The organism is Stutzerimonas kirkiae (assembly GCF_004327335.1).
GTDB lineage: Bacteria > Pseudomonadota > Gammaproteobacteria > Pseudomonadales > Pseudomonadaceae > Stutzerimonas > Stutzerimonas kirkiae.
Genome location: NZ_QJUO01000006.1, coordinates 1 through 56,922, shown reverse-complemented (window position 1 = coordinate 56,922; position 56,922 = coordinate 1). Strand labels below are relative to the sequence as shown.

Here is a 56,922-nt window from a genome sequence, read left to right as displayed (position 1 = left end):
GCCCGCACCATCAGCGGCGAGACGCCCCGCGCACTGCACAGCGAGAATGGCGACGCCCGCTACCATCAGGTACGCCTGGACGACCTGCAGCCCGGCCAGGCCTACGTCTACCGGGTAAAGGGCCATGACGGCTGGAGCGAGTGGCTGCAGTTCCGTACCGCCCGCGCCGGCTTCGCGCCGTTCCGCTTCATCTACCTGGGCGACGTGCAGAACGACATCCTCGCCCTCGCCTCGCGTACCGTGCGCCAGGCCCTGCACAGCACCGCCAGCCCGGCGCTGGTGGTGCATGCCGGCGACCTGGTGTCGCAACGCGACGACCTGGCCCACGACGACGAATGGGGCGAGTGGAACCAGGCCGGCGGCTTCCACTACGCCCAGGTCCCGCAACTGCCGGCGGTGGGTAACCATGAATACCTCGACCAGCTCGACAGCCAGGGCCGCGAGAGCCGCGTGCTCGGCCCGCATTGGCCACTGCAGTTCGCCCTGCCCCGCAATGGTGCCGAGGGTGCCGCCGAGACCAGCTACCGGGTCGACTACCAGGGCGTGCGCTTTATCGTCCTCGACGGCACCTCGGCCCTCGACCTGGGCACCCTGGAGCGGCAGGGCCGCTGGCTGGAAACCCAGCTCGAAGGCAGCCAGGCGCACTGGAACATAGTGGTGGTGCACCAGCCGCTGTTCACCTGTGCCCGCCCCGGGGACAGCGAACCGCTGAAGCAGGCCTGGCAACCCATCCTCGAACGCCACGACGTGGACCTGGTCCTGCAAGGCCATGACCACTGCTACAGCCGCCTCAGCCACCCCGACGGGCACGCGCGGGCCAGCCAGGAGCGCCAGGCCGGCGCAGCGCAGCAAGGCCCGGTATACCTGGTGTCGGTGGCCGGCTCGAAGATGTACGGCGTCAACGACCGCACAGCCGGACAGCCGGATCGCAACGCCGAGGACACCCAGCTCTACCAGACCGTGGAAGTCGGCGCCGAGCGCCTGGAGGTGCGCAGCTACACCGCCAGCGGGCGCCTCTACGACGCCTTTGACCTGGTGCGCGAAGGCGGGCGCAAGTACCTGCACCAGCCCGCGCTGGAACTGCCGCCACTGCGCGCCTGCGAAGGCACCCAGGGACCGGACGGACTGCCTTGCAGCGCGCGCCCCAAATGAGCGGCCGTCACACGCGGGTCATCGACAGGCCGCAGACTGGCCGGATAGCCAACGACCGAGTGTCGATCAGGCGGCGTGGCTGTCGAAAAGAGCGCTGGAGGCTCGAGGCTGGACGGGATAAACAGCCCATCGCCGCGCCCGGCCTCAAGCGCCGTTATCGTCTTTTTTCCAGCAAGGAGATTGGCCCCTGGGTGAACAGAGAGCTCCCGAGATGAAATCCTTCCTGCGCCTGCACCTGTTCACCCTGCTCGGCCTGGTGCTGGCCGCCAACCTGGGGCTGCACATCTACCTGGCCGCCGGGCAGATCAAGCCCTGGGCCGCGATCAAGTGGCTGGACGTACTCGGCGAAGGCGGCTCGATGCTGATCTGGCTGGCCTGGCTGATCATGCTGCTGCGCGCGCGCCCCGCCGGACGGGTGACGCGCCTGCTGGCCAGCGGCCTGTGCTGCATTGCCTTCTCCTGGTGGATGGACGTGCTCGACGAATTCATCTGGCTGCCCGAGGGCGCGCTCTGGGACAACTGGCTGGAAAACGCACCGATGCCCATCGGCCTGCTGCTGATGACCTTCGGTATCTACCACCTGCACCAGGAGCAACAGGCGATCAGCGCACAGATGAGCAAGCGCGAGCGGCTATTCCGCGAACACCGGCTGTTCGACCGCCTGACCCCGCTGGGCAGCGCGCAATACCTGCGCCAGCAGTTGCAAATGGCGCTGGAACAGAGCGAACGGGACAACCTGCCGCTGTCGCTGGTGGTCATCGACCTGGACGACTTCGACGCCATCAACCAGCGCTACGGCCAGGCCGAGGGCGACCAGGTGCTGCAGGCCGTGGCGCAGTTGTTGTTGCTCAACCTGCGCCCGCAGGACCTGCTGTGCCGGCTGGCCGGCGACCGCTTCATCGCCCTGCTGCCCGGCACCGGCGAACGCCAGGCGCGACAACTCGCCGACGAACTGCAACAGGCGGTCGCCAGCCTGGCGCACAAGAGCCAGCGCCATGGCGAACGCCTGCACCTGCAAGCCAGCGTAGCGGTGGCGATGGCCCTGGAGGAAACGCCGGAACAGTTGCTCAAGCGCCTCAACCTGGCCCTGGCCCGGGCCAAGCAGCGCTTGGAGCCTGTTCGCGATCTCGCGAGCTAGAGCCCTGCAAAACGCAACGACCAACGGGAGTAACAGCCGGAGGCTGGCCCGCCAGGGTGAGCACAGCGAATCAAGCGGAGTTTACGAGTGGTAAATGAGCATGACTCGCTTCGCTCGCCCCTTCGGGGCCGCACTGAAGTGCGTTAGCCGCAAGCGGCTTTCCGAGCCTGTTTTTAACGCCGCCGGGCCGACGCGCAACAGATCGTGAACAGGTTCTGGAGCGCTGTGCCTGAAGGAGGATTCGCCATGTGGTACGAATGCGACAGCCGCTTCATCGCCGCCCACGACCAGCCCGCCGGGTTGATCGACCTGGCGCTGTCGCGGGGCATCGACAGCCACCGGCTGCTGCGCGGCTGCGGCCTGTTCTACGAAGACATCGCCAGCGGCCAGGCACTTATCAGCCCGCAGCAGTACCTGCAACTGATCGCCAACGCCCAGCGCCTGCTGGGCGACGACGACCTGAGCTTCCTCTACGGGCAACGCCTGCTGCCCGGCCACTACGGCGAGGCCAGCCTGGCCCTGCAGCGCTCCGCCGACCTGCTGCAGGCGCTGGAACACCTGTGCGCCAGCCATGCGCTGCTCAGCCCGCTGCTACGCCCCAGCCTGTTGCTGGACGAACAGAACCTCTACCTGTACTGGCTGGACAGTTGCGGCGCCGGCCCGCAGCGGCGCTTCCTGCTGGAAGCCTGCCAGACCTCGGTGCTGGCGCTGTCGCGGCAACTGTCCGGCCAGCGCCTGCCCTGGCGCCTGCAGTTCGCCCATGCCGAGCCGGCGCATGTGGAGCAATACTGGGTCCACCTGGGCGAGGAAGTGCGCTTCTCCAGCCAGTTGACGCTGATGAGCCTGCCCCGGCAGTACCTGCACCAGCCCTGCCCCGGCGCCTCGCCCACCGCCCAGCAGGTCAGCGCCCAGCGCTGCCGGCAACACCTGGAACAACTGGGCTGGCGGGACAGCTTCCTCGATTGCCTCTACGACCACCTGCAGGAACATATCCGCCAGCCGCTGAACCTGGAACGGGTCGCCGCCACCTTCGGCATGAGCCCAGCCTCCTTCAAACGCAAGCTGCAAAAGCACGGCAGCCACTTCCAGGAACAGCTCGACCGGGTGCGCAAGCACCGGGCGCTGTACCTGTACCAGATCATGGGCTACACCAACGAGGAAGTGGCACAGCACCTGTGCTTCAACGACACCACCAACCTGCGGCGTTCGTTCAAGCGCTGGACCGGCCTGGCGCCCAGTGGCCTGGGGCGGGGGTTCGGCTGAAGGGATATTCGCAATCGGGGGACGAGCGCAGCGATAGGTATGCTGAAGAGCCGATAAAAGCGCTGGAGGCTGGACTGTTGGACGTAGAAGCCGTGGTGTCGGCAAGAACACGAACGGCTTGTCGCCCAGCCTCCGGCGCTTTTATCGGCTCTATTCTTACTGCGACGCCCACTCCAGGAAGGTCTTGCGGCTGTCCTCGCCCAGCAGCAACCAGATCTGTTGCAGGGTGGTCAGCACCGCTTCGTCATGGGGCAGGGTACGCGAGGCGACCTCGGCACTGCTGGCCGTAGGCGCTACACGCGGCGCCGGGCGAAGCTCTTCCAGCGGCGCGACCGCGGCATCGTCCGCAATGGGCATGCCGCCACCAGCGCCGAGCAATTGCGTGAGCAGCGACACCTGGGCAGCGCCGGCCTCGCTGGGCACGCGCTCGCCGGTACGGGTATTCGACGCCCAACCGATGAAGCGGTTTTTCAGCTCACGGGCTTGCGCCAGGTTTTCCGGCTCATCGAACTCCAGCTTCCACAAATCCCCGGCCTGGCCTTTGACATGGAAGGTCGTACTCTTGCTACGCACGACCTCGTGGCTCAGGCCGCCATCGATGTCGAAACCGTTCTTGTAGTAGGTATTGATGCGGTATTCACCGGGCTGCAGATGCAGTTCACGGTTGCCATTGCCGAGCATGCGGTTCGCCGCCGGCGCGGGCTGGCCGTTGATGTTCAGTACCTCCAGCGTTTGCGGCAGTTCGACCCTGACCACCTGGGCCGGCGGCAGTTCATTGCCGGAATACAGCTTGACAGGAACCTGCTGGGCACAGGCGGCCAACAGACCGGCCATGGCGAAAATGAACAAGCGGCGCATGAGAACTCCTAAGTGCGAAGGCCCGCCGGTAACCAGCGGTTTGGGGTCGATGACATTCCGGAAACAAGAATAAGACCGACAGGTGTCAGTTAAATGACAAACCGGGCTGTCCCATAGGGAGCAGCCCGGTTCGTTTTTCTTCTGCTTCCGCGAGCGGGATCAGAAGTCGTAGCGCAGACCTACGGTGAAACCAGCGGCTTTCTCACCCAGTGCTTCATTCACACCGTTGACAATCGACTGGTTGCTCGGCGTAGCGGTACGGGATTGCATCCACGGGGAGTAAGCAACGTTGGAGTCGTTGTCGACCACCGCATAGTTGGCATAGACACGTACGGCCTTGTCCAGTTTGTGCTCGACACCGATGACCCACATATCGGCATCGGATTTTTTAGCGTCGTTGTCGTGAGTCATCCAGGTGGCTTTCAGCGCGGTGTTCTTGGCAATCACGAACTCGCCGCCCAGGCCGTAGACGTTGAAGGTACCAGCGTCACGAGCGGCGCTGGTGGTGGTGCTGTAGCCTTCGAAGTCGGTGGTCTGGTAGAAGCCGACCAGCTTGAAGGCGTCAGTGATCTTGTAAGCCGCTGCGGCGCGAATGGAGTCGGCTTCGCCACGCAGGGTATCTTCTTCTACCTGCTCGTAGGCCAGGGAGGCCTCCAGCGGACCACCGATATAGTTCAACGACACGCTGAAGGCATCGCTGTCTTCGTTGTTGTTGGCCGTGGTGATGTCGATAGACTGACCCTTGTACATCGAATAGCCGACTTTGGCAGTGAAGCCAGAGAAGTCCGGAGTAGTGTACTGGATGGTGTTGTCGTAACGCTCGTCGAGGCGGCCGTTGGTGACGCGAGCCAGGTTGTTCATATCGCCAACCTGGTCACCGAACAGGTTGAACGGGCCACGGGCTACCTTGAACGGGCTGTCGAAGCGACCGAGTTGCACGGCACCGAAGTTGCCGCTCAGGCCGACGAAGGTGTCGCGGGTGGCGAAGCTGGTACCACCGCTCGAGGAACCAGTGGTGAAGTTGATCTGTTGCTCGATCTGGAAGAAGGCTTTCAGATTCGGGTTGATCTCATGATTGCCCTTGAAGCCCAGGCGCGACGAGTTGCTGGACAGGTTGGTTTCCGAGTATTTGGCACCGTCGTCCAGATAGTCCACGGAAACATGGGCACGACCGTAGATGCTAACGTCAGCCATGGAGACTGCTGGAATGGTGGCCGCCAAGGCAGTCATGGCGAAGCCGGCACAGTATTTGCGAATCATGCAATTCCCCTGTCAGGTCTAAATATTGGCAACACGGCACAGGATGCCTGTCGTGTTGCGCTGCAGACTGGCAGCGGAATATTTCTGTCTTGCGTATGAAATATAAAATATTTATGACGACGGAACTTTTAAAGCCCGCTCAGGCCAGTTGCGCCAACTTCATATCGCCCAGCTCTGGCTATGAACGCTGACATAGACGACCGCCACGACCAGTACCGCCAAGACCATGATCAGAGAGCGATAGTTTGGCCATAGAGTTGCTCTATATATGCAGGCCACATGCTGCCGGCTTTCAGGTCCTGTTTCAGGCAGTACCTGTGCAAAAAGGATGATGAGGGATAAGCCGCCATCGCCCGAAAACCACCCCTCTACGCTCGGCACACGATTAGGCAGCGGGCTTGCCTGGCAGCCGCTTCTTACATCTCGCCCGGCTCCAGCAACGCTTCGAGGCTTTCGGTCTCGAAGAGCGACTCGGCCCATATGGCGATCTGCTCCATACTCGCCTGCTCGACGCGCTGGACGGCCCACTCGGGCAAGGGACCAAAGCGCTTGCCCAGAAGGCTTTGCAGCAGAGCGGCCTGTGACTTTCGGCCTTGTTCCAAGCCCTGCTCAATGCCTTGCTCCAACCCCTTCGCCATACCTTCCTGCACCCAGCGCTCGGCCCAGGTTTCCGTACGTTCCGCCAACATGGCGCTCACCTCCGACAGTTCGCTCAACGGTGGAATCCGGCCACTCGGTGCTCGCCGCCGGATCAGGTCGATGATCCACCGGGTGATATTGCGGCGCAAGGGCGTCTGATCATCCAGGGTCAGCCAGCCGCGCAGTTCGTCGACGACCACCCTCAACGCCTGCGGTGTCTGTGCCTGCTCCAGGCGCATCAACATCGCCACCAGGTTCTTCCGGCCATTCAGTTCGCTGTCCGGATACTGGTTTTCGTCGATCAGCAGGTAGTCGAACCCTGGCTGGAACACCTGCAAGCCAGGAGGCGCGGGGTGGCAGAGATCGCTTAGCCGGGTGGAATGTCGCCAGGGGCGCAGGCCGTTGTAGAGCACCAGCGGCAGTACCGGTGGCAACCGCCCGTCACGGGTCAACTGCCCCTGTTTTTCCAGTTGCTGCCAGAACAACCCGACATAGGTCAGCAGCCGCAAGGCCATGAAGCGATCCGGCGTGGACTGGAACTCCAGCAGCAGGTACAGGTAGACCCAATCGCCCTCCCCGAAGCGGAGCCGCCACACCATATCTTCGTAACGCCCCTGCATATCCTCGCTGACGTAATGCCCGTTGAGCATTTCCAGGCTGTCGAAATCCACCTGCCCCACCCATGCCTGTGGCACAAAGCCCAGCAGCAGGTCGCGCACGAACTCGGGGTTGGAGAACAGCAACTTGTAGCCGGCGTCGTAAGGCTGGGCCATTTCCCGGGTCCCGTGTATCTGGCATACAGGACGAATGCTGCCTGTTCGGACCGATGAGTGTTGTGAAGCAGTTCACAGTTTTTAAATCGAATCGTGTTTGAAAATAGCTTTTCCAATTGAATGTGATGCACTTGGCGAATTGGATATGGCCTGTCTTGACACGGCTATTCGCATACGTATTCTGGCGGCTCGGAGCGTGAAAACTCCACAAGGCGGGCGAAGCCGCACCCCGGAAGCATTTGCGGTTTCTTTTTGCCTGAAATCCGGGATATATGGTCGGGAGGCCCAACGAATACAACACCTGCATGCAGGGAATAGTTGGGGCAGCGCCTTGTGCTGTTTTCACCCTCCCGACCACCATTTTTAAAACTGGTTAATTCGCAACGTGAAAATTGCACAAGGAACCGTTCATGAAAAATCGCAAACTCAAAGTCCGCCCAGGCTTCTACGACTATCAGTACTCAGCCGAACGCCGCCGCCACGAACCCCACAAGACTCCACCCGCAGTGCCCTTTATCCTGCTCAAAGGCTACTGGCTGGAAAAAGCCAACTTCCTGATCGATAAACCGATCAAGGTCGAGGTTCGGGAGAATCAGTTGGTGTTGACGGTAGAAGCCTCCTGAAAGCCAGTTCTCAGGATAGTTGAGCCGGCAGATGCTACCCATCGCCTGGCGAACCGATGGGTAGCATCGCGATGCCCTCCCACGCATCCTGCACGCTTTACCCAACCCCGACATGCGCATACCCTGTGCGCACGCAGGCTCAGGAGGGAATACCATGCAACCCACCTACGATCTCCACGCCCCCAAGCGGGCGGCCAATCTCAGCGTCAACGGCGACTTGCTTAGCAAAGCCAAGGCGCTGGATATCAACCTTTCCGCAACGCTGGAGCAGGCGCTGGCCGAGGCCTTGAAAAAGAAACAGCGCGAGCAATGGCTGGCAGAAAACCGCACGGCCATCACGGCCTACAACGAATATGTGGAAGCCCAGGGCGTATTCAGCGACGACCTGAGGAGCTTCTAATGTCTCAGTTCGCTGTCTATAAAAACACCAACCCCGCCACCAAGGCCGCAGTGCCCTTCCTGCTCGATATACAAAGCGACCTGATTACCGAAATCGGGACCAGGGTCGTAGTGCCGCTCTACACGGCGGAGGCCATGCAAGGGAAAACCCTCAAGACCCTCACGCCAACCTTCGAAATCGAAGGCAAACGCTATGTGATGGTAACGCCGCAACTGGCGGGTATTTCCAGAAAGCAGCTCGGTGCTCAGGTTTCCGATCTTTGTGAACAGCGTGATGCAATCATTGCGGCGCTTGATCTGCTTATTACGGGAATCTGATAATTACACGCAGCACTTCGATCCATCATCAAACCCCTACAGCCAGCACACTTTGGATGCCAGGTTAATATCCTTGATATTGCCCGGATCGAAATATGTATCAAGTAACGTTATGGGGATAGACAGCCAATCTGGAAATGCTTCACTACCGCCCCATTCAATATTGGAACCACAGACTCCACAGAACTTTCTGCGAATATTGGCAGAAGAATTATAAGCAACCATAAGTTCCTCTCCGGAAAGGTATTCCAGATCGGTCCTGCGCACACTCGCATAAGTAGCGAATGCCGCTCCATGTTGTTTCTGGCACATTCGGCAATGGCAGTTAGAAACCGCCTTGGGTTGGGCACCCAGGCGAAATGAAACGGCACCACACAAACAACTTCCCTTGTGCATGCTTACTCCGGCAGCCATCCCTAATCGAAGGCCAGCATACCAGTGCATTCCCGATGTAACGCCACAGGGCATGCAAGTGGACTTATCAGCGAAAGGCGTGCCCCGGAACAAAAGTGTACGACCAACAAGGATGCCGACCTCACACTCCGTCTATGCATATTCTAAAATATTATTAATTCCTGGCTATCTATTCGAAATAGCATGCGTCCATGCGATGTCCGCTGGCGAACAGTTTTGCAGGTGTTCGCCAGCCAACAGTCGTTCAACAAGGTGCTGACCACCCAGCAGGTCGAGAGGCAAGGCCTCCAGGCTCTGAATCGGGTGCAGGCCATGGAGGCTGGCGGCTGCGGGCGCTTTTCGGGCGGATGGAACGGCTCTTGCTCTGTCGCTGTACCACCCGCAACACCTATCAGGAATCGACAATGACCACTCCCATCAGACTCGTCGCCATTTCCGGAGGCGCCTGGCGTCCCTCCCGCACCCTGGTGCTGGTCGAAGCCATCGTCGCCGAGCTGGGCAGCCTGCTCGCCGTGGAGCCCCATATCATCGAACTGGGGGAAATCGCCCGCCCGCTGGGCGCGGCGCTGACGCGCCAGGAGCTGCCCGCCGAAGTCGAGCGGCAACTGCGCGAGATCGAGGGCGCCGACCTGCTGCTGGTCGCCTCGCCGGTCTACCGCGGCTCCTACCCGGGCCACCTCAAGCACCTGTTCGACCTGCTGGATATCGACGCCCTGGTCGACACCCCGGTGCTGCTGGCGGCCACCGGCGGCAGCGAGCGCCATGCGCTGGTGCTGGACCACCAGTTGCGCCCGCTGCTGAGCTTCCTGCAGGCGCTGACCCTGCCCATCGGCGTGTATGCCAGCGAGGCGGATTTCGTCGACTACAAGGTCGCCAGCGAAACCCTGCGCCAGCGCATCCGCCTGGCCGCCGAGCGCGCCGCGCCGCTGTTCGACGCCCAGCGCCTGCGCAAGACGGCCTGACGAGAGGGCGACCCATGAGCGTACAGGCGCTACCCAGCCAACCCAGTTCCCTGCAGATTGCCCGGCAACTGGCCCAGGAATTCGCCCAGACCGCCGCCGAGCGCGATGCCCAGGGCGGCACGCCGAAGGCCGAGCGCGATGCGCTGCGCGCCAGCGGCCTGCTGGCGTTGAGCATTCCCACGCAATTCGGCGGCCTCGGCGCCAGTTGGAGCGAAACCTTCGAGGTGGTGCGCGAGTTCGCCAAGGTGGACAGCTCCATCGCTCATGTCTTCGGCTTCCAGCACCTGATGCTGGCCACCGTGCGCCTGTTCGCCCGCCCCGACCAGTGGCAACCCTGGTTCGAGCAGACGGCGCGCAAGAACTGGTTCTGGGGCAACGCGCTGAACCCGCTGGACACCCGCACCCTGGTGCGCACCTTCGCCGGCTGGCGCGAGTTCTCCGGCAAGAAGAGCTTTTGCTCCGGTGCCAGCGATTCGGAAATGCTGATCGCCTCGGCCAGCGACGAGTCGGCCGGCGGCCGCCTGCTGATCGCCGCGATCCCCAGCGGGCGCACCGGCATCACCCTGCATGACGACTGGAACAATATCGGCCAGCGGCAGACCGACAGCGGCAGCGTCACCTTCGAGCGCGTACGGGTGGAGGAGAACGAGCTGCTGCTCGACCCGGGCCCGCTGAGCACGCCCTTCGCCTGCCTGCGCCCGCTGATCGCGCAGTTGCACTTCAGCAATATCTTCCTCGGCATCGCAGAAGGCGCGCTGGAAGAGGCACGCGAATACACCCTCAAGGAAGGCCGGCCATGGTTCAAGTCCAAGGCCCGGCATGTCAGCGAGGACCCATACATCCTCGCCCACTACGGCGAGTTCTGGCTCGGCCTGGAGAGCGTGCGGGTGCTGGCCGAGCGGGCCGCCGCGCTGCTCGACGAGGCCTGGCAGAAGGAACACGCCCTGGGCAGCGACGAGCGCGCGCGGCTGGCGATCGCCATCAGCACCGCCAAGGTCGCCGCCACCCGCGTCGGCCTCGACCTGTGCAGCCGCCTGTTCGAAGTCACCGGCGCCCGCGCCACCCATGCCGCGCTGCGGCTGGACCGGCACTGGCGCAACCTGCGTACCCAGACCCTGCACGACCCGGTGGACTACAAGATCCAGGAACTGGGCGAGTGGGCCCTCAGCCAGACGCGCCCGACGCCTTCTTTCTACTCATAGGGATGCCCATGCAATTGTTGACTCTCCCCCCATCCCCTTCACTGGCTACCTCGATCCGGGCGACCGCACAGGTCTTCGAAGACCCCAGATCGCAGGCGCTGCTCGCCCACCTGAAACAGGTCGCCCCCAGTGAGGCCAGCGTCCTGATCATTGGCGAGACCGGGACGGGCAAGGAGTTGGTCGCACGCCATATCCACAACCTCAGCGGCCGCCGCAACGGGCCGTTCGTCGCGGTCAACTGCGGCGCCTTCTCCGAGTCGCTGGTGGAGGCCGAACTGTTCGGCCACGAGAAGGGCGCCTTCACCGGCGCGCTGGCGGCCAAGGCCGGCTGGTTCGAGGAGGCCAACGGCGGCACGCTGTTCCTCGACGAGATCGGCGACCTGCCGATGGCCATCCAGGTCAAGCTGCTGCGCGTGTTGCAGGAGCGCGAAGTGGTGCGCCTCGGCTCGCGCAAGAGCATCCCGATCAACGTGCGAGTGCTGGCGGCGACCAACGTGCACCTGGAAAAGGCGATCAACGCCGGCAACTTCCGCGAGGACCTCTACTACCGCCTGAACGTGGTCAGCGTGCAGTTGCATCCGCTGCGCGAACGCCCCGGCGACATACTGCCGCTGGCCCGCCACTTCATCGCCACCTATAGCGGGCGCCTGGGCTACGGCGCGGTCGAACTGAGCGCCGAGGCCGAACGCAAGCTGGCCGGCTACGACTGGCCAGGCAATATCCGCGAACTGGAGAACGTCATCCACCACACCCTGCTGATCTGCCGCAACGGGCGCATCGAGCAGGACGACCTGCGCTTGTCCAACATCCGCATCGAGCGCCAGGACAGTGGCGCAATCGTCGACGAAAGCGCCGAGGCCCTGCTGCAACGGGCCTTCCAGAAGCTGTTCGACGAACAGGCCGGCGACCTGCACGTGAAAGTGGAGAACGCCCTGCTGCGCGCGGCCTACCGCTTCTGCCACTGCAACCAGGTGCACACTGCCAACCTGCTGGGCCTGAGCCGCAACATCACACGAACGCGGCTGATCAAGATCGGCGAGCTGGAGGTCAATCGCCGCCGCTCAGACAACGGCGCACGGGCCGAACGAATCGTGCAGCTATCCATATAAATAAAGCCGACAAAAGCGCTGGAGGCTGGACGTCCCGTACAGCCTCAGCCGCTCCTCCTCGGCTTCACCCGCCTTTGCGTTGCCCCTTTCACAGCAACGAGGAAAACATCATGAGTCTGGACATTTTCTGGTTCCTGCCCACCTCGGGCGACACCCGTTACCTGGGCAAATCCGACAGCGGTCGCCCGGCCACCAATGCCTATATGCGGCAGATCGCCGTGGCCGCCGAGAGCCTTGGCTACGACGGCCTGCTGATCCCCACCGGCAGCAGTTGCCTCGATCCCTGGGTCACCGCCGCCAGCCTGGTGCCGGTGACCCACCGCATCAAGCTGCTGGTGGCGCTGCGCACTTCGCTGGGCAACCCGACCGCTACCGCGCGCCAGGCCGCCACCCTCGACGAAGCCACCGGCGGCCGCCTGCTGCTCAACGTGGTGCCCGGTGGCGATGCCACCGAACTGGCCGCCGACGGCATCTTCCTCGCCCACGACGAGCGCTATGAAGCCGCCGACGAATTCCTCGATGTCTGGCGCCGGGTGCTGCAAGGCGAACGGGTCGACCTGGACGGCAAGCACCTCAAGGTCAAGGGCGCGCAGAATTTCTTCGAGCCGGTGCAGAGCCCCTACCCGCCGCTGTACTTCGGCGGTTCTTCCGAGGCCGCCCACGAGCTGGCGGCCAAGCATGTGGACGCCTACCTGACCTGGGGCGAACCGCCGGCGGCGGTGGCCGAGAAGATCGCCGACGTGCGCGAGCGGGCGAAGAAATATGGCCGCACGGTGCGCTTCGGCGTGCGCCTGCACGTGATCGTGCGCGAGACCAACGAGAAGGCCTGGGCCGCCGCCGAGGAGCTGATCAGCCACCTCGACGATGAAACCATCGCCGCCGCCCAGGCCAACTACGCCAGCATGGATTCGGTCGGCCAGCGGCGCATGGCCGAGCTGCACGGCGGCCGCCGCGACAAACTGGAAGTCTCGCCGAACCTGTGGGCCGGCGTCGGCCTGGTGCGCGGTGGTGCCGGTACCGCGCTGGTGGGCGACCCGCAGACCGTCGCGGCACGCCTGCAGGAATACGCCGACCTCGGTGTCGACAGCTTCGTGCTGTCCGGCTACCCGCACCTGGAGGAAGCCTATCGCTTCGCCGAGCTGGTGTTCCCGCTGCTGCCGGGCAAGCGCAAGGTCACCGTCGACGAGGTATTGACCGGCGGTGCCTTCGACGTGCGCGCGACCAAGGGCGAGAGCAGGAACGAAAACCAGGGAACGCCGGCATGAGCGTCATTGACCTGCGCTGCCGCCCGGCCTTCCTCCACGACTTCTTCGGCGCCACCCCCGGCAACGCCGCCCACCAGGGCGCGCGCTGGCTGAACCGGCGGGTCGGCACCCGCGGGGCGGACGATCACTTCGAGCGCTCGCAGACCCAGCAGGGCTTCCTCGCCGAAGTGCGCGAGGCCGGCCTGGAGAAGGCAGTGGTGGTGGGCCGGCACACGCCGGCGCAACACCTGCCCAATGACACGATCCACGGCATCGTCCATGGCCATGCCGAGTTGCTCGGCATCGGTTCGGTGGAGCCAGTGCTGCAGGGCGTGGAAGGCGCTCTGGCGGAAATCGACCGTGCCATCGACGTGCTCGGCCTGTCCGGCATCGACCTCGAGCCGGGCTTCGGCGAGCCGGCGCGGCACCCGGACGACCCGCTGTACTGGCCGATCTACGAGCACCTGCAGAAACGCGGCATCCCGCTGTTCCTGATGAGCGGCCCGACCACCCCGGACCCGGCCTACAACGACCCCGGCCGCCTGGCCGCCGTGGCGCGCGCCTTCCCCGAGCTGAAGATCGTCGCCTACCACGGCTACTGGCCGAACGTGCAGCAGGCCATCGGTGTCGCCTTCCGCTACGAGAACATCCACCTGGTGCCGGACATGTACCTGTTCCTACCCGGCAGCGAGGGCTACGTGCAGGCCGCCAACGGCTTCCTCGCCGACCAGTTGCTGTTCGGCTCGTCCTACACCTTCCGGCCGATCCGCCAGAGTATCGAGGACGCCCAATTGCTGGGTTTCCGCGACGAGGTACTGGAGAAGTTCTTCGCCGGCAACGCCAGGCGGTTGTTCGGGCTGGTGTAATCCTGGGAAGGCGGCGCCGATGTGCGCCATGGGGCAGCATCGGAAGGAGTATTTGCCGCGGGTAATGGTCAGAGGTATATCTTGCGCAGGCGAAAACCTGCGCAAGAGTCCGATCAAAGGCAAAAAATGTCTTTTACCGTTCGCCTCCAGCCCCATGACCAAGGAACCGCTATGAGCAAAGTCCACACCGTCGCCGTACTCGTTGGCAGCCTGCGCAAGGAATCGATCAACCGCAAGATCGCCAAGGCCCTGGCCGAGCTGGCGCCGGCTTCGCTCGACCTGCGGATCGTCGAGATCCGCGACCTGCCGCTGTACGACGAAGATATCGACAATGACACGCCACCCGCCGCCTACGGCACATTCCGTTCGGCGCTCAAGGACGCCGATGCCTACCTGTTCGTCACCCCGGAGTACAACCGCTCGATCCCCGGCGCACTGAAGAACGCCATCGACGTGGCATCGCGCCCCTACGGCAAGAGCGCTTTCGGCCATGGCAAGCCGGGGGCTGTGGTCAGCGCATCGCCGGGCGCTATCGGTGGTTTCGGCGCAAACCACCAGTTGCGCCAGGCGCTGGTCTTTCTCGATGTCCCGCTGCTGCAACAGCCCGAGGCCTACCTGGGTGGTGCCGGGAAATTCTTCGATGAGAGCGGTGAGCTGGGCGATAGCGTCAAACCCTTCCTGCAGAAGTTCATCGACGCCTTCGCCGCCTGGGTCACGCTGAACGCCAAGGACTGACGCGACCGCCGGGCTCACCCGCGAAGCCTGTTGCAGGCACCGCCGCGCGCGGGCAAGCCCGCTTCTACGGCTGCGTCTGGCGGTATGCCCGGGGGAGGCTTGAAAAACCGGAAGCGTTCAACCCGTAAGAACCGGCCCACGATTTCGCGAACCAGGCTATGCAAAGCGGCAACAGGCGAAAAAGCGCAGGAATGGTAAGCGAGCACTTCGAGCCTGTTTCCAACGCAGCGCAAGCGATGCGCAGCAGTTCGTGAACCGGTGCCGAGACGCTCTGCCGCTTCGCTGAAAACCCGCATTTCCAGTGCGAATAGCTCTTCCCTCTCTCGACACCCGCCCTTGTGAGAGCCAGCAATGACCGCCCCTTCGCCCTTGCCCGACACCTCAGTGGAAGCCACGCGCATCCCGCGCCTGCCCGCCAGCCCGTTGCGTTTCACCCTGCAGTTCGCCCGGCGTTTTCGCTGGTGGTACCTGCTGATCGCCAGCCTGCAGGTGCTGGCGTCGATCTGTGCGGTGATGCTGCCCTATGCCCTCGGCAAGGTGGTCGGGGTGATCGGCGCAGGCGTCCCCGGTTCCGAGCTGTACGGCGCACTGGCCCTGCCGTTGGGGCTGTTCCTCGGCCTCAGCCTGGCCGAGGTGGTGTTCAGCCGTAGCGCCGGCTTCTGCCGAGTGTACGTCGCGCCGCTGCAGCGCACACGGGTATCCGCCGAGCTGTTCGCCTACCTGCAGCATCACTCGCAGCGCTATATCAGCAGCAATTTCGCCGGCTCGCTGGCCTCGCGGGTTTCGGAAACCGCCATGGGAGTGAACATGACCCTCTGGGCGCTGATCTTCGACTTCCTGCCGGTGCTGGTCACCATGGGCATGGCGGTCGTCCTGCTGGCCACCGCCAGCGGCACCCTGGCGCTGTTCGCACTGCTCTGGTCGCTGGCGTTCGTCGGCGCTTCCTACCTGCTGGCGCGGCGCTGCCAGCCCTATTCCAAGGCTTTCGCGGCGGCGCGCAGCGAAACCACCGGGCGCATCGTCGATGCCATCGGCAACCTGTCGGCGATCCGCCTGTTCGCCCGCATCGGTTTCGAGCGGCGCTTCCTCCAGGGCTTCCTCGACAAGGAGGTGAAAGCCGCGCGCAACGCCTTCTACTACAACGAGAAGATCGTGCTGTTCCAGTTCCTCGCCGCGCTGGTGCTCAAGGTCGGGCTGCTGTTTTTCGCGGTATGGCTGTGGCGCCAGGACCGGATCGACGTGGCCGGCTTCGTCATGAGCACCAGCCTGTCGTTCGTGGTGATCGCCGAGGCGCGCAATATCAGCCGGCGCTTCCTCGACCTGTTCGAGTACATCGGCAATATCGAGAACGGCGTGCGCACCATCATCCGCCCGCATGACATCGTCGACGCCGAGGATGCCCGCGATATCGAGATCGAGCACGGCAGCATCGAACTGCAGAACGTCGGCTTCGCCTATGAGGACGGGCAACAGGTGTTCGACGACCTCGACCTGAAGATTCCCGGCGGCCAGCGGGTCGGCCTGGTCGGCTACTCCGGCTCCGGCAAATCCACCCTGCTCGGCCTGATCATGCGCCTGCACGATCCGCAGCAGGGCCGCATCCTGATCGACGGCGAGGATATCCGCCACTTCCGCCAGCAGTCGCTGCACTCGCAGATCAGCCTGATCCCGCAGGACCCGAGCCTGTTCCATCGCAGCCTGCTGGACAATATCCGCTACGGCGACCCCGAAGCCGACCGCGAGGCGGTGGAAGCCGCCGCGCGCCAGGCCTATGCCCACGACTTCATCCAGCAGATGCAGCAGCAGTACGACTCGCTGGTCGGCGAGCGTGGCGTCAAGCTCTCCGGCGGCCAGCGCCAGCGCATCGCCATCGCCCGGGTGATCGTCAAGAACGCGCCGATCCTGATCATGGACGAAGCCACCTCCAGCCTCGATTCGCTGACCGAGAAGGCCATCCAGGATGCCCTGGAAGAGGTGATGCGGGACAAGACGGTGATCGTCGTCGCCCACCGCCTGTCCACCGTCGCCAGCCTGGATCGCATCCTGTTCTTCGACAATGGCCGCATCGTCGAGGACGGCAGCCCGCAGGAGCTGCTGGCCCGCCCGGGCGGCGCCTATCGCCGGCTGTGGGAGCAACAGGTCAACGGCATGCTGCCCGAGCGTCAGCCCACGCCTGTCGCCAGCCAGGACGAAGACAGCGAACTCGGGCACCAGTCCGGTGCCCATACCTCCAATGCCCTGCCCTGAGGACCCCGCCATGCCAATCCAAGTAGTGAACATTCCCAGCCCCGATGGCCAGATCGATGCCTGGCTGCATACCCCGGAAGGCCCCGGCCCGTGGCCCGGGGTGATCCTGCACACCGATATCCGCGGGGTGCGCGAAACCTTCCAGCGCAAGGCCGCGGCCCTGGCCGACGAGGGTTATGCGGTGCTGTTGCCCAACCTGTACTACCGCGTGGCGCAGGTGCCGGTGGCCGATCCGCGACTGAGCTTCCAGGATGAAGAAGGGCGCAAGGTATTCGGCGCCCTGCGCGCCAGCCTGAGTGCCGAAGGACTGCGCAGCGACCACCGCGCCCTGCTCGGCTGGCTGCAGGCACAGCCGCAGGTACGTACGGGCCAGGTGGCTCTCGTCGGCTACTGCATGAGCGGCGCCATCGCCGTGCACGCCGCCGCCGACTTCCCCGAACGGATCGCCGTGGCGGCCTCGTTCCACGGTGGCAACCTGGTCACCGACAGCCACGACAGCCCACACCTGCGCGCGCATGAGTTGAAGGCGAAACTGCACTTCGGCCACGCCAAGGACGATCCGTCGATCCCGCTGGAAGCCATCGAACGGCTCGACCAGGCACTGCTCGCCGCCGAAGTCACCTTCAGCTCGACCCGCCATGAAGCCCGCCACGGCTTCGCCGTCGCCGACAGCACGACCTACGACGAAGCGGCCGAGCGCCAGCACTGGCGCGACCTGCTGGCGCTGCTGCGCAGCGGCCTGCCCGCCTGAGGAGCCTGTCTTTCAATATGTTTGTGCGGTTTGCGGGGAGGCGCCGTTACCTGGTGGGTCAAGCCTATGGCCGGGGTGTGGCGCACTAGGGCTCCCTCTCCAAGTCGCATAAACACCTGGCTCCTTCATTACTGATGCTGTCGAAGCAAGTGTTCGTTCAAATCCTGAGTGAATTCGTTGATGGCTCGAGCGCAGTGATATCCATCGATTGCATACCCTGGGTATCGCTGCGCTCAACCCAGGCTACGAGAACACTTCGGGCCGGAGAGGTGGAAAGGCCTGGCTCTTGAATCCCACAGGCAGCACCGAAAGTAGCTGTGCGGATGCCTGGTGGCGGGACGGGGCCTTCGCACAAGGGCAGTGATCCCGAGCTCGACGATCCGCCCGGCGTCGAGGACGATCACGCGGTCGCAGATCTCGCGGATCATCGCCATTTCGTGGGTGATCCGCACGATGGTCAGGCCGAGGCGGGCATTGATGTCGCGCCGCAGGGCGAGGATGTCCTGGGTGCTTTCCGGGTCCAGTGCCGAGGTGGCTTCGTCGCAGAGCAGGATTTCCGGCTCCAGCACCAGGGCGCGGGCGATGCCGACACGCGGCTTCTGCCCGCCGGACAATTGCACCGGATAGGCATCGCGCTTGCCTTCCAGGCCGACCAGCCGCAACACCTGGTCGACCCCGCCGTTCATCTCCCGTTTCGACAGCCCGGCGATGCGCAACGGCAGGGCGACGTTCTGCCAGACGCTGTGTGAGGCCATCAGCTTGAAGTGCTGGAAGATCATGCCGACCCGCTGGCGCCAGCGCGCCAGTTGCCGCGTATCGAGGGTAGCCTGCTCGCCATGCTCATTTTCGGCCGCGCCGCTGACAGCGTCCTGCGGGATGAAGCGGACGCCGCCAGCCGGGGCGGCCCGAAGCGAGGGCCGTTTCTCGGCGCAACAGGGTGCGCGGACGAAACGTCAACAGGCCCAGGGCAATAGTCGAGTCCGCCGCTGTATGGCAGCGCGGTTGCCGGTATCAGGAGCAGGTTTCGGGCCAACAGGCGGAAAGCCGGCTTCTCGCGGGGCGGCGGCCGGGTGGGCATGGTTTTTCGCTCCCGGAAAACATACAGCCTGCAGATTCGCTGTTGCTGGGCGAACACCTGGCGGCTGTTGCCTGCCGTGCAGTCCCTCCGGAGCGCGCGCCTTCCAGGCTCTTGGCCGGCTGGTACAACTCTTGCGTTGGGGTTCTGGCTGCTGCCTGCCGCACGCCCACCCGAGCGGCTGCGCCAACCATTCAAGGAGTCCTTTGTGAGCATTTCTTCAGCATCCAACCCACGCGAGGCCTTGCAGGTCGCTCGACAACTGGCCGACCAATTCGCTACCAGCGCCGCCGAACGGGACGAGCGCGGTGGCACGCCGAAGGCCGAACGCGACGCCATTCGCGCCAGTGGCTTGCTGACGCTGAACATCCCCCGCGAATACGGTGGCCTGGGCGCCACCTGGGGGGAAACCCTGGAGGTGGTGCGCACCTTCGCCCGGGTCGACAGCTCCATCGCCCACGTCTACGGTTTCCAGCACCTGATGCTGGCCACCGTGCGGCTGTTCGGCAGTACCGCGCAGTGGCAGCCTTGGTACGAAGGGACGGCGCGCCACAACTGGTTCTGGGGCAATGCGCTGAACCCGCTGGACAAGCGCACCCAGGTCATCCGCCACCAGGGCTGGCGCGAGTTTTCCGGCAACAAGAGTTTCTGTTCCGGCGCCAGCGACTCCGACATGCTGATCGCCTCGGCCATCGACCCGAGCGACGATGACCGGCTGCTGATCGCCGCGATCCCGACCGACCGCGCCGGCATCACCCTGCATGGCGACTGGAACAACATGGGCCAGCGCCAGACCGACAGCGGCAGCGCCACCTTCGAGCGGGTGCGCGTCGAGGAGAACGAACTGCTGCTCGACCCCGGCCCGCTCAGTTCGCCGTTCGCCAGCCTGCGCCCGCTGCTGGCGCAACTGACCTTCGTCAACCTGTTCCTCGGTATCGCCGAGGGCGCCTTCGAGCAGGCCCGCGGCTACACCCGCAACGAGGCGCGCCCCTGGTTCAAGTCCGACGCCAGCCAGGCCAGCAGGGACCCTTACGTGCTGCTGCACTACGGCGAGTTCTGGGCCGGGCTGGACGCCGTGCGGGCCCTGACCGAGCGCGCCAACCAATTGTTCGAGGCGGCCTGGAACAAGGCCGAGGCACTGGGCGAGGAAGAACGCGGGCAACTGGCGCTGGCCATCGGCAGCGCCAAGGTCAATGCCACCCGTGTCGGCCTCGATCTCACCAGCCGCCTGTTCGAAGTCACCGGCGCCCGCGCCACCAGCGCCGCCCGCCGCCTCGACCGCTTCTGGCGCAACCTGCGCACCCAGACCCTGCACGACCCGCTGGACTACCGCATCCGCGAACTGGGCGAGTGGGCGCTGAACGGGACGCCACCTGAGCCGAGCTTCTATTCCTGAGCGCCAGTCCCATGGGAGCGGGCCGATCCGCCACCTGTTACCCACGCGCCGGGGCTGAACAGCGCCGGCGATGACTTCCTTTCCATTGGAGCCCCAGCATGAGCAAGACCATCCGCTTCAACGCCTTCGAGATGAACTGCGTCGGCCACCAGTCCCCCGGCCTGTGGCGCCACCCGCGCGACCGTTCCTGGCAGTACAAGGACCTCGAGTACTGGACCGACCTGGCGAAGATCCTCGAGCGCGGCATCTTCGACGCGGTGTTCATCGCCGATGTCATCGGCTACTACGATGTCTACCACGGCAACAACGACCATGCCTTCGCCCAGGGCGTGCAGATCCCGGTCAACGACCCGCTGCAACTGGCCAACCCGATCGCCCTGGCGACCAAGCACCTGGGCATCGGTATCACCGCCTCGACCTCCTTCGAACACCCCTACACCTTCGCCCGCCGCCTGGCCACCGCCGACCACCACACCAAGGGCCGGGTCGGCTGGAACATCGTCACTTCCTACCTGGAAAGCGGCGCCAAGAACGTCGGCGAGGGCGGCCTGAAGCGCCATGACAACCGCTACGAGGTCGCCAGCGAATACCTGGAAGTGCTGTACAAGCTGCTGGAAGGCAGTTGGGAGGAGGGCGCGGTGGTACGCGACCGCGAGCGCGGCATCTTCGCCATCCCCGAGAAAATCCACGAGATCGGCCACAAGGGCAAATACTTCGAGGTGCCGGGCTACCACCTGTCGGAACCGTCGCCGCAGCGCACCCCGGTATTGTTCCAGGCCGGCGCCTCCAACGCGGGCAAGGACTTCGCCGCCAACCATGCCGAATGCGTGTTCATCTCCACCCCGACCCAGGCGGTGACCAAGGCCTATGTCGCGGATATCCGCCGCCGTGCCGCCGCCGCCGGGCGCGATCCGAAGAAGATCCTGGTGTTCGCCCTGGCCACCATCATCGTCGACGAAACCGACGCCAAGGCCCAGGCCAAGCTCAAGGAATACCAGGGCTATGGTTCCTACGATGGCGCCCTGGTGCTGATGTCCGGCTGGACCGGCATCGACTTCAGCCGCTACGCCCCCGGCGACAACGTGAAGAAGGTGGAAACCAACGCGATCATTTCCGCCGTCGAGCACCTGGCCGAGGGCGACAAGGCCTGGACCATCGAGGAACTGGCCAGGTGGGGCAGCGTCGGCGGCCTCGGCCCGCTGTTCGTCGGCTCCGCCGACACCGTCGCGGACCTGCTGCAGGAATGGGTGGAGGCAACCGACCTGGACGGCTTCAACCTGGCCTATGCCGTGGCCCACGAGACCTTCGAGGACGTGGTCGAGCACCTGGTGCCGGAACTGCAACGCCGTGGCGTCTACCCCAAAGGCTACAAGGAAGGCACCCTGCGCGAGAAACTGTTCGGCGACGGCCCCTACCTGCCGGAAAGCCACCCGGCGAACCGCTACCGCGATATCGAACGGGTCAAGCGCGAGCAGAAGTAAGAGCCGTGTCGTAGACACTCCATCGCACACCGGGGCAGGGCAATAGCGCTGCAACCGGATTGGCAAGTGAATCGCTGCTCGAGCAGAGAGGCGATTGCAGTGCCATTGATTCCTGCGATATTGCGATCCCGGCCAACCCCTCTACGAAACACGCATGAACCCATCCATGGGGCTCTTCGTCGGCGTCCCTGCCGACGAAGGTTTCTCCGAGGGGTTGGCCGGGATCGCAGCGACTACTGAGTTGAATGTGAGAAAAGCCCCACCTCGGTCATTCCCGCGCAGGCGGGAACCCAGGTGCCACGGACGTATAGCCACCGGCTTTTCCGCCCAGTCACCGCCGAAGATGGCTGTGCGGATGCCAGGTGGCGGGACGGGGCCTTCGCCGCCAGGGATGGCGGCGTAGAGCTACAGGGATGTATTCACGCGTGCCCCGTCCCTCCACCTGGCATTCGCACGGGGGCGCCACACCCGAGGACACGCAGTGCACGCCATCAACCCCAGATACGAAATTGCCAATCTGGTTGCAAGGCTGCTCCTTGACGGCTATGGCACGATTGCCCTGCCCCCCGGGATTCCTTGTCCGGGGGAACGTACAACAGGTAGCCGTCAGCGGCGCCCCAGGTAGACGTCTTGCAAATGACTGCCCTCGAGCAGCTCGCTGGCGCTGCCCTGCAGCACCACTTTGCCGGTGTCCAGCACGTAGCCGTGGCTGGCGTGCTTGAGCGCGACCGGGATGTTCTGCTCGGCGATCAGGAAGCTCACGCCTTCCTCGGCGTTGAGGCGGGCGACGATCTCGAAGATTTCCTGCACGATCAACGGCGCCAGCCCCATCGAGGGCTCGTCGAGCAGCACCAGGGTCGGCTGGGTCATCAGCGCGCGGCCGATGGCGACCATCTGCTGCTCGCCACCGGAGGTCAGACCGGCCTGGGTCTTGCGCTTGGTCTCCAGGCGCGGAAACCAGGCATAGACACGCTCCAGGTTCTGCTCCAGTTGCGCCCGCGACAGGCCACGGACGAAACCGCCGCTGCGCAGGTTGTCTTCCACCGTGAGGTGGGAAAACACATGGCGCCCCTCCAGCACGTGGACGATGCCCTCGCGCACCAGGCGGTTGGGCGCGGTGCGGGTACTGTCGCGGCCCTGGAAACGGATACCGCCACGGCTGATCTCGGCGCGTTCGGCGCGCACCAGCCCGGAGATCGCCTTCAGCGTGGTGCTCTTGCCGGCGCCGTTGGCGCCGAGCAGGGCGACGATGGCGCCCTCCGGCACCACCAGCGAAACACCGGATACCGCGAGGATGGCGCCATCGTAGATCACCTCGATATCGTCCACCCGCAGCAGTTCTTCGCCTGCCACCGAGGGCTCCAGGCCGGCAATGCTCATTTCATGGCTCCTTGCCGCAATCGCGCGGGGTGATGCCTTTTTCCCTGGCGTAGGCGGCGGACTTGGCGTCGATCAGCGGTTGCAGCAGCTCGCGGTCGGCCTGCACCCAATCGCTGACCAGGTTCCAGCGCTGGCCGTCCCACTGCTGTACGCGCACCGCGCCGCCGCCCTCATGGTCGCCGCAGGACAGTTCGAGGTTCTGCACCAGGCCATGGAAGCCGCTTTTCTTCAGGCTCTGCTCGTCCAGCTTGAGGTTTTCCAGGCCCCATTGCCCTTCTTCGCCATTGATCGGTCGATTACCGAACCTGGCCTGCGCGGTGCGAACGGCCTCGACCGAGACGATGGCGTCCACCAGGCCGGAGTTGTAGTAGACGCTGCCGAAGCTGTTGAGGTCCTTGAGGTCGCTCTTGCCGGTGTCGATGATGTGCTTCTTCAGCCGCTGGTGGATGTCGAAGCCGGTTCCCGCCGGGTAGGGCGTCAGCGCCAGGTAGCCCTTGCTGGCCTCGCCGGCGGGGATCACGTCCTCCTCGGAGCTGGCCCAGACATCGCCGATGATGCGATCGGCGGGGAAGCCGAAGCGTGCGGCGGTCTTGATCGCCACCGGCGTGGAAACGCCCCAGGTACGCAGGAACACCCAGTCCGGCTTGGCCTGGCGCACCTGGCGCCACTGCGAGGATTGCTCATTGCCCGGGTCGGCGACCGGAATCTGGATGTTCTCGAAGCCGTATTTCTCCGCCAGCAGCTTGAGCGGCTCGATGGTTTCGCGGCCATAGGCCGAGTCGTGGTAGACGGTGGCGATCTTCTTGCCCTTGAGCTGGTCGTGGCCGCCCTCGCGCTCGGCGATGTAGTTGATCAGCGCCGACGCCTCGCTGTAGAAGGTCAGCATCACCGGGAAGATATAGGGGAACACGCGGCCATCGGCGGCCTCGGTGCGCCCGTAGGCCAGGGTGATCAGCGGGATCTTGTCCTGCGCCGCACGGTCGGTCAGGGCGTAGGCCGCCGGCGCGCCGTTGGGCAGGTAGACGGCCACCGGCGCGCCGTTGAGGCCGTTCTTGAAGCGCTCGTAGCATTCGATGCCCTTCTCGGCGGTCCATTCCGTCTCGCACTCCTGCCAGACCAGCTTGACCCCATTGATACCGCCTTCCACCTCGTTGAGGTAACGGAAATAGTCGATGCGCCCGGCCCATATCTGGATGCCGGCCGAAGCGTAGGGGCCGACCCGGTAGCTGGCGATCGGGAAGAACTGCTTGTCGGCGTCCGGGCCGGAAGTGGTCGGCGCGGCTTGCGCGCCCAGGCCAAGACCCAGGCTGAGGCCCAGGCCAAGGAGGAATTTCGTCAGCGGGTTCGCGGGGATTTTCATGCTGTTCATGTCCTGTACGGGTTCAGAGTCGGGTGGCGCGGGATCAGGATTCCTGCCCGCAATCGCGCGGGGTGATGCCCTTTTCCCTGGCATAGGCGGCTGACTTTTCCTCGATCAGCGGGCGCAACAGTTCGCGGTCGGCCTCTACCCAGTCGGTTACCGGCGTCCACTTCTCGCCGTCCCACTGCTGTACGCGCGCCGCACCGCCGCCCTCGTGGTCGGAGCAGGACAGGCTGATCGGCTGTAGCAGGCCCTCGAAACCGATGGCCTGCAGCCGCGCCGCGTCGATATCCAGGTGTTCGAAGGCCCAGCGGCCTTCTTCGCCGTTGAGCGGGCGGTTGCCGAATTTCGCCTGGCCGGCGCGCAGGGCCTCCACGGCGATGGCGGCGTTGATCAGGCCGACGTTGTAGTAGACCTTGCCGAAGAAATCCTGGTCGCGCAGGTCGCTCTTGCCGGTGTCGAGGATGTGCTGGCGCAAGCGCTGGTGGATCTCGAAACCATCGCCGCCGGGGAAGGGCGCCAGCGCCTTGTAGCCCTTGGCGGCGGCACCGGCGGGAATCACATCGGCCTCGGAACCGGCCCACACGTCGCCGATGATCCGCTCCACCGCGATGCCGAAGCGCGCGGCGGTCTTGATGCCGACCGGCGTGGAGGCGCCCCAGGTACGCAGGAAGATCCAGTCCGGCTTGAGCTGGCGCACTTCGCGCCACTGCGCCGATTGCTCCAGGCCGGGGTCGGCGACCGGGATCTGGATATTCTCGAAACCGTACTTCTCTGCCAGCAGCTTCATCGGCCCCTGGGTTTCACGGCCATAGGCGGAGTCGTGGTAGACGGTGACGATCTTCTTGCCCTTGAGCTGGTCCAGACCGCCTTCCTGGCTGGCGATGTAGTTGATGCCCACCGAAGCCTGGCTGTAGTAGTTCAGCAGCACCGGGAAGGCATAGGGGAACACGCTGCCGTCGGTGGACTCGGTACGCCCGCCGCCGCCGTCGATCAACGGGATGCGATCGGCGTGGCCACGGTCCATCAGCGCATAGGAGGCCGGTGTGCTATGGGTGAAGAAGAACGCCACCGGCGCGCCGTTGAGGCCGCCCTTGAAGCGCTCGTAGCATTCCACGGTGCGGTCCGGCTTCCACTCGGTCTCGCACTCCTGCCAGACCAGCTTGACGCCATTGATCCCCCCTTCCACCTCGTTGATGTAGCGGAAGTAGTCGATCTCCCCGGCCCACCAGGGAATGCCGCTGGAGGCATAGGGGCCGACGCGGTAGGTGGCCAGCGGGATGAACTGTTCGTCGGCGGCGGCCTGGGCCAGCGGTATCAGGGTCGTGCAGGCGCTGAAGCCGAGTAGGGCGGCGGCAGCCAGTCGGCGCAAGTCGATGCTCATGGTTTTTCTCTCGATGATGGAAGGTCGTGTTGGTCAGAAACGCAGGGGCCAGCGCCGGAGCCGTTCGCCCAGGTTGGCCAGCAGGCGCACCAGGCCCTCCGGCTCCTTGATCAGGAACAGGATGATCAGCGCACCGAAGATGATCTTTTGCAGGTTTTGCAGTTGCCCGGCATCGACGCTGCCGCCGAGCAGGGTCTGCCCGCCGTAGCTGAGCAGGATCGGCAGCAGGCTGATGAAGGCGGCGCCGATGAAGTTGCCGGCGATGCTGCCCATGCCGCCGATGATGATGATGAAAAGAATCTGGAACGACCGGTTGATATCGAAGCTGCCGGCGCTGGCGGTGCCCAGGTAGGCGAACACCCAGAGCGCCCCGGCGATGCCCAGGTAGAAGGAGCTGACGGCGAAGGCCAGGCGCTTGTAGCCGACCACCGGGATGCCGACCACCGCGGCGGCGGTGTCCATGTCGCGGATCGCCATCCAGTTGCGGCCGATGCGGCTGCGCACCAGGTTGAGCGCCACCCAGGTCAGCAGCGCCACGCAGCTCAGCGTCAGCAGGTAGCGCCCCACCGGCGAGCCGAGGTTCTGGCCGAACAACTCCAGGCGCGGCGCCGAGATGGTGCCGGAGGAGGCATGGTTGTAGAACCAGGGGAACTTGGTGAACACCCACTCCAGGAAAAACTGCGCGGCCAGGGTGGTGACCATCAGGTAGAAGCCCTTGATGCGCGAGCTGGGCAGCCCGAACAGCAGGCCGACCAGCGCGCTGATCGCCCCGCCGCCGAGCAGCGCCAGCGGCAAGGGCAGCCATGGCACCCGCAGCAGCAAGGCGTAGCTGGCGAAGGCGCCGACCGCCATGAAGCCCGCCGCGCCCACCGAGGTCTGCCCGGTGTAGCCGGTCAGCAGGTTGAGGCCGAGGCCGGCCAGCGACAGCACCAGGAACGGGATCAGGATGGCATTCAGCCAATAGTCGTTGCCCAGCGCCGGCACCAGCAGATAGCTGAACGCCAGCAGCGCCAGCAACGCCCAGGGCAGGCGGCGCTGGCGGATGACCAGCGGCGCATGCTCGAACGGTGCCGGCAGGCCATGCAGGGAGGAGGGTTTGCTCATGCTCAGACTCGCTCGATGGTGCGTTCGCCGAACAGGCCGGCGGGGCGGATGTAAAGGAAGACCAGGGCCAGCGCGTAGGCGAACCAGGGCGTGATGCCGCCACCTATCCAGGGGCCGATGTAGGCTTCGGCGAGGTTCTCCGCGGCACCGACGATCAGGCCGCCGACGATGGCCCCGCCGATCGAGGTGAAGCCGCCGATGATCAGCACCGGCAGCGCCTTGAGCACCACCAGCGAGAGCGAGAACTGCACGCCCTGGCGCGCGCCCCAGAGCAGCCCGGCGACCAGCCCGACGGCGCCGGCGACGGCCCAGACGATCTGCCAGATGCGTTGCAGGTCGATGCCCACCGACAGCGCGGCGCGGGTATCGTCGGCCACCGCGCGCAGGGAAATGCCGATACGCGTCTTGTTGAACAGCAGCGCCAACACCGCCACCAGCACGCCGGCGGTGGCGGCGGCGATCAGGTCGAACTGGCTGACCATGATCTCGCCGAAGAACAGCGGTACGTCGTCGATGCCCAGGTCCAGCGCGCGGACCTGGGCGCCCATCAGGCCCTGGGCCAGCCCTTCGAGGATGAACGACAGGCCGAGGGTGGCCATGAACAGGGTGATCTGCGAGCGGTTGGTCAGCGGCCGCAGCACCGTGCGCTCGATCACCAGCGCCAGCGCCGTCATCACCAGCAGGGTGAGCAGGATCGCCACGACGAAGGGCACGCCCTGCTCGTGCAGGCTGACGAAGGTCAGCGCGGCGAACAGCAGCATGGCGCCCTGGGCGAAGTTGAACACGCCGCTGGCCTTGTAGATCAGCACGAAGCCGATCGCCACCAGTGAGTACATGGTGCCGGCGAGCAGGCCGCCGATCAGGGTTTCCAGGAAGAAGGTCATGATTGGTCTCTAATGTTCGGTGCCGAGATAGGCCGCTATCACATCGGGATTGGCCTGGACCTCGGCCGGGCTGCCGTCGCCCACCTTGCGCCCGTAGTCGAGCACCACCACATGGTCGGAGAGGTTCATCACCACGCCCATGTCGTGTTCGATCAGTACCACGGTGGTGCCCAGGTCGCGGTTGATGTCGGCGATGAAGCGCGCCATGTCCTGCTTCTCTTCGGCGTTCATCCCGGCCATCGGCTCGTCCAGCAGCAGCAGGGCGGGCGCGGCGATCAGCGCGCGGCCCAGCTCCACGCGCTTCTGCAGGCCATAGGCAAGGTTGCCGACCAGGGTCTCGCGGTAGGGCTGCAGCTCGAGGAACTCCAGCACCGCCTCGGCGCGGGCGACGAATTCGCCGGCCTCGCGGCGGGCGCTGGGCAGGCGCAGGGCCTGGGCGAAGAAGCCGGCGCGGCCATGGCGCGAGAGGCCGGTGAGCACGTTGTCGAGCACGCTCATCTTCTTGAACAGCGCGTTGTTCTGGAAGGTGCGGCCGATGCCCCGGCGCGCCGCCGACAGCGGGTCGATGCGGCGATAGTGCTGGTCCTCGAACACCACTTCGCCAGCGTCCGCGCGGTAGACGCCGTTGAGGATGTTCAGCAGCGAACTCTTGCCGGCACCATTGGGGCCGATCAGCGCGCAGATCTCGCCTCGGCGGACCTCGAAGGACAGCGCCGAGATCGCCTTGACGCCCTTGAACGACAGGGAGATATCGCACACCTGCAGGATGCTGTCGCTCATGCCGCATCGCTCCGTGGCGTTTCCAGCCAGGCCAGGCGCTGCCCTTGCCGCCCGTCGCCGCGCTCGATGCCTTGCAGGTGCCGGAAGCCCAGCAGATGCCGCACGCGCTGCTTGAGCAGGCGGCGCAGGCCGCGCTCGGGGGCGGCGATGGCCCAGTCGCACAGGCGCCGCCGCCAACTGCCGACGGGCGCCAGGTGCGCTTCGATTTCCTCGGCCAGCCGTTCCAGGCGCTGTTCGGAAAGCAGCAGGTGGCTGGGGGCGATGGCGCGGCGGTCGCGGCTGGCGGCCCGGGCATGTTCCGGCAGGGCCAGGCTATCGCCGCTGAGCAACCAGCGTTCGAGCAACAGTTGCAGGCCGGGCTGCCACTCGCTGCCCTCCTCGCTCCACAACTGGCGGGGACTGCGCAGGCCGTGGGCCGCCCTGGGGCTCTCCGCCCGGTCGCCGTACAGCGCCTGCAAAGGCTCGACCCGCCAGGGGCTGGCGTCGAGCGCGACGGCCTGCCGGGCATAGAGCATCAGCGGCCATTGGCTGGCGGATTGCCGCCCGACGGCCAGCCACACGGCCAGGCTTTCCCGGCTGGCGACATAGGCATGGCTCGGGCGCTGCCGCTCCAGCAGGCTGCGCAGGCCCGCCGCCTCTTCCTGCGGGGCGACCGCGAGCACGCTGGCACCAGCCCGCCGCGCGGCCAGGGCAAAGAACAGCAGGGCCGGCGCGAAGGCGCCGCTCAGCGCCAGCCGCGAGTCCGGGCCGAAGCCTTGTGCCTGCAAGCCGGCCCCCAGGCGTTCCACCTCGCGCAGCACATCGATCCAGCGCCAGGCCAGCCAGCGCCCGCGCTGCTTGTGGCGCAGGGCGATCTCCAGCGGTTTGTTCTGCGCCCACTGTTGCAGGCTCGACCAGACCGGATCGGCGGCGGCGACACGGCCGCCGCCAGGCTTCAATTCATGCACGCTCAAGGCAATCTCCTCTCGCCCGCCGGGGGCGATGTTTATCACCTGGTGTTCAGCACCATTCATGCCATAAATAAAAACCTTAAATATCAATAACCTATCTTGCTATCAGGAAAATATCCGAGTGTTTATCCAGAGCAATATGCTGATTAACTGTTTACAGGCGAACAGTTGGAACTGTTGGTTATAAGCACCTGTCCGGACGCACTGCCTCGCCACCCGCAACGATTATCCCGATCAGGCGCAGAAACGGCGCCATGCCAGGGTGATCGCACTACGTCGTTATCCGCTTCGATAAAGGCGGATAAAGGCGCTGGAGGCTGGACGGAAAGCGTTGTTTTTCGTCCAGCCTCCAGCGCTCTTCTCGGTTTTCCCACCGTGCTGTTCATTTATCTGCCCGCGCGGCAGCAAAGTGTTGTCCTGTGGACAGTTGGTTTTTCGTACAGCAGGCATGTCGACCAGCAATGCCGGGGCAGAAGGGAGCCGGCATAGCTTGTGCAAGAAGTCGATAAGGCACGAATTCCTTATTACTTTTTGTACAGGAGCCAACCCATGGCCAATCGACAGAACGCAGCCACCGCAGAGCACGCCCCCGACCATGCGCAACTGGCCGAACGCTTCCGCCCGGTGTTCCAGCGCATCGCCGAAGGCGCGCTGGAACGCGAGCGCGGACGCAAGCTGCCCTTCGAACCGATCGAATGGCTCAGGCAAGCGGGCTTCGGCGCGTTGCGGGTGCCGCTGGCCGATGGCGGCAGCGGCGCCTCGCTGCCGCAGTTGTTCCGCCTGCTGATCGAGCTGTCGGCGGCGGATTCGAACCTGACCCAGGCGCTGCGGGCGCATTTCGGCTTCGTCGAGGACCGCCTGGTGTCCACCGGGGACGAACAGCGCCAGCGCTGGCTGAAGCGCTTCGTCGATGGCGAACTGGTCGGCGGCGCCTGGACGGAAACCGGCAACGTCGGCCTCGGCCAGGTCATCACCCAGGTCAGCCCCCGGGCGGACGGCAGTTGGCGCCTGAACGGGCGCAAGTTCTACAGCACCGGCAGCATCTATGCCGACTGGCTGGACATCTACGCCCAGCGCAGCGACACCGGCGAGGACGTGATCGCCGTCACCCGCGCGCGCCAGCCGGGCATCCAGCACAGCGACGACTGGGACGGCTTCGGCCAGCGCACCACCGGCAGCGGCACCTCGGTGTTCGAGGACGCCGAGGTCGAGGCCGGCAACGTCATCCCCTTCGGCACCCGCTTCAAGTACCAGACCGCCTTCTACCAGGTGCTGCTGCTGTCGATCCTCGCCGGCATCGGCCGGGCGGCGGCCAACGATGCCGCGCGGCTGGTGCGCGAGCGCACCCGGGTGTTCAGCCACGGCAACGCGCCACGGGTCGCCGACGACGTGCAGGTGCAGCAGGTGGTCGGCCAGCTCGGCGCCCAGGCCTATGCCGCCGAAGCCATCGTGCTGCGCGCCGCCGAAGCCCTGCAGGCGGCCTATGACAGCCATTTCCTCGGCGATGCCGAGGCCGAGCACCAGGCCAATATCGACGCCGAGCTGGAGTCGGCCCAGGCGCAACTGGTGGTCAGCGAACTGGTGCTGCGCGCCAGCAGCGACCTGTTCAACGCCCTCGGCGCCTCCGCCGCCCGCGAAGCGTTGCAACTGGACCGCCACTGGCGCAACGCACGCACGATTTCCTCGCACAACCCGCTGATCTACAAGGCGCGCATCGTCGGCGACTGGCTGATCAACGGCAACGAGCCTCCCTACGTCTGGCAGATCGGCAACGGCACGCGCGGCTGACCGCGCCCAGAACGTCATCGCGTGCAACGCTCCATGACCTGACCATGACCTGAGGAACACACACCATGAGCCAACCTCGCCGCCGGCTGCTGTTGTCGGCATTCCTGATGAACACCCCCGCGCATATCCTCGAAGGCCTGTGGCGCAAGCCGGGCGCCGAGCAGGTGCGCTACAACGAACTGGCGCTGTGGACCGACCTGGCCCGGCAACTGGAAGCCGCCAAATTCGACGCGCTGTTCTTCGCCGACGTAGTCGGCCTGTATGGCAACTTCAACGGCGGCTGGGACGCCTTCGTCAGCAAGGGCCTGCAGATTCCCTCCAACGACCCCTCGGTGATCATCTCGGCCCTGGCCGCCGCCACCGAAAACATCGGCCTGGCCTACACCTCGTCGGTGATCCAGGACCCGCCGTTCGACTTCGCGCGCAAGATTTCCACCCTCGACCACGCCAGCAACGGGCGGATCGGCTGGAACATCGTCACCTCGGAAATCGCCAACGCCCACCGCAACTTCAACCAGCCGGGCTTCACTCCCCACGAGGAGCGCTATGCCTGGGCCGACGAGTACGTCGAGGTGGTTTACAAGCTCTGGGAAGGCTCCTGGGACGAAGGCGCGCTGCTGGTCGACCGCGAGCGCGGGGTCTTCGCCGACCCGGCCAAGGTGCACAAGATCTGGCACAAGGGCCCGCGCTACTCGGTGGAAGGCCCGCACCTGGTGACGCCCTCGCCGCAGCGCACGCCGTTCCTGTTCCAGGCCGGCACCTCGAAGACCGGCCGCGCCTTCGCCGCGCGCAACGCCGAGGCGGTGTTCACCTTCTCCGGCTCGCCCGAGGATGCCAGGCACCTGGTCGACGACGTGCGCGCCCAGGCCGTGGCCCATGGCCGCAACGCCCGCGACCTGGCCTTCTTCGCCGGCCTGTCGTTCGTGGTCGGCAGCACCGAGGAAGAGGCGCGGCGCAAGAAGGCTGAATACGATGAGTACCTCGACCTGGAAGGTCTCGCCGCCCACGCCGGCGGCGCGCTGGACATCGACCTCGGCGGCGTGCCGCTGGACACCCCGCTGAAGGACATCCGCACCGAAGGCGGCCAGGGCATCCTCGACTCGCTGATCCGCGCCACCCCCGGCAACGCGCCGACGGTGGCCGACATGGTGCGCTGGCGCGCCGAGAACATGCGCCTGGTCGGCACCCCGGAACAGATCGTCGACCAGTTGGAGCGCTGGCAGGACGCCGGTATCGACGGCATCAACATCGTCAACCACGTCATCCCCGGCTCCTACAGCGAGTTCATCGAGGGCGTGCTGCCGGAACTGCGCCGGCGCGGCCTGGCGCAGAGTGAATACGCCCCCGGCAGCTTCCGCGAGAAGGTCTTCGGCGCCCGCGAAGGCTTCGCCAGCGGCGCACAGGGCGCCGGCTACCTCAGCGACCGCCACCCGGCCGCACGCTACCGCGGCGCCTTCGTCGACGTGCCGAAGTAAGCTGCTGCGTGCGGGAAACCCGTAGGATGGGTCGAGCGTAGCGATACCCATCCGTGCTCGGCGCCGATGGGTATCGCCGCGATGCTCCTCGACCCATCCTACGGGCTATTCCCGGACATGACGCAAAACGGCGCCTCTCCCCCAGGGCGATCGCGCGATGCCGTTATTCACCGGCAAGGTGCTTCGATAAAAGCGCTGGAAAGCTGGACGAAAAACACCGCTCGCCACGCTCTTTCGTCCAGCCTTCCAGCGCTTTTATCGGCTTTATAGCCGCCGTCCCCTTGAACGGGATGCGCCTCAGGAAGCCAGGTCCAGGGTCCCGCCCAGGTACAACTCATGGATATCCTCCCGTGCCGCCAGCTCGGCGGCGCTGCCCTGGCCGACCACCGTGCCGCTCTCCAGTACATAGCCACGCTGGGCATAGTGCAGGGTGACGTTGATGTTCTGCTCGGCGACCAGGAAGCTGACGCCTTCGTTGCGGTTCAGCGCGGCGACGATCTCGAAGATCTCCTCGACGATCTGCGGCGCCAGCCCCATCGAAGGCTCGTCCAGCAGTACCAGGGCGGGGTTGGCGATCAGTGCGCGGCCGATGGCGACCATCTGCTGTTCGCCGCCCGAGGTGTAACCGGTGAGGCTTTTGCGGCGTTCCTTCAAGCGCGGGAAGTAGTCGTAGATACGCTCCAGCCCCTGCTTCAACTGCCGGCGCGATGGCCGGTTGGCGAAGGCGCCGATGCGCAGGTTTTCCTCCACACTCAGGTGGGCGAAGCAGTGCCGCCCTTCCAGCACCTGCACCAGCCCGGCGCGAACCAGGTCGCCCGGCTCGCGCTGGGTGATGTCCTCGCCACGGTAGAAGATGCGCCCCTTGGCCACCTCGCCACGCTCGCCGCGCAGCAGGTTGGAAATCGCCTTCAAGGTGGTGCTCTTGCCCGCGCCATTGGCGCCCAGCAGGGCGACGATCTCGCCTTGCACCACCTCGAGCGAAACGTCACGCACGGCGAGGATCACCTGTTCGTACAGCACCTCGACCTGATCCATCTGCAAGATCACGGCATGCCACTCCCGGAATGAGGGTTGAACGGCTGGCCCGGCGCCCCTTGGCGGTGGCCGAGTCATGGCGTCTTCGAAAGACGCCTATCGGGTAACAGCGGCCGCAAGCTGAATTCCCGTAGGGTGCGCACGGCGCACCCTTGTATCTCGACTTCAGCCGCTCTTGGAACCTGAGCGCTTCAGCTCTCCTGGCTGCAATCGCGCGGCGTGATGCCTTTTTCCTCGGCATATTTCTTCGCCGAGGCCTCGATCAGCGGCCGCAGGTAGGCACGGTCGGCCTGCACCCAGTCGCTGATCAATTTCCACTGGCTACCGTCCCATTGCTGGAAGCGCACCGCGCCGCCGCCTTCATGGTCGGAGCAGGACAGTTGCAACGGCTGCACCAGGCCGAAGGCGCCGAGTTCCTTCAGTCGCGCCTCGTCCAGGCGGATGTTCTCGAAGCCCCAGCGCACTTCCTCGCCGGTCAGCGGGCGGTTGCCGTATTTCTTCTGCGCCACCCGCACCGCTTCGACGTTGAGGATGCCGTTGACCACGCCGAGGTTGTAGTTGACCGTGCCGAACTGCCTGGCGTCGGCCAGATCGCTCTGGCCCTTGTCCACCACGTCGCGCTTGATGCCCTGCAACGCCGGGAAGTCGAGGCCGGACGGGTGGGTGGTGATGGAGATGAAGCCCTTCGCCGCGGCCCCGGCGGGAATCGCATCCTCCTCGGAGTTGCTCCAGATATTGCCGACGATGCGCTCGGCCGGGTAGCCGACCTTCTGCGCGCTCTTCAGCGCCACCGGGTTCATCACCCCGAAGCCACGCAGGATCACCCAGTCCGGCTTGATCCGGCGCACGTTGAGCCACTGCGACTGCTGCTCGTTGCCCGGGTGCGGTACTTCGATCAGGCTCAGGGCGAAGCCGTACTTGTCGGCCAGCGATTGCAGCACGCCGCTGGTTTCCTTGCCGTAGGGCGAACCGTGGTAGAGGGTGACGATCTTCTTGCCCTTGAGCTGGTCGAGGCCGCCTTCCTGCTCGCCGATCCAGTTGAGGATCGCCGACACCTCCGAGAAGGGGTTGAGCTGCAGCGGGAACACGTACGGGAACACGCTGCCGTCGGTGGAATCGGTGCGGCCGTGGTTGATGGTGATCAGCGGCAGCTTGTCGGCGGTGGAGCGCTCCAGCGTGGCATAGGCGATACCCACCGAGAGCGGGTTGGTGGCGGCGGCGGGGGCGCCATTCAGGCCCTTCTTCAGGCGCTCGTAGCATTCCACGCCCTTCTCCACCACGTATTCGGTTTCGCATTCGCTCCAGGTGAAGGTCACGCCGTTGGCGCCGCCATTGGCATTGACGTATTTGAGGTAGTCGATGAAACCGCCGTAGAAGCCGGTGCCGGCGGCGGCATAGGGGCCGACGCGGTAGCTTTGCAGCGGGAAGTACTGTTCGTTGGCCGCCTGGACGCTGGCGGCGCCGCACAGCATGGCCAGGCCGAGCGCCAGGGGCGCGAAGGTTTTGCGCAGTTGCATGGGGGATTCCTTGTGGTGATTGTGCGTCGTGGTTAGGGGTCAGTAACGCAGCGGCCATAGCCGCGCCCGCTCGCGCAGGCGCTGCCAGAGGCGCGCCAGTCCCTCCGGCTCCTTGATCAGGAAGGCGATGATCAGGGCGCCGAAGAAGATTTTCTGCAGGTGCTCCAGTTGCCCGGAGGCGATCAGCCCGGTCGGCAACAGCCCGACCAGGTTGGACAGCAGGATGGGGAACAGCACGATGAAGGCGGCGCCGAGGAAGTTGCCGAGGATGCTGCCCAGGCCGCCGATGATGATGATGAAGAGGATCTGGAACGAGCGGCTCAGGTCGAAGCCGTGCGGCTCCACGGTGCCCAGGTAGGTGAAGGCCCACAGCGAGCCGGCCACGCCGAGGAAGAAGCCGCTGAGGGCGAAGGCCAGCAGCTTGGTCCTGAGCAGCGGGATGCCGATCACCGCGGCGGCGGTGTCCATGTCGCGCACCGCCATCCAGTTGCGCCCCAGCTCGCTGCGCACCAGGTTGCGGCCCAGCCAGAACAGCGCCACCACCACCGTCAGGGTCAGCAGGTAGCGCCCCTGCGGCGAGCCGAAGTCCAGGCCGAGGATGCGCAGCGGCGGCGCGCTGATCACGCCCGAGGTGTTGTAGTGGGTGAACCAGCCGAACTTGACCAGCGCCCAGGGCACGAAGAACTGCGCGGCCAGGGTCGACACCAGTAGGTAGAAGCCCTTGATGCGCAGGCTGGGCAGGCCGAACAGCACCGCCACCAGCGCCGCCACCACGCCGCCGAGGCCGAAGCTGAACAGCAGCGGCAGGCCGGGGATACGCACATGGAAGTTGTAGGCGGCGAATGCACCCACCGCCATGAACGCCGCCGAACCCAGCGACAGTTGGCCGGCATAGCCGGTCAGCAGGTTGAGGCCGAGCCCGGCCAGCGACAGCACCAGGAAGGGAATCAGGATGGCGCTGAACCAGTAGTCCGAGGCCAGCAGCGGTACCCCGAAAAAGGCCAGCGCGAGGGCCAGCCACAGCGCCAGGCGGTCCTGGCGCAGGCGGAACACCCGGCGGTCGTCGGCATAGCGGCGGCTGAACTGGCCCGCTTCATTGAACAACATGGCGATCTCCTTGAAATGCGCTCACACGCGCTCGATGGCGCGCTCGCCGAACAGCCCGGCCGGGCGCACCAGCAGGAACAGCAGCGCCAGCACATAGGGAAACCAGTTCTCGATGCCGCCATCGACGAACGGGCCCAGGTAGATTTCCGCCAGCTTCTCCGTGGCGCCGACGATCAGCCCGCCGGCGATGGCGCCGCCGATCGAGGAAAAGCCGCCGATGATCAGCACCGGCAGCGCCTTGAGCACCACCAGCGACAGCGAGAACTGCACCCCCAGGCGCGCGCCCCAGAGCAACCCGGCGACCAGCCCGACGAAACCGGCCACTGCCCACACCACCGCCCAGATGCGGTTCAGGCGGATGCCCACCGCCAGCGAGGCCTGCGGATCATCGGCCACCGCGCGCAGCGACAGGCCCAGGCGCGTGCGGTTGAACAGCAGCGACAGCAGCAGCACCAGGCTGGCGGCGGTGCCGGCGGCGAACAGGTCGAACTTCGACAGCAGCAGCCCGTGGAACTCGATGGGTTCGTCGCTGATGCCCAGCTCCAGCCCGTGCACCTGGGTGCCCCAGAGCAACTGCGCGAAGCCCTCGACGACGTAGGCCAGGCCCAGGGTGGCCATGAACAGGGTGATCGGCGAGCGGTTGACCAGCGGCCGCAGCACCACCCGCTCCACCGCCAGTGCCAGCGCCAGCATCACCGCCAGGGTCAGCAGGAACGCCAGCCAGAACGGCACGCCGCGCTCCAGCAGGCTGACGAAGGTCAGCGCGGCGAACAGCACCATGGCGCCCTGGGCGAAGTTGAATACACCGCTGGCCTTGTAGATCAGCACGAAACCGATGGCCACCAGCGAATACATCACGCCGGACAACAGGCCACCGATCAGAACCTCCAGGAAAAACTCCATCGCGACTGCCTTCTTCTGATGAATGGATGCGGGGTGGATCGCGCGCGCCGGTGCGCACGGCGCACCCTAGGATTGCGGGCGCCGTTCACTGCGTGATGAATGCCGGGTACCCAGGTAGGCGGCCAGCACCTCGGGGTCGTTGCGCACCTGCGCGGGCGGGCCGTCGCCGATCTTGCGGCCGTAGTCGAGCACCACCACATGGTCGGAAAGCCCCATGACCACGCCGATGTCGTGCTCGATCAATACCACGGTGGTGCCCAGTTCGCGGTTGGCCGCCAGGATGAAGCGGCTCATCTCGCGCTTTTCCTCGGCGTTCATGCCCGCCATCGGCTCGTCGAGCAGCAGCAGCCGGGGTTCGGCGGCCAGGGCGCGGCCCAGCTCGACCCGCTTCTGCAGGCCATAGGGCAGCTTGCCGACCAGGGTCTGGCGCCACGGCTGGATACGCAGGAAGTCGATCACCCGTTCGGCGTGCAGGCGCTGCCGGTCATCCTCGTCGTGGGCGCGGCGCAGCCCCAGCGCCTGTTCCAACCAGTGGCTGCGGCGCTTCAGGTTGCGCCCGGTAAGGATGTTGTCGAGCACGCTCATGCCCTTGAACAGCGCGATGTTCTGGAAGGTGCGGGCGATACCGCGCACCGCGGCATCGTGGGGGCGCATGCGCTGGCACGCCTCGCCGGCGAAGCGGATCAGCCCCTGTTGTGGCTGGTAGACGCCGTTGATGACGTTCAGCAGCGAGCTCTTGCCCGCGCCGTTGGGGCCGATCAGCGCGCATATCTCGCCTTCGGCCACCGCGAAGCTGATATCGCTGACGGCCTTCACCGCCTTGAACGACAGCGAGATGTTTTCCAGCCCGAGCAGGGTATTGCCAGTGGCGTTCATGGGCGCCGCCCCGACCGCTCCTCGACCCAGCCATCCACCGGCTCGATGGCGACCTCCTCGGTGGCCTGCCAACTGGCGGCGTCGGGCCAAGTGCGTACGACCACCCCCAGGGCGGCGAAGAAAGCGGCGATCTCGTCCGGCAGCGGCTCACCCAGCAGCAGCGGCGCACGGACACGACTGAAGCCGATCACATCGCGCAATGGCCGGCGCACCAGCCAATGTCCGAGCCAGCGGGCGAGGTGGCCCGGGCCGCCCCGCAATGCCAGCTCCAGCCAGTGCCGGCGCCGGCTGCCGGGTTCCGGCAGGCGTTGTTGCAACAGGCGGTAGAGGCGCTCGTAGGTGCCGCGCGTGCCGGCGACCAGGGTTGGCCCCAGCTCGCGGCGATCGTTGTCGCGGGTCAGCCCGTTCTCCGCGAAGTTCAGGCGAAAGCCCGCCAGCAGCCAGGGAGCCAGCAGGTAGCGGACCTGCCCGCCAGTGGCGAAGGCACGGGCCGCCAGGGCTTCCTCGTGCGGGCCTAGGCGTTCGCTGGCGATCAGTTGCCGGGCCTCGCGCAGCAGTTCGTCGTGGCGGATCCGCTGCCGCTCGAAGCGCCCATCGGCACCCGGGCGATAGAAGGTGAAGGCGACATCCCGCTCGCTGGCGAGCGCCTCGGGAAACACCTGTGGCCTGTCGAGCAGTGTGTCGTAGGCCTGTACGAAGCCAGCCGCGACCGCGCCAAGCCCACGGCTGTCGGCATAGATCAGCAGTTGCGGCGGTGGCGCCAGGTCGACCAGCAGGCGCACCTGCTCCAGGGCTTCGGCGAACACGAAGCGGCTGCCCAGCTCCTTCGCCAGGGCCTGCACCTGCGCCTTGGGCAGGCCGGGCTCCAGCAGCACAGCCTCGCTTCCCAGCCAGGTGGCAGCCAGCGCGATCAGCAACGCCTGGGGACGCGGCTCGCTGATGACCAGCAGGGCGTCGTCGCGGCAGAACCCCTGCTGCTGCAGCGCGGCCGCCAGCTTCTGTACTTCATCGGCCAGTTGCTGCCAGGTGCGTTCCTGCCATATACCCAGATACTTATGCCGGAGTGCAATATCGTCAGGCCGCGATCGACTATTGGCCAATAAAACCGCTGGTAATGTACGCGCAGGCGTCTCGCTCATAATCGGTCCGCACCCAATGGAATAGCGTTATACGGAAAAGCCGTACCGAAGCATTCATGCATGGCGCTGAAAAGCGTGCCGGAGGAAGGCTGCACGGAGGCTTTAAAGCCATCTATCAATATATGTGCCACTCGACACAATTCTTTTTATTTCAAATACTTATCTATAAATATAAATAATCATCAGACCTGTACTAAAAGGTCACTATGCTGAATCACTGTTCGCCCACGAACATTATTTACAACAACTAATGACTGGCGGTCGTTCTGCTGAATGTTCAACACCGTTCAATCGAACAGCAAACTGTTGATTACCGAACAGTTGCGCCTTGGCGGCACATGGCCAGGTGCCCGGATATCCCTGGAAAACAACTTCGGCATGAAGTGTGCAAACACGTTTACCGGCTTCGATAGTTGCAACTTCTTCCGCCCGCAGAACTTCATGGGGCGTCTCGTTCATCATCCAAGGAGTTAACCGAATGGCTTCCCGGATCATCCTCAATGCCTTCGACATGACCTGCGTCAGCCACCAGGCGGCCGGTACCTGGCGCCACCCCGACAGCCAGGCATGGAAATACAAGGACCTGGACTACTGGGTCGACCTGGCCAAGCTGCTCGAACGCGGCCATTTCGATTCGCTGTTCATCGCCGACGTGGTCGGCGTCTACGACATTTATCGCGGCTCGGTGGAAACCTCGCTGATCGACGCCGACCAGGTGCCGGTCAACGACCCCTTCTTCCAGGTGCCGGCCATGGCCCTCGCCACCAAGCACCTGGGCTTCGGCGTGACCTCGGCGCTGACCTACGAGCTGCCCTACGCCCTGGCGCGCAAGTTCTCCACCCTCGACCACCTGACCAAGGGCCGCGTGGCCTGGAACGTGGTCACCTCCTACCTGAACAGCGCGGCGGTCAACCTGGGCCTCAAGCAGCAGATCTCCCACGACGAACGCTACGACATCGCCGACGAATTCCTCGATGTCACCTACAAGCTCTGGGAAGGCTCCTGGGACGAGGACGCGGTGCTGCGCGACCGGGAGAAGGGCGTGTTCACCGACCCGAGCAAGGTCCACCCGATCGGCCACAAGGGCAAATACTTCGAGGTGCCCGGCATCCACCTGTCCGAACCCTCGCCGCAACGCACCCCGGTGATCTTCCAGGCCGGCGCCTCCAGCCGTGGCCGCGCCTTCGCCGCCAAGCACGCGGAAGGGGTGTTCATCAGCCCGGCGACCCCGGAGCAGGCCCGCGAGGTGTCCGACGATATCCGCGACCGCGCCGAACAGGCCGGGCGCCGCCGCGACTCGCTGAAGATCTTCACCCTGCTCACCGTGATCACCGGCGAGAGCGACGCAGCCGCCCAGGCCAAGTACGAGGAATACCTGGGCTACGCCAATGGCGAAGGCATGCTGTCGTTCTATGGCGGCTGGACCGGCGTCGACTTCTCCGAGTACGACCCCGACCAGCCGCTGGAGGCCATCGACAACGACAGCATCCGCTCGGTGCTGGAACTGCTCGCCACCGCCGACCCCAACCGCAAGTGGACCCCGCGCGACATCATCAAGCACCGCAGCATCGGCGGCCTCGGCCCGGTGCTGATCGGCGGCCCGCAGAAAATCGCCGACGAGCTGGAGCGCTGGGTCGATGTCGGCGGCATCGACGGCTTCAACCTGGGCTATGCCATCACCCCGGGCACCTTCGAGGACTTCATCGAATTCGTCGTGCCCGAACTGCAGCGCCGTGGCCGTGTGCGCACCGCCTACGAAGGCGAGACGCTGCGCCAGAACCTGCTGGACGGCGACTCCTCCTACGTCGCCGACGACCATCCGGCGGCGCGCTACCGTGGCGCGTTCAAGGATGGCGCCAACGCCACCGACCACACCAAACCATCGAAATTTGCCGATCTTCTCTGAATAAGCGGCGAACCACAGGAGTTCCCATGTCCAGTGTCAATATCCTCAACCCGCTGTCCCGCGGCACCGACTACGAGCGGCTGGCCAACCGCTTCCGGCCGATCTTCGAGCGTATCGCCGAAGGCGCCGAACAACGCGAGCGCGAACGCAGCCTGCCGGTCGAACCGCTCCGCTGGCTCAAGGAGGCCGGTTTCGGCGCGGTGCGCGTACCGGCCGAATATGGCGGCGGCGGTGCCTCGCTGCCGCAACTGGTGCGCCTGCTGATCGAGCTGGCGAGCGCCGACTCCAACCTGACCCAGGCGCTGCGCGGGCACTTCGCCTTCGTCGAGGACCGCCTGAATGCCGCGCCCGGCACGGAGCGCGACACCTGGTTCGCGCGCTTCGTCGCCGGCGACCTGGTCGGCAATGCCTGGACCGAGGTCGGCGCGGTGCAGATCGGCGACGTGGTCACCCGGGTCTCGCCCGACGGCGATCACTGGCGCCTGGATGGAGAGAAGTTCTACAGCACCGGCAGTATCTATGCCGACTGGATCGACGTGTATGCCCAGCGCAGCGATACCGGCGGCGATGTCATCGCGGTGGTCAGCACCCACCAGCCCGGCGTGCGCCAGAGCGACGACTGGGACGGCTTCGGCCAGCGCACCACCGGCAGCGGCACCTCGGTATTCGAGGGCGCGCGGGTCGAGGCCGGCAACGTCATCGACTTCGCCACCCGCTTCAAGTACCAGACCGCGCTGTACCAGTTGAACCTGCTCGCCGTGCTGGCCGGCACCGCCCGGGCCATCGAGCGCGACGTCGCCCGCCATGTGCGCGAACGCACGCGCATCTACAGCCACGGCAACGCCTCGCGGGTAGCCGACGACGTGCAGATCCAGCAGGTGGTCGGGCAGATTTCCGCGCTGGCCTATGCCGCCGAGGCCACCGTGCTGCGTGCCGCGGAACCGGCCCAGTGGGCCTACGAGGCGCGCTTCGGCAACGACCGGGAAGACGAGCGGCAGGCCAATATCGCCGCCGAGATCGAGTCGGCCAAGGCCCAGGTGGTGGTCTCCGAACTGACCCTGCGCGCCGCCAGCGACCTGTTCAACGCCCTCGGCGCCTCGGCGGCACGCATCGACAAGGTGCTCGACCGCCACTGGCGCAACGCCCGCACCGTCGCCTCGCACAACCCGCTGGTGTACAAGGCGCGGATCATCGGCGACTGGCTGATCAACGGCAGCGAGCCACCCTATATCTGGCAGATCGGCAACGGGCCGCAGAAAGCGGCCTGAAACCCAGGCCTTTCAGCGTCGTTGCCAGATCGAACAGTGGGAGGCGCGGCTGCATTTCCCCCTTCCCTCGCGGGAGAGGGCCGGGGCAACGGGGCTGCCGCCAGGCAGTCTGGCAGATCGCGCGGCGCCCTGGCGGGCGCTACCCGCTCGCTACCCCAAGCGCCCTCGCGGGCGCTACCCCTCTTCTCCAACCCGTCTCCCGCAAGGGGGGAGAAGGGAGCCGTATTGCATCACGCCCGGGCAATGGCTTGAGCACAGCGATGTGCATACAACAGGTTGTGCCATTGCTGGCCGACCTGTCGCGGCCCATGACCGCGAGATTGAGTCGGCGTGCACGGGTTCAAGCCGTTCCCTTCAGGTTTCACAAGCCCTCCAGCATCCCTAAAGCAAAATACATACCGGACAGTAGTGCGGCGGTCCGGTTATCAGGAGCGAAGTCTGTCGGTGCCCATGGCGGCCAGTATCACGCTACGTTCAGGCTCCTGCAGATACGCATGGTAATGGGCCTCCAGATCGGTGGCCCAGCCCACCACCTCGTCGATAACGGCCTCCGCCTGATCCTCACGCAAGCCATAGTGCTCTACCTGGCTGAGCAGGTTGCGGCGCGAAAGCTCATGGCCGTAACGACCGATGGCCATGGCCAGTCGTTGCGGGGGCTCCCCCTGCGTGCTGGGGACCACGTCATACAAGGGAGACAGGCGCCAGTTGCCGCCTTTGTACAGGACCGCGACGTTCTTCGGGTGGTCGTCATCGTTGCCGACGAGGATGTTGAAGCAGATACGCTTGAACAGTTCCTGGCGATCCTCGACGGGAACGCCCCATCGGGCCATTTCGTCCACCAGGTGGCCGTAGTGCCATTCGCGCGCTCGATCCCTGGTCTCGTACCAGTCACTGTCAAGGAGGGTCAGCCCGCTGAGCATCGGCGTGCGGTAGAACCGCCCGCCTTCGGCAGGCTCGCGATCGAAGCGCTCGACGAACAGCGTGCTGACACGTCCCCGGTGCAGCCGCACTCCTGCCGTGGTCAGCCCCTTGGCGGCGGCGAACGTCATGCAGGCATGCTCGATCGCGGGAATGTCGTAGACATCGTGGCGATCCCTCGGTTTGGCGAGGATCAACCGACCTTCATGTTGCAGCGTACATTTTGGGCGAGCCCCACCCAGCGAGGAACGCTGCTGCAAGGCCGCCTTGGTGAACCCGCCCGTATCACGAGGAAAACCGCTCTGCACGCCATCGGCGAACTCGATGAATGCGTCGAGTTGAGTGAGCGTAGCCAACCCGGCCTGGCCCACACCGGCAGGCGGCGTTCTGCCCGTCCCCGTCATGAGGTTGCCGGCACGATCATGGTTGGGCGAATGCAGCAGATAGCCGACGGCATCCAGCGGCGCCCCCTTGTCACGCTCGAGCAGGCGTTCCCCCCAGCCGTCCGGCGCAGCGTCCCTGATAAAGCCAGGAACGCCACGGTTCCTGGTTATGTGTGTGTATGGCTGTGGCCGAAGGGCATAGCGGACAGGGTCGGGCACCCAACCACCGGCTTTCACATAGGCAGGACTATAGACGAACTCACCGACACGCTCCTGCACCCGCAGGCGCCCAAGCGTGACCACCTCCAGCGAGCCGGGCAACTGAATGTAGAGATACAGGGTCGCCATCAGAAATCATCCTCGGCGATTTTCCTGAGGCGGACACGCTTCTCGGTGGGGTTCTGGGTGATCGAGGTGGAGCCGAGTGTTTCCTTGAACACTTCGTCGAGCAGGCCCAGGTGCCACAGGACCAGCAGATAGGCGCGTATCTCGACCGTTGGCGTACCCGCTTCGATCTTGCCAAGTGTCGCGACGGACAACCCCGTCATGCCAGCCAAGTCCTTCTGGCGGATTTTCCGCAGCAGACGCCTGCTCTTGACCAGGAGCCCCGTGGCCAGGAGCTTTTCAGCACAGACAAGGGGAAATGTGCCCACCATAAATCACCCCAGGAGCAGCCTTATATTGATTAAGGATGACTATAGCATGCCTTATAAAAGACGTTTCCTGACTTTTGCTGGAAGCGCTCGCAGGGTGCGGCGCGCGCACCTTGGGGGATAGTGCGGCACTTGCCGGTGCGCACGGCGGGCATGCCGTACGCCAAGGCCACCCGAGCGCTGGCCTTGGCGTTTCGGCCCAGCTCAGTTCCAGGCGTTGCGCGGTGGGTTGATGCCGTTCAGGTAGTAGTTGCCGATATGGAAGTACTTCCAGCGCACCGGGTCGTGCAGGGTGTGCACGCGGGCATTGCGCCAGTAGCGGTCGAGGTTGTGCTGCTGCAGGGTGGAGCGGGTGCCGGCCAGTTCGAACAGGCGGTTGGTCGCCTCGATGGCGATCTGCGTGGTCAGCACCTTGGCTTCGGCGGTCACGGTGGTGGCCAGGGCCACGCTGGCTTCGTCGGGGCTGGCCACGGCCGCGTCGATCCTGTGCCCGGCGCGCTCCAGCAGCGCCTCGGCGGCGTGCAGGCGGATCTTCAGGTCGCCGATGGCCTGGATGGTGAAGGGGTCTTCGGCGGCAGTGGCCTTGTCGCTGTCGATCCACGGGCGGCTCTGCTCGCGCACGAAGGCGATGGTTTCGTCGATGGCGCGCCTGGCGATGCCAACGTCGATGGCGGCCTGGATGACCTGGGAGATGGCGCCGGCGGCAGTCTGCTGGTCGAAAGCGGTGACGACGATGGCGCGGCTTTTCGGCACCCGCACGTTGTCCAGTTTCACCGCGCCGGAGGCGGTGGTGCGCTGGCCGAAGCTGGACCAGTTGTTGACCACCGTCAGCCCCGGCGCATCGCGGTCGGCGAACACCAGCACCGCCTGCCCGGCGCCGTTCACCGCGACGATGGGCACGATATGCGCCAGCAAGGCGCCGGTGGTGTAGAACTTCTCGCCGTTGACCACCACCTCGTCGCCATCCTCCACCACCGTGGTGGCGAACTCGGCGACGGTGCGGCTGTGCAGCTCGGAGAAGGCATTGCCGAAGCGATAGCCCTGGAGCACCAGGCCGAACAGTTCGCGCTTCTGCGCATCGCTGCCATCGACGGCGATATGCGACACCAGCGACAGGTGGTTATGGGCGATCTGCGCGATGCTGGAATCGGCGCCGGCAATGATCGAGGTGACCCAGGCGATGGTCGAGTAGGAGGCGCCGAGCCCGCCGTATTCCCTGGGCACATTGAGCCCCCACAGGCCACTTTGCGAATACTGGTCGATCTCGTCGGTGGGCAGGTAGCCTTCGCGATCGCGCTCGGCGGCCTCACGGCTGAAAGCCTCGGCCAGGCGCTGGGCTATCGCCACCGCCTCTTCATCGCTTTCGAGCAGATGGGCCGGCGTGCCGGGGCGCGGCCTGGGGGCGAAGGGCTCCGGCGAATTGACACGTGGCCGGTTGGATTGGGTGCTGGTCATATCGAGTCTCCGTTGGTAGCTAATGAACCCTGCCTCGGCAGGGTGTGAAAATCCGTTTGTCGATCCTCATTCCGCCGCGCCTATGGCAGGCGCCGACCGAGGTAGCTGAAGGCCAGCACCAGCAGGATCAGGGCGCCGGTGGCGACCTGTTGCCAGTAGAAATTCCAGCCGATCAGCAACAGCCCATTGGCGGTGATATTGAGGAACAGCACGCCGACCAGGGTGCCGAGGACATTGGCGCGAGCATGGCGGCTGAGCGTGGTGCCAATGAACACGGCGCCGATGGCATTGAGCAGGAAGGCGTTGCCCGACATGGGCACATAGGCGTTGACCGTGGTGGCGAGCAGGATGCCGGCGAAGGCACAGGCCAGCGCGCAGGCGATGAACACCAGCGCCGCCGTACGGCGCACCGCCAGCCCCGAGTAGCGCGCGACCCGGGGCTGCTCGCCGAGCGCCAGCACCTGCCGGCCGAAGCGGCCCCGGGCCAGCGTCAGCCCGTAGGCCAGTGCCAGCAGCGCCACCAGCAGCAAGGGCAGGGGAATGCCCCACAGACGCTCGCTGGCCAGGCCGGGGCGGACATCGCCAGCGAGGTAGATCGGCTGCCCACCGTCGGACAGCAGTTGCTGCACGCTGGTACCGATGAACAGCGTGCCCAGGGTCGCCAGGAACGGTGAAATGCGCAGGCCGGCGATCAATGCTGCATTGAAAGCGCCAGCCAGGCTGCCCGCCAGCAGCCCGAGGACGATGGCCAGCGGCAGGCCGTAGCCACCATTGAGCAGCACGACGAAGGCCAGTGCGGCGAAATCCAGCGCCGTGCCGACGGAGAGGTCGATACCGCCGGCGGCGATCGCCAGGGTCATGCCGATGGCGACGATGGCCAGCAGCACGAAATTGTTCAGCAGCAAACTGCTCAGGTTGCCGCTGCTGAGAAAGCCCGGCGCAGCCACGGCGAAGAACCCCAGCGTGAGCAGGAACAGCGTCGGCAGCACCAGGCGCAGCCAGCCGGCGCGCTCGCGCGGCAGCCATGCACGTTGGCGTTGCGACGGTTGCACGAGGGTATCGCCCATATCATCGTTCTCCCGGATGCAGCAGGCCGGAGACGGCGACCACCAGCAGGATCAGCAAGCCCTGCACACCGTTGACCCAGAAGCTGGAAATGTTCAGAAGCTGGAAACCGTTCACCAGGAACCCCACCAGCAGGGTCGCCAGCAGGGTGCCGCCGATGCTTGGCCGCAGGCGGCGCGAGAACACCACGCCAAGGAAGGCGATGGCCACCACCGACAGCAACATCTCGCCCGAGCCGGTGGTGCTGCCGCTGAACCAGGCCGAGGAGCAGAAGGCCGCCAGGCTGCCGCACAGGCCGCTGAGCAGGTAGCTGGAAAACACGTACAACGGCACCGGCAGGCCCGCCGCCGTGGCGGCCTCGGGGTACTCGCCCACGGCATACAGACGCAGCCCGTAGGGGCTGTACTGGACCAGCAGCGCCAACAGCAGGGCGCTGCCGAACAGCACCCAGGCCAGCGCCGGCAGCCCCAGCCAGTGGCCGAAGCTGAGCAGTTCCAGCAGCGCCGAATCGGTGGGCAACACGGTGTTTTCCGTCAGCACCAGCTCCAGGCCGGCGATCAGGTTCATGCTCGCCAGGGTCGCCAGCAGCGGCGGCAGGCGCAAGAGCACCACGGCCAGCCCGTTGAGCGCCCCGATGGCCAGCCCGCAGGCCAGCGTCAGGCCGACGCTGGCCTGCGCCGCGAAGCCAGCGTTGTTCAACGTGGCATAGACCGCCGCCGACAGGCCGAGATTGGCCGCCAGCGACAGGTCCAGCCCGCCGGACAGCACATTGGAACCACCGCCGATGATCACGATGGTCAGGCCGAAGGCGAGGATGCCGAGGATCGCCGACTGCGCGAAGACATTGCTGATATTGCCGACGGAGAGAAAGTGTTCCGCGCTCGCGGCGAACCCCAGCAGGATCGCCAGGAACGCCAGCGAGGCGCCATGGCGCAGCAAATCCCGGCCCCAGTGCCGCGAAGCGGACGGGCCGGCATCCTTTCCGCCATCGCCGGTGCGCACGGCGCACCCAGCGGCGCTTCCGGGCGATCGTTCCACAGGGCTAGGCGACATGACCGGCAGCCTCCGCATGGGTGGCCGTGGCCAGCGCCAGCAACTGGTCGCTGTCGAGCTCGGCGGCGGCCCGCTGGGCGATCACCGCGCCACGGTGCATGACGTAGACGCGGTCGCACAGACCGAGCAACTCCGGCAGGTCGGAGGACAACAACAGCACCCCGGCACCCTGCTCCACCAGCTCGTTGATCAGCCGATAGATTTCCACCCTGGCGCCGATGTCGATACCGACGCTCGGCTCGTCCAGCAGGTACAGGGTCGATTGCCGGCTCAGCCACTTGGCCAGCGCCACCTTCTGCTGGTTGCCGCCGCTGAGCTGGCGTACCCGCGCCTGCGGGCCGGGGGTCTTGATCGCCAGCCGCTCGATCAGCCGTTGCGTCTCGCGGCGCTCGCGCCGGGCCGACAACAGCCCCCAGCGGCTGAAGCGCCCCAGGCTGGCCAGGGTGGTGTTTTCCTGTACCGACAGATCCAGCGCCACGCCCTGGCGCCGGCGTTCTTCCGGCAGCAGGGCGCTGCCGCGCCGCACGGCTTGCCGGGCGCTGCGCAGGTGGCGGACGGCGCCGTCCAGGCGAATCTCACCTTGTTGCGCCGGCAGCAGGCCGAACAGGCCCTTGAACAGTTCCTTGGCACCGGACCCGACCAGCCCGGTCAGGCCGACGACCTCTCCGCGCCGGACCCGCAGTTCGATATCGCGGTAGAACGGCGCACGCCCCAGGCCCGTCACTTCGAGCAGCGGGGCACCCGGCACGGCCTGACGCGGCGGGTACATATCGCCCACCTCGCGGTTCACCATCAGCCGGGTGATTTCCCGCAGGGGCGTGGTCGCCGGGTCCACCTCGGCGACATCGCGGCCATTGCGCAGTACCGTCACGCAATCGCACAGGTGTTCGATTTCCTGCAGATAGTGGGAGATATAGATGATCGCCAGGCCCTGCTCGCGCAGGCGCCGGACGATCCGCAACAGTTGCTCGACCTCGCGCTGTACCAGGGCCACGCTGGGCTCGTCGAACACCAGCACCTTCGGCCTGGCGAGCAGCGCGCGGGTGATCTGCACCACTTGCTGCTCGGCGCTGCTCAACTCGCCGACCAGTGCGCCACGCGGTAACCGCAGGTCGAAATGCTCGCTCAGCAGGCGCCGGGCCTCGCGCTCCTGCGCACGACGGTCGACGAAGGGGCCGCGGCGCAACTCATGGCCGAAGAACAGCGCTTCGGCGACCGTGAAGCTGGCCGGCAGCAGGCGCTCCTGGTGGATGAAATGAATGCCCAGGCGTTCGGCCTGGCGCGGCGTGAAGTGGTCGTATTGGCGCCCATCCAGCCACAGGCTGCCGGCATCCGGGCGATGGATACCGGCCAGCACCTTTATCAGCGTCGACTTGCCGGCGCCATTCTCGCCGACCAGGCCGTGCACACTGCCGGGACGCACCCGCAGGTTGGCGCCGTCCAGCGCCAGGGTCGCGCCGAAGCGCTTGCTCACGCCGCGCAGTTCCAGGGCGAGGGCACTGCTCATGCATCCCCCCGGATACGCTTGACCTCATCGACGTTGTCGGCGGTGGTCAGCAGCGTCTCGACGAAGGTTTCCCTGGGCAGGTCGTGCTCGCCGGCCAGGTAGCGGGCGACGTTGTGCACGGCGGTCCGCCCGATCAGCGCCGGCTGCTGCGAAACCACCGCCGCCACCGGCGTACCGGGCTGCTTCAGCAGTTCCAGCACTTCCGGCGTGCCATCGACGCCGTAGGTCTTGACCTCGGTGCGAGCGGCTTCGATCAAGGCCTGGCTGGCGCCCAGTTGCGGCAGGTCCCAGGCCGTCCAGATGGCATCCAGCTCGCCCTTCGGGTACTTGTTGAGCAGCGCCGAGACCTGACCACGGGCATCCTGCACAGTGTTGGGGATCACGTCGCGCAGCTCCGGCTGGATGAACTCGATCTGCGGGTAGTACCTGGTCACCAGCTTCAACTGGTCGTAGCGGATGCCGCAGCTCGGTACGCCGTAGAAGCCGTTGAACACCAGCACCCGGCCCTTGCCCCGCAAGTCGGCCACCAACTTCTTGGCCAGCACCAGCCCGGTGGTCCAGTTGTCCGCCGAAATGGTGTTGATGGCATGCTGCGACGGCACCTCGATGGTGAACAGCGGGATGCCGGCGGCGGCGATGCGCTTGAACCATGGGTCGATGATGCTCAGGGTGCCGAGGGTGTGGATCACCGCGTCGGGCTTCTGCGTCACCAGGTTCTGCAACTGGGTGACCATGGCCTTGTCGTTGCGCCCGGCATCCAGAGTGATCGGCGTGCCGCCGAGGCGCTTGACCTCCTCGACCTGCGCGGCGAAGGCGCGGCTGTCGAAATAGATGCTGGTGCCCACGGTGCTGATGGCGATGCGCTTGCCGGCCAGCGACGGCACATCCTGGTCGCCGCCGCCAGCGGCGCCCGGCGTCGCGGCGCGCGCCAGGGAAGACAGGCCGAGGCCGGCGGCCAGGCCCAGCCCGGCGCCCAGCAGGGTACGACGGCCGATGCCGAAGTCATTGTCGTGGCTCATTGGTCACCTCGCAGTATCTGCACATCGTTCAGGTTGTCTGCCGTGGTCAGCAGCGTGGCCACGTGGGTTTCCCTGGGCAGGTCGTGCTCGCCAGCCAGGTAACGGGCGACGTTGCGCACCGCGGTCCTGCCGATCAGCGCGGGTTGCTGGGCCACCACGGCGCCGACCGGGGAGTCTTCGCGGCGCAGCAGGTCGAGCACTTCCGGCGTGCCATCGACACCGTAGGTCTTGATCTCGCTGCGCCCGGCATCGATCAGCGCCTGGCTGGCGCCGAGCTGGGGAATGTCCCAGGCCGCCCAGATGGCGGCGATCTCGCCCTTGGGATACTTGTTGAGCAGTGCGGCGATCTGCGCACGGGCGTCCTGCACGGTGTTGGGAATCACGTCGCGCAGCTCGGGCTGAAGGATCTTCAGTTGCGGATGATCGGCCAGCACCCTGGTCAGCTCGTCATAACGGATCCGGCACACCGGCACCCCATAGAAGCCGTTGAACACCAGGATATTGCCCTTGCCGCCGCTGTCCTCGACCAGGCGTTCGGCCAGTTGCCGGCCGGCCGCGTGGTTGTCCGAGGTGGTGTTGTTGAGGCTGTGCTGTGACGGTACGTCGATGGTGAACAGCGGGATGCCGGCCGCGCGGATGCGCTTGAGCCAGGGGTCGATCACGCTGAGCGTGCCGAGGGTCTGGATCACCGCGTCGGGTTTCTGCGTCACCAGGGTCTGCAACTGGGTGACCAGGTTCTTGTCGTTGCGCCCGGCATCCAGGGTGATCGGCGTGCCGCCGAGGCGCTTGACCTCGTCGACCTGGGCCTGGAACGCCTTCACGTCGAAGTAATGGCTGGTGCCGGTCATGCTGATGGCGATGCGCTTGCCGGCCAGCGACGGCACTTCCTCGTCCTCGGCCTGGGCGCCGGCGCTGGCCAGCAGCAGGGCGCCCAGCAACAGGGCTGATAGTCGCTTCATCGACCCGGCCCTCACAGCAGGCGCAGGTCGAGCGGGTATTCGACGATCAGGCGCAGTTGGTCGACATCCTGCTCGGCGCTGTGCCTGCTGGTGCGGTGGGTGGCCTGGAACACCTTGAAGGCGAGGTCCTTGGCCGGGCCGTTCTGCAGCGTATAGGTGACCCAGACATTGCGCTCCCAGTGCTTGCCGTCGCTGACCGCGTTGAAATAGGCATAGCCGGCACCGGCCTTGCGCCCGTCGATATTGTCGCCCGACAGGTAGCGGGTGGTGACGCTCAGGCCCGGCACGCCGAGGCCGGCGAAGTCATAGGTGTAGGCGGCCTGCCAGGAGCGCTCGTTGGGGTTGTTGAAGTCGGAAATCTGCGAGGCGTTGTCCAGTTGCAGGTCATAGGTGTTCCACACGTAGTCGAACGGCTGGTCGCCACGGATCTGCGAATAGGCCGCCAGCAGCCGGTGATGGCCGATGTTCACGCCCAGGTGGGTGCTCCAGGAATCGTTGTCGATCGCGCCGAGCAGCGCGCGGCCAGTGTCGCGGGTGCGGTAGTAGTTGAGGCCGGTATCCCAACTGAGCTTCTCGCCCAGTTGCTGCGTGAAGTCGACACGGGCGAAGGACTGGTTCCAGACATTGTCCAGCCGGCTGGTGTGCAGCTTGAACGCCCAGTTGTCGTTCAACTGGTAGCTGCCGCCGAGATAGGCGACATCGTCGGCATCCTTCAGGCGGCCGCCATAGACGGTGCCCAGGTCGCCACGGTGGCTACTGGCGGCGCGGTCGCTGCTGGACTCCAGCTTGCCGGCCTGCAGGGCCAGGCCGTCGAAGGTCGCATCCTTGAGCAGCCAGCCGCGCAGGCTCTGCGGCAACAGGCGGATATCGCTGGCGGCCAGCACCGGGCTGCTGGGGAATACATCGCCATAGTGCAGTTCGGTCTTGTGGATACGCGCCTTCAGCGCACCGCCGAGCTTGCTGAATTCGTCCTGCGGCTTGCCGTCGAAATCACTGCCCTTGCGCGATACCACGCCGGGGACGCCGACACCGTTGCCCACCAGGCCATTGCCGCCGTCGAGCTTGATACCGAGGATGGCATGGGCATCCACACCGAAGCCGACGGTGCCTTGGGTGAAGCCGGAGACGAACTTGCCGACCACGCCATGCGCCCATTCCGCCTGGCGGCTCTGGCGTTCGCCATTATTCGGGTTGACGGCGAAGTCACCGTTGCGGAAATCGTTGCTCCAGTAGAAGTTGCGATTGAGGATATTCAGGCTGCTGTCGGCGAGAAAACCCTCGTCCGCCAGGGTGAGCATGGGAAACAGGCTGGTGGCGACCAGCAGCAAGGCACTCGTGGAATCTTTCATGATGAACCCTTCAGGTTTCGGTGGTTGGCGACGCACTTCGGCGCTGAAGGGCTCTATTCGAGAACTATGCCAACTTATTTTTCCTTATTAATCATATAGATATCTATATCTACAGCTCTCCGGGAAAATGCCTGATAACACAAAGTGCTGGATTGCTGTTCAGCACTGGTCAATATGGAATATGGCAGGCCGTGCCCGTGACCGCTCCCGAGCCTCTTCCACGGAGCTTCGGTCGTAGGGTACGCCACGCGCGCCGGGTTCGCCGCCCAGGTGCGCGCGGCGCACCTTACGGCCTGATCTTCGATGGGCTGATACCGAAGCGCCGCTTGAACGCCGTGGCGAAGTTGGCCGGGTTGCCGAAGCCGGCCACGTCCGCCGCCAGGGCCACCGGCAGGCCGTCTTCGAGCAGGGCGCGGCGTGCCAGTTGCATGCGCCGCTCCTTCATATAGGCGAAGACCGTGGTGCCCTGGGCCTGGCGGAACAGCCGCTGCATGTCGAGCACATTGAAGCCGTTGTGCGCGGCGATACGCTGCAGGCTCAGGCCATCGGCTTCACCACTGTCGAGGAACTGGCGCAGGCGCTCGATGCGCTGCCGCTGGCGGGCCGACAGGCTGAGCGGCCGGGCCAGCGTGCCAGTGATGCGCTCGAGCAGTTCGAAGACGATCGGCAGGCAGCGGCTTTCCAGGTAGAGGTCGAGCAGGCCGGCGTCCAGGCACGGCACCAGGAGCAGTTGGCGGGCCATCTCGAGCGCGCTGGCCGAAGGCGTCCAGGGGCACTCGGACAGGTGCTCGCGGCGAAAGCGCGCCACCCCGCCGGCGCTCTCCCCGCACAGCGCCAGGCGCTCCAGCCATTGCTCGGACAGCGTCAGGCAAACCTTGGCCTCGTGCCGCTGGCGGCTCCAGGCACGCCTGAAGCGATCTTCCTCGGCCAGCCCGAGCAGCACCGCCGGGGCCTTGCGGCTGTCCAGCAGGTAGTCGTTGCGGCCATAGCCGAGGCGGGTCTGGCCCTCCAGCAGGAAGGTCGCCTTGATGCCCGGCTGCAACAGGTTGTGGCTGCCCATGTCCTGCAGGTCGCGCACCCGCGCCAGGTGGATGATCAGGCCGCTGGCCAGGGCGTGGGTACGCAACTCACCCTGCAGCACCGCCTCGTCCTGCGCCAGTTCCCGATCGAAGCTGGGCGGGCCACCCAGGCGCTCGGCCTTGCGCCGGTACATATCGGCGACGGTAATCAGGTTGGAAGACAACGGCAGCATCGGCGGGCACCAGGAAGGCGATTTCAGGCAAAGATTTTTCCATGCTGGCGCAAAGGCCTGCAAATAAAATGAGGATTATTATTATTTGAGACAGTTTCCCTAACGCGCTCCAGACGCGCCCCTACGCTAGACACAAGGCCGAGCATCCATCATGTCGTATCCCCATGCCCCTTCCTTCCTGCTGCGCAGCGGCATCCTTGGCTGCCTGCTGTGCGGCACCTCACTGGCCCAGGCACAGGAAAGCCTCGAACTCGGCTCGACCGTGGTCACCGCCAGCGCGGCCGAGCAGACCCTGCGCGAAGCGCCGGCCAGCATCACCGTGATCGACGCCGAGGAGATCGCCCGGCGGCCGGTTCTCGACCTGGCCGACCTGCTGGGCCGGGTCGAAGGCGTCACCCTGAGCCGCTCCGGCAACACCGTCCCCGGCGTCCAGCTGCGCGGCTTCGGCCAGGCCTACACGCTGATCCTGATCGACGGCCGCCGGGTCAACTCGACCTCCAACGCCTTCCGTGGCAACGACTACGACACAGGCTGGATCGCTCCCGAGCTGATCGAACGGATCGAAGTGGTGCGCGGGCCGATGTCCTCGCTGTACGGCTCGGACGCCATCGGCGGCGTGATCAATATCATCACCAAAAAGGCTTCGCCGACCTGGCGCGGCAATTTCAGCGCCACCACCATCACCCAGCAGGACCGTGACGCGGGCGATGCCTGGAAGACCAGCGCATCGCTCAGCGGGCCGCTGGTGCCGGAACGCCTGCTGCTCAAACTGTCCGCCGCCGCCGACCGCCGGCAGGCCGACCACGAGGTCAACGGCAGCGGCCAGGACGGCCTCCCGGCCAACCGCAACAACTCGACCAATGGCGAGCTGACCTGGTTCGTCGATGAAGCGAACGAACTGTCATTGAATGTCGACAGCTCGCGCCGCAACCATTATGACTTCGTCCTGCGCCGCGAAGCCTACGCCCTGACCCACAAGGGCGAGTACGGCTTCGGCAGCAGCGAGTTCAGCCTGCAGGCCGACGAGACACTCAACCTGGACGGCTCCATCAGTGGCGAGAACAACCCCAACGAGGCCAATACCTACATTGCCCAGGGCCGCCTGGCGCTGCCGCTGTGGCAGACCAACCTGCGCCTGGGCGGCGAATGGAAGCGCGAGGAGCTGGACGACGCCACCAACCTGGCGGGCCTGCCCGGCAGCAGCACCTACGGCCAGGACCCGAGCACCTCGGTGGACACCTCGGCGCTGTTCGTCGACTACGACCTGCCGCTGCTGCCGGACCTGCGCCTGACCCTCGGCAACCGCTACGACCGCCACGAGAACTTCGGCGGGCACAACAGCCCGCGGGCCTACCTGGTCTGGCAGCATGGCGAACACCTGACCATCAAGAGCGGCTGGGCCAAGGCCTTCCGCGCCCCGACCCTGCTGCAGAACAGCCCCAACTGGGGTTCGGCCTCCTGTGGCAGCCAGACCGACGGCTGCTACATCATCGGCTCGCAGGACCTGGAGCCGGAAACCAGCAAGAGCAAGGAAATCTCCTTGCTGCTGGAATACCCTGGCTGGGGCGGCTCGCTGACCGTCTACCGCAACGACCTGCGCAACATGATCGATATCCAGAGCCGTACCCGTGATGTCAGCCTGGCGCCGAGCTACGGCAACTTCATCGGCTTCCTCAATGACGGCCGGCCGGTGTTCGCCTACCAGAACCTCGACAAGGTCCGTACCCAGGGCGCCGAGCTGAGCCTGCACAAGGACTTCGGCAGCGACTGGCGGACGCGCCTGAACTACAGCTACCTGGATGCCAGGAACCTAAGCGACAGTTCCCCTACGCCGATGATCTACCGCCCGCGCCACAGCGCCAACCTGAGTATCGACTGGGATGCCAGCGACCGCCTGGAAGTCAGCACCAGCGCCCGCTACACCGGCACCCAGTTGACCAGCGTGACCGCCCGCAGCCAGGTCCGCAAGGAGGCCTATACCCTGTTCGACCTGGGCCTGCGCTATCGCCTGAGCGATGACGTGACCCTCGGCACCGGCCTGCTGAACGCCTTCGACAGAAAAGTGGATCGCGATGTCACCGCCGACTTCAACGAGGAGCGCCGCCGCATCTACGCTTCTCTGTCGGTCAGTTTCTGATGCGACCAGGCTGGCTCGGGCTGCTGCTCTGTACGCTGGCCGGTAGCGTCCGTGCGGAGCTCGCGCCGCCCCTGCAACAGTTGCGCGAAGACGCTTCGCCACAGGCGCTGGAACGCTTCTTCACGCAACGGCAGTTTCCCCTGCGCCAGCGCCTGGAGAATGGCGACTGGCGCATCACCTTCGTCTGGCGCGCCGCGCCGGGAGAAGGCGATACGCGCCTGCTGTGGCCCGCGCAGGGCATCAATACCCGGCGCTTCGAGGAACTCGGCGTGGCCGACATCCGCTACCTGAGCCTGGAAGTGCCGGCCGGGCTGCGCGCCAGCTACCGCTTCGCCAGCGACCTGCCAGCGTTCAATGGGCAACCCCGGGAGCGTATCCGCCAGTTGATGCATGCGCAGGCCCGCCCCGACC

The 56,922-nt window shown here is 65.5% G+C and carries 50 protein-coding genes and 1 pseudogene (1 of these 51 only partly in view); 22 read left to right on the top strand and 29 right to left on the bottom strand.

All coding sequences use genetic code 11. The annotated features are described in order from the left end of the window. The 3 genes from DNJ95_RS05485 to DNJ95_RS05475 all read left to right on the top strand — a co-directional run. Positions 1-1,152, top strand: the 3' portion of a protein-coding gene (locus tag DNJ95_RS05485) for a purple acid phosphatase family protein (RefSeq protein ID WP_131183721.1). 255 nt of this gene lie to the left of the window's left edge; only the last 1,152 of its 1,407 coding nucleotides appear in the window; the start codon falls outside the window, past its left edge; its stop codon occupies positions 1,150-1,152. Between the two features lie 211 nt (positions 1,153-1,363). After that, positions 1,364-2,290, top strand: coding sequence for a GGDEF domain-containing protein (locus DNJ95_RS05480; protein WP_131183720.1), 927 nt, complete (start codon positions 1,364-1,366; stop codon positions 2,288-2,290). A 246-nt stretch (positions 2,291-2,536) separates the two neighbouring features. After that, complete coding sequence (locus tag DNJ95_RS05475; RefSeq protein WP_131183719.1) at positions 2,537-3,553, top strand: AraC family transcriptional regulator; 1,017 nt, start codon at positions 2,537-2,539, stop codon at positions 3,551-3,553. A gap of 156 nt (positions 3,554-3,709) precedes the next feature. Here DNJ95_RS05475 and DNJ95_RS05470 read toward each other — a convergent pair whose 3' ends face one another. The 3 genes from DNJ95_RS05470 to DNJ95_RS05460 form a co-directional block, all read right to left on the bottom strand. Further along, complete coding sequence (locus tag DNJ95_RS05470) at positions 3,710-4,411, bottom strand: DUF2057 family protein (protein ID WP_131183718.1); 702 nt, start codon at positions 4,409-4,411, stop codon at positions 3,710-3,712. 159 nt (positions 4,412-4,570) lie between these two features. Next, positions 4,571-5,641: a porin gene (locus tag DNJ95_RS05465; protein WP_131183796.1), complete on the bottom strand. Its 1,071-nt coding sequence runs from the start codon at positions 5,639-5,641 to the stop codon at positions 4,571-4,573. Between the two features lie 446 nt (positions 5,642-6,087). Continuing rightward, the gene (locus DNJ95_RS05460; protein WP_131183717.1) at positions 6,088-7,083 is read right to left on the bottom strand and encodes an Rpn family recombination-promoting nuclease/putative transposase; all 996 of its coding nucleotides are present in this window, start codon (positions 7,081-7,083) and stop codon (positions 6,088-6,090) included. 410 nt (positions 7,084-7,493) lie between these two features. On the opposite strand from DNJ95_RS05460, the gene DNJ95_RS05455 reads away from it, so the two are divergent. The 3 genes from DNJ95_RS05455 (at position 7,494) to DNJ95_RS05445 (ending at position 8,423) form a co-directional block, all read left to right on the top strand. Then, on the top strand, positions 7,494-7,706 hold the full coding sequence (locus DNJ95_RS05455; RefSeq protein WP_131183716.1) for a SymE family type I addiction module toxin: 213 nt from the start codon (positions 7,494-7,496) through the stop codon (positions 7,704-7,706). A gap of 154 nt (positions 7,707-7,860) precedes the next feature. Beyond that, positions 7,861-8,106, top strand: a complete 246-nt coding sequence (locus DNJ95_RS05450) for a type II toxin-antitoxin system CcdA family antitoxin (protein ID WP_131183715.1) — start codon at positions 7,861-7,863, stop codon at positions 8,104-8,106. Further along, positions 8,106-8,423: a CcdB family protein gene (locus tag DNJ95_RS05445; protein WP_131183714.1), complete on the top strand. Its 318-nt coding sequence runs from the start codon at positions 8,106-8,108 to the stop codon at positions 8,421-8,423. Before DNJ95_RS05450 ends, DNJ95_RS05445 begins: the two co-directional genes overlap by 1 nt. A gap of 36 nt (positions 8,424-8,459) precedes the next feature. Here DNJ95_RS05445 and DNJ95_RS05440 read toward each other — a convergent pair whose 3' ends face one another. Next, positions 8,460-8,819, bottom strand: a complete 360-nt coding sequence (locus tag DNJ95_RS05440; RefSeq protein WP_165491564.1) for a GFA family protein — start codon at positions 8,817-8,819, stop codon at positions 8,460-8,462. 422 nt (positions 8,820-9,241) lie between these two features. On the opposite strand from DNJ95_RS05440, the gene msuE reads away from it, so the two are divergent. From msuE to DNJ95_RS05400, 8 genes are all read left to right on the top strand, one after another. Beyond that, the gene (gene msuE / locus DNJ95_RS05435; RefSeq protein ID WP_131183712.1) at positions 9,242-9,799 is read left to right on the top strand and encodes an FMN reductase; all 558 of its coding nucleotides are present in this window, start codon (positions 9,242-9,244) and stop codon (positions 9,797-9,799) included. Positions 9,800-9,813: 14 nt separating this feature from the next. Further along, complete coding sequence (locus tag DNJ95_RS05430) at positions 9,814-11,001, top strand: acyl-CoA dehydrogenase family protein (protein ID WP_131183711.1); 1,188 nt, start codon at positions 9,814-9,816, stop codon at positions 10,999-11,001. An 8-nt stretch (positions 11,002-11,009) separates the two neighbouring features. Then, a complete protein-coding gene (locus DNJ95_RS05425) occupies positions 11,010-12,110 on the top strand; it encodes a sigma-54 interaction domain-containing protein (protein WP_131183710.1) in 1,101 nt (366 codons plus the stop codon). A 110-nt stretch (positions 12,111-12,220) separates the two neighbouring features. Continuing rightward, positions 12,221-13,375, top strand: coding sequence for an FMNH2-dependent alkanesulfonate monooxygenase (ssuD, locus tag DNJ95_RS05420; protein ID WP_131183709.1), 1,155 nt, complete (start codon positions 12,221-12,223; stop codon positions 13,373-13,375). Beyond that, entirely contained in the window at positions 13,372-14,220 is an 849-nt protein-coding gene (locus DNJ95_RS05415; RefSeq protein ID WP_131183708.1) for an amidohydrolase family protein, read from the top strand. Before ssuD ends, DNJ95_RS05415 begins: the two co-directional genes overlap by 4 nt. 171 nt (positions 14,221-14,391) lie before the next feature. Continuing rightward, positions 14,392-14,955: an NADPH-dependent FMN reductase gene (locus DNJ95_RS05410; RefSeq protein ID WP_131183707.1), complete on the top strand. Its 564-nt coding sequence runs from the start codon at positions 14,392-14,394 to the stop codon at positions 14,953-14,955. A 351-nt stretch (positions 14,956-15,306) separates the two neighbouring features. Continuing rightward, a complete protein-coding gene (locus tag DNJ95_RS05405; protein ID WP_131183706.1) occupies positions 15,307-17,202 on the top strand; it encodes an ABC transporter ATP-binding protein in 1,896 nt (631 codons plus the stop codon). Positions 17,203-17,212: 10 nt separating this feature from the next. Further along, on the top strand, positions 17,213-17,953 hold the full coding sequence (locus DNJ95_RS05400; protein ID WP_131183705.1) for a dienelactone hydrolase family protein: 741 nt from the start codon (positions 17,213-17,215) through the stop codon (positions 17,951-17,953). Positions 17,954-18,318: 365 nt separating this feature from the next. Here the strand turns inward: DNJ95_RS05400 and DNJ95_RS05395 are convergent. Next, a pseudogene (locus DNJ95_RS05395) lies at positions 18,319-18,771 on the bottom strand (ATP-binding cassette domain-containing protein); the annotation flags it as partial. 465 nt (positions 18,772-19,236) lie between these two features. On the opposite strand from DNJ95_RS05395, the gene DNJ95_RS05390 reads away from it, so the two are divergent. Further along, entirely contained in the window at positions 19,237-20,424 is a 1,188-nt protein-coding gene (locus DNJ95_RS05390) for an acyl-CoA dehydrogenase family protein (protein WP_242671887.1), read from the top strand. Between the two features lie 98 nt (positions 20,425-20,522). Continuing rightward, positions 20,523-21,905 (top strand): LLM class flavin-dependent oxidoreductase, encoded by a 1,383-nt coding sequence (locus DNJ95_RS05385; RefSeq protein ID WP_131183702.1) that lies wholly within the window; start codon positions 20,523-20,525, stop codon positions 21,903-21,905. Positions 21,906-22,511: 606 nt separating this feature from the next. Here the strand turns inward: DNJ95_RS05385 and DNJ95_RS05380 are convergent. The 7 genes from DNJ95_RS05380 to DNJ95_RS05350 are packed head-to-tail and all read right to left on the bottom strand — an operon-like array spanning position 22,512 to position 29,810. After that, a complete protein-coding gene (locus tag DNJ95_RS05380) occupies positions 22,512-23,285 on the bottom strand; it encodes an ABC transporter ATP-binding protein (RefSeq protein WP_131183701.1) in 774 nt (257 codons plus the stop codon). A 1-nt stretch (position 23,286) separates the two neighbouring features. After that, positions 23,287-24,645, bottom strand: coding sequence for an ABC transporter substrate-binding protein (locus DNJ95_RS05375; RefSeq protein ID WP_131183700.1), 1,359 nt, complete (start codon positions 24,643-24,645; stop codon positions 23,287-23,289). Between the two features lie 43 nt (positions 24,646-24,688). Then, a complete protein-coding gene (locus DNJ95_RS05370) occupies positions 24,689-26,029 on the bottom strand; it encodes an ABC transporter substrate-binding protein (protein WP_131183699.1) in 1,341 nt (446 codons plus the stop codon). Between the two features lie 33 nt (positions 26,030-26,062). Next, positions 26,063-27,133 (bottom strand): branched-chain amino acid ABC transporter permease, encoded by a 1,071-nt coding sequence (locus tag DNJ95_RS05365; RefSeq protein ID WP_131183698.1) that lies wholly within the window; start codon positions 27,131-27,133, stop codon positions 26,063-26,065. A gap of 2 nt (positions 27,134-27,135) precedes the next feature. After that, positions 27,136-28,017 carry a branched-chain amino acid ABC transporter permease gene (locus DNJ95_RS05360; protein WP_131183697.1) on the bottom strand — a complete coding sequence of 294 codons (882 nt, stop codon included), beginning with the start codon at positions 28,015-28,017 and terminating at the stop codon, positions 27,136-27,138. A gap of 9 nt (positions 28,018-28,026) precedes the next feature. Then, positions 28,027-28,797: an ABC transporter ATP-binding protein gene (locus tag DNJ95_RS05355; RefSeq protein WP_131183696.1), complete on the bottom strand. Its 771-nt coding sequence runs from the start codon at positions 28,795-28,797 to the stop codon at positions 28,027-28,029. After that, positions 28,794-29,810, bottom strand: coding sequence for an AMP-binding protein (locus DNJ95_RS05350; RefSeq protein WP_131183695.1), 1,017 nt, complete (start codon positions 29,808-29,810; stop codon positions 28,794-28,796). The genes DNJ95_RS05355 and DNJ95_RS05350 overlap by 4 nt, the downstream gene beginning before the upstream one ends. A 486-nt stretch (positions 29,811-30,296) precedes the next feature. On the opposite strand from DNJ95_RS05350, the gene DNJ95_RS05345 reads away from it, so the two are divergent. Together DNJ95_RS05345 and DNJ95_RS05340 are read left to right on the top strand one after the other, a co-directional pair. Further along, on the top strand, positions 30,297-31,535 hold the full coding sequence (locus tag DNJ95_RS05345; RefSeq protein ID WP_131183694.1) for an acyl-CoA dehydrogenase family protein: 1,239 nt from the start codon (positions 30,297-30,299) through the stop codon (positions 31,533-31,535). Positions 31,536-31,600: 65 nt separating this feature from the next. Further along, positions 31,601-33,010, top strand: a complete 1,410-nt coding sequence (locus DNJ95_RS05340) for an LLM class flavin-dependent oxidoreductase (RefSeq protein ID WP_131183693.1) — start codon at positions 31,601-31,603, stop codon at positions 33,008-33,010. 297 nt (positions 33,011-33,307) lie between these two features. Here DNJ95_RS05340 and DNJ95_RS05335 read toward each other — a convergent pair whose 3' ends face one another. The 7 genes from DNJ95_RS05335 to DNJ95_RS05305 form a co-directional block, all read right to left on the bottom strand. Further along, a complete protein-coding gene (locus tag DNJ95_RS05335) occupies positions 33,308-34,045 on the bottom strand; it encodes an ABC transporter ATP-binding protein (protein ID WP_242671893.1) in 738 nt (245 codons plus the stop codon). Positions 34,046-34,236: 191 nt separating this feature from the next. Continuing rightward, positions 34,237-35,562 carry an ABC transporter substrate-binding protein gene (locus DNJ95_RS05330; RefSeq protein WP_131183691.1) on the bottom strand — a complete coding sequence of 442 codons (1,326 nt, stop codon included), beginning with the start codon at positions 35,560-35,562 and terminating at the stop codon, positions 34,237-34,239. Positions 35,563-35,601: 39 nt separating this feature from the next. Beyond that, on the bottom strand, positions 35,602-36,669 hold the full coding sequence (locus tag DNJ95_RS05325; protein ID WP_131183690.1) for a branched-chain amino acid ABC transporter permease: 1,068 nt from the start codon (positions 36,667-36,669) through the stop codon (positions 35,602-35,604). A 21-nt stretch (positions 36,670-36,690) separates the two neighbouring features. Continuing rightward, positions 36,691-37,572 carry a branched-chain amino acid ABC transporter permease gene (locus DNJ95_RS05320; protein ID WP_131183689.1) on the bottom strand — a complete coding sequence of 294 codons (882 nt, stop codon included), beginning with the start codon at positions 37,570-37,572 and terminating at the stop codon, positions 36,691-36,693. 66 nt (positions 37,573-37,638) lie between these two features. Continuing rightward, complete coding sequence (locus tag DNJ95_RS05315; protein ID WP_131183688.1) at positions 37,639-38,448, bottom strand: ABC transporter ATP-binding protein; 810 nt, start codon at positions 38,446-38,448, stop codon at positions 37,639-37,641. Then, positions 38,445-39,587 (bottom strand): AMP-binding protein, encoded by a 1,143-nt coding sequence (locus DNJ95_RS05310; RefSeq protein ID WP_131183687.1) that lies wholly within the window; start codon positions 39,585-39,587, stop codon positions 38,445-38,447. Before DNJ95_RS05310 ends, DNJ95_RS05315 begins: the two co-directional genes overlap by 4 nt. Before the next feature lie 234 nt (positions 39,588-39,821). Further along, positions 39,822-40,082 carry a hypothetical protein gene (locus tag DNJ95_RS05305; protein WP_131183686.1) on the bottom strand — a complete coding sequence of 87 codons (261 nt, stop codon included), beginning with the start codon at positions 40,080-40,082 and terminating at the stop codon, positions 39,822-39,824. Here DNJ95_RS05305 and DNJ95_RS05300 point away from each other — a divergent pair. Both DNJ95_RS05300 and DNJ95_RS05295 read left to right on the top strand, forming a co-directional pair. After that, on the top strand, positions 40,066-41,493 hold the full coding sequence (locus DNJ95_RS05300; protein WP_131183685.1) for an LLM class flavin-dependent oxidoreductase: 1,428 nt from the start codon (positions 40,066-40,068) through the stop codon (positions 41,491-41,493). The two genes, DNJ95_RS05305 and DNJ95_RS05300, sit on opposite strands and share 17 nt — an antisense overlap. A 26-nt stretch (positions 41,494-41,519) precedes the next feature. Then, on the top strand, positions 41,520-42,761 hold the full coding sequence (locus DNJ95_RS05295) for an acyl-CoA dehydrogenase family protein (protein WP_131183684.1): 1,242 nt from the start codon (positions 41,520-41,522) through the stop codon (positions 42,759-42,761). 425 nt (positions 42,762-43,186) lie between these two features. On the opposite strand, the gene DNJ95_RS05290 is transcribed toward DNJ95_RS05295, so the two are convergent. The 10 genes from DNJ95_RS05290 to DNJ95_RS05245 form a co-directional block, all read right to left on the bottom strand. Further along, positions 43,187-44,410, bottom strand: a complete 1,224-nt coding sequence (locus tag DNJ95_RS05290; RefSeq protein ID WP_131183683.1) for a type II toxin-antitoxin system HipA family toxin — start codon at positions 44,408-44,410, stop codon at positions 43,187-43,189. Further along, positions 44,410-44,718 (bottom strand): helix-turn-helix domain-containing protein, encoded by a 309-nt coding sequence (locus DNJ95_RS05285; protein ID WP_276330876.1) that lies wholly within the window; start codon positions 44,716-44,718, stop codon positions 44,410-44,412. Before DNJ95_RS05285 ends, DNJ95_RS05290 begins: the two co-directional genes overlap by 1 nt. A gap of 201 nt (positions 44,719-44,919) precedes the next feature. Beyond that, on the bottom strand, positions 44,920-46,170 hold the full coding sequence (locus DNJ95_RS05280) for an SfnB family sulfur acquisition oxidoreductase (RefSeq protein WP_131183682.1): 1,251 nt from the start codon (positions 46,168-46,170) through the stop codon (positions 44,920-44,922). A gap of 80 nt (positions 46,171-46,250) precedes the next feature. Further along, positions 46,251-47,237, bottom strand: a complete 987-nt coding sequence (locus tag DNJ95_RS05275; protein WP_131183681.1) for an ABC transporter permease — start codon at positions 47,235-47,237, stop codon at positions 46,251-46,253. A 1-nt stretch (position 47,238) separates the two neighbouring features. Further along, complete coding sequence (locus DNJ95_RS05270) at positions 47,239-48,174, bottom strand: ABC transporter permease (protein WP_242671894.1); 936 nt, start codon at positions 48,172-48,174, stop codon at positions 47,239-47,241. A 103-nt stretch (positions 48,175-48,277) separates the two neighbouring features. Further along, entirely contained in the window at positions 48,278-49,795 is a 1,518-nt protein-coding gene (locus DNJ95_RS05265) for a sugar ABC transporter ATP-binding protein (protein ID WP_131183679.1), read from the bottom strand. Further along, a complete protein-coding gene (locus DNJ95_RS05260) occupies positions 49,792-50,814 on the bottom strand; it encodes a sugar ABC transporter substrate-binding protein (RefSeq protein ID WP_131183678.1) in 1,023 nt (340 codons plus the stop codon). Before DNJ95_RS05260 ends, DNJ95_RS05265 begins: the two co-directional genes overlap by 4 nt. Then, positions 50,811-51,773, bottom strand: a complete 963-nt coding sequence (locus tag DNJ95_RS05255) for a sugar ABC transporter substrate-binding protein (protein WP_131183677.1) — start codon at positions 51,771-51,773, stop codon at positions 50,811-50,813. Before DNJ95_RS05255 ends, DNJ95_RS05260 begins: the two co-directional genes overlap by 4 nt. Positions 51,774-51,784: 11 nt before the next feature. Continuing rightward, a complete protein-coding gene (locus tag DNJ95_RS05250; protein ID WP_242671895.1) occupies positions 51,785-53,071 on the bottom strand; it encodes an OprD family porin in 1,287 nt (428 codons plus the stop codon). 337 nt (positions 53,072-53,408) lie between these two features. Continuing rightward, positions 53,409-54,374 (bottom strand): helix-turn-helix transcriptional regulator, encoded by a 966-nt coding sequence (locus DNJ95_RS05245; protein WP_131183675.1) that lies wholly within the window; start codon positions 54,372-54,374, stop codon positions 53,409-53,411. A gap of 151 nt (positions 54,375-54,525) precedes the next feature. Here DNJ95_RS05245 and DNJ95_RS05240 point away from each other — a divergent pair, with 151 nt between their 5' ends. Beyond that, positions 54,526-56,511 (top strand): TonB-dependent receptor domain-containing protein, encoded by a 1,986-nt coding sequence (locus DNJ95_RS05240; RefSeq protein WP_131183674.1) that lies wholly within the window; start codon positions 54,526-54,528, stop codon positions 56,509-56,511. Then, on the top strand, positions 56,511-56,922 hold a 412-nt coding region (locus DNJ95_RS05235), incomplete at its 3' end, for an enterochelin esterase domain-containing protein (RefSeq protein ID WP_131183673.1). The genes DNJ95_RS05240 and DNJ95_RS05235, both read left to right, overlap by 1 nt.

Coding starts and splice junctions, on each gene's coding strand:
- DNJ95_RS05330 (WP_131183691.1), bottom strand. CDS start 35,562: ATGCAACTGCGCAAAACCTTCGCGCCCCTGGCGCTCGGCCTGGCCATG.
- DNJ95_RS05425 (WP_131183710.1), top strand. CDS start 11,010: ATGCAATTGTTGACTCTCCCCCCATCCCCTTCACTGGCTACCTCGATC.
- DNJ95_RS05465 (WP_131183796.1), bottom strand. CDS start 5,641: ATGACTGCCTTGGCGGCCACCATTCCAGCAGTCTCCATGGCTGACGTT.
- DNJ95_RS05280 (WP_131183682.1), bottom strand. CDS start 46,170: ATGACCAGCACCCAATCCAACCGGCCACGTGTCAATTCGCCGGAGCCC.
- DNJ95_RS05285 (WP_276330876.1), bottom strand. CDS start 44,718: ATGGTGGGCACATTTCCCCTTGTCTGTGCTGAAAAGCTCCTGGCCACG.
- DNJ95_RS05275 (WP_131183681.1), bottom strand. CDS start 47,237: ATGGGCGATACCCTCGTGCAACCGTCGCAACGCCAACGTGCATGGCTG.
- DNJ95_RS05475 (WP_131183719.1), top strand. CDS start 2,537: ATGTGGTACGAATGCGACAGCCGCTTCATCGCCGCCCACGACCAGCCC.
- DNJ95_RS05410 (WP_131183707.1), top strand. CDS start 14,392: ATGAGCAAAGTCCACACCGTCGCCGTACTCGTTGGCAGCCTGCGCAAG.
- msuE (WP_131183712.1), top strand. CDS start 9,242: ATGACCACTCCCATCAGACTCGTCGCCATTTCCGGAGGCGCCTGGCGT.
- DNJ95_RS05375 (WP_131183700.1), bottom strand. CDS start 24,645: ATGAAAATCCCCGCGAACCCGCTGACGAAATTCCTCCTTGGCCTGGGC.
- DNJ95_RS05315 (WP_131183688.1), bottom strand. CDS start 38,448: ATGAACGCCACTGGCAATACCCTGCTCGGGCTGGAAAACATCTCGCTG.
- DNJ95_RS05405 (WP_131183706.1), top strand. CDS start 15,307: ATGACCGCCCCTTCGCCCTTGCCCGACACCTCAGTGGAAGCCACGCGC.
- DNJ95_RS05325 (WP_131183690.1), bottom strand. CDS start 36,669: ATGTTGTTCAATGAAGCGGGCCAGTTCAGCCGCCGCTATGCCGACGAC.
- DNJ95_RS05470 (WP_131183718.1), bottom strand. CDS start 4,411: ATGCGCCGCTTGTTCATTTTCGCCATGGCCGGTCTGTTGGCCGCCTGT.
- DNJ95_RS05305 (WP_131183686.1), bottom strand. CDS start 40,082: ATGATCCGGGAAGCCATTCGGTTAACTCCTTGGATGATGAACGAGACG.
- DNJ95_RS05290 (WP_131183683.1), bottom strand. CDS start 44,410: ATGGCGACCCTGTATCTCTACATTCAGTTGCCCGGCTCGCTGGAGGTG.
- DNJ95_RS05335 (WP_242671893.1), bottom strand. CDS start 34,045: ATGGATCAGGTCGAGGTGCTGTACGAACAGGTGATCCTCGCCGTGCGT.
- DNJ95_RS05255 (WP_131183677.1), bottom strand. CDS start 51,773: ATGAAGCGACTATCAGCCCTGTTGCTGGGCGCCCTGCTGCTGGCCAGC.
- DNJ95_RS05340 (WP_131183693.1), top strand. CDS start 31,601: ATGAGCCAACCTCGCCGCCGGCTGCTGTTGTCGGCATTCCTGATGAAC.
- DNJ95_RS05480 (WP_131183720.1), top strand. CDS start 1,364: ATGAAATCCTTCCTGCGCCTGCACCTGTTCACCCTGCTCGGCCTGGTG.
- DNJ95_RS05295 (WP_131183684.1), top strand. CDS start 41,520: ATGTCCAGTGTCAATATCCTCAACCCGCTGTCCCGCGGCACCGACTAC.
- DNJ95_RS05320 (WP_131183689.1), bottom strand. CDS start 37,572: ATGGAGTTTTTCCTGGAGGTTCTGATCGGTGGCCTGTTGTCCGGCGTG.
- DNJ95_RS05430 (WP_131183711.1), top strand. CDS start 9,814: ATGAGCGTACAGGCGCTACCCAGCCAACCCAGTTCCCTGCAGATTGCC.
- DNJ95_RS05360 (WP_131183697.1), bottom strand. CDS start 28,017: ATGACCTTCTTCCTGGAAACCCTGATCGGCGGCCTGCTCGCCGGCACC.
- DNJ95_RS05365 (WP_131183698.1), bottom strand. CDS start 27,133: ATGAGCAAACCCTCCTCCCTGCATGGCCTGCCGGCACCGTTCGAGCAT.
- DNJ95_RS05245 (WP_131183675.1), bottom strand. CDS start 54,374: ATGCTGCCGTTGTCTTCCAACCTGATTACCGTCGCCGATATGTACCGG.
- DNJ95_RS05460 (WP_131183717.1), bottom strand. CDS start 7,083: ATGGCCCAGCCTTACGACGCCGGCTACAAGTTGCTGTTCTCCAACCCC.
- ssuD (WP_131183709.1), top strand. CDS start 12,221: ATGAGTCTGGACATTTTCTGGTTCCTGCCCACCTCGGGCGACACCCGT.
- DNJ95_RS05300 (WP_131183685.1), top strand. CDS start 40,066: ATGGCTTCCCGGATCATCCTCAATGCCTTCGACATGACCTGCGTCAGC.
- DNJ95_RS05415 (WP_131183708.1), top strand. CDS start 13,372: ATGAGCGTCATTGACCTGCGCTGCCGCCCGGCCTTCCTCCACGACTTC.
- DNJ95_RS05310 (WP_131183687.1), bottom strand. CDS start 39,587: ATGAGCGAGACGCCTGCGCGTACATTACCAGCGGTTTTATTGGCCAAT.
- DNJ95_RS05440 (WP_165491564.1), bottom strand. CDS start 8,819: ATGCACAAGGGAAGTTGTTTGTGTGGTGCCGTTTCATTTCGCCTGGGT.
- DNJ95_RS05355 (WP_131183696.1), bottom strand. CDS start 28,797: ATGAGCGACAGCATCCTGCAGGTGTGCGATATCTCCCTGTCGTTCAAG.
- DNJ95_RS05380 (WP_131183701.1), bottom strand. CDS start 23,285: ATGAGCATTGCCGGCCTGGAGCCCTCGGTGGCAGGCGAAGAACTGCTG.
- DNJ95_RS05455 (WP_131183716.1), top strand. CDS start 7,494: ATGAAAAATCGCAAACTCAAAGTCCGCCCAGGCTTCTACGACTATCAG.
- DNJ95_RS05350 (WP_131183695.1), bottom strand. CDS start 29,810: ATGAATGGTGCTGAACACCAGGTGATAAACATCGCCCCCGGCGGGCGA.
- DNJ95_RS05385 (WP_131183702.1), top strand. CDS start 20,523: ATGAGCAAGACCATCCGCTTCAACGCCTTCGAGATGAACTGCGTCGGC.
- DNJ95_RS05265 (WP_131183679.1), bottom strand. CDS start 49,795: ATGAGCAGTGCCCTCGCCCTGGAACTGCGCGGCGTGAGCAAGCGCTTC.
- DNJ95_RS05260 (WP_131183678.1), bottom strand. CDS start 50,814: ATGAGCCACGACAATGACTTCGGCATCGGCCGTCGTACCCTGCTGGGC.
- DNJ95_RS05250 (WP_242671895.1), bottom strand. CDS start 53,071: ATGCTCACCCTGGCGGACGAGGGTTTTCTCGCCGACAGCAGCCTGAAT.
- DNJ95_RS05240 (WP_131183674.1), top strand. CDS start 54,526: ATGTCGTATCCCCATGCCCCTTCCTTCCTGCTGCGCAGCGGCATCCTT.
- DNJ95_RS05445 (WP_131183714.1), top strand. CDS start 8,106: ATGTCTCAGTTCGCTGTCTATAAAAACACCAACCCCGCCACCAAGGCC.
- DNJ95_RS05400 (WP_131183705.1), top strand. CDS start 17,213: ATGCCAATCCAAGTAGTGAACATTCCCAGCCCCGATGGCCAGATCGAT.
- DNJ95_RS05450 (WP_131183715.1), top strand. CDS start 7,861: ATGCAACCCACCTACGATCTCCACGCCCCCAAGCGGGCGGCCAATCTC.
- DNJ95_RS05345 (WP_131183694.1), top strand. CDS start 30,297: ATGGCCAATCGACAGAACGCAGCCACCGCAGAGCACGCCCCCGACCAT.
- DNJ95_RS05370 (WP_131183699.1), bottom strand. CDS start 26,029: ATGAGCATCGACTTGCGCCGACTGGCTGCCGCCGCCCTACTCGGCTTC.